Source organism: Dactylosporangium sp. CA-139114, from assembly GCF_050955725.1.
In the GTDB taxonomy this organism is placed as follows: domain Bacteria; phylum Actinomycetota; class Actinomycetes; order Mycobacteriales; family Micromonosporaceae; genus Dactylosporangium.
Genome location: NZ_CP192080.1, coordinates 8,119,346 through 8,174,163, shown reverse-complemented (window position 1 = coordinate 8,174,163; position 54,818 = coordinate 8,119,346). Strand labels below are relative to the sequence as shown.

General features: G+C 72.1%; 56 protein-coding genes and 2 tRNA genes (2 of these 58 running past the window's edge). 29 read left to right on the top strand and 29 right to left on the bottom strand.

Features of this window, described 5'->3' with window-relative positions; genetic code table 11:
• The 4 genes from ACQP2P_RS36470 to ACQP2P_RS36455 all read right to left on the bottom strand — a co-directional run.
• Positions 1-408: the start of an MFS transporter gene (locus ACQP2P_RS36470; RefSeq protein WP_433608780.1), read on the bottom strand. 807 nt of this gene lie to the left of the window's left edge; the window shows 408 of its 1,215 coding nt (coding positions 1-408); it begins with the start codon at positions 406-408; the stop codon falls past the left edge of the window.
• A gap of 84 nt (positions 409-492) precedes the next feature.
• Positions 493-2,352 carry a hypothetical protein gene (locus ACQP2P_RS36465; protein WP_433608779.1) on the bottom strand — a complete coding sequence of 620 codons (1,860 nt, stop codon included), beginning with the start codon at positions 2,350-2,352 and terminating at the stop codon, positions 493-495.
• 78 nt (positions 2,353-2,430) lie between these two features.
• Positions 2,431-3,321: a hypothetical protein gene (locus tag ACQP2P_RS36460; protein ID WP_433608778.1), complete on the bottom strand. Its 891-nt coding sequence runs from the start codon at positions 3,319-3,321 to the stop codon at positions 2,431-2,433.
• A 42-nt stretch (positions 3,322-3,363) separates the two neighbouring features.
• Entirely contained in the window at positions 3,364-4,443 is a 1,080-nt protein-coding gene (locus tag ACQP2P_RS36455) for a diguanylate cyclase domain-containing protein (RefSeq protein WP_433608776.1), read from the bottom strand.
• 114 nt (positions 4,444-4,557) lie between these two features.
• Here ACQP2P_RS36455 and ACQP2P_RS36450 point away from each other — a divergent pair, with 114 nt between their 5' ends.
• Positions 4,558-5,505 carry a hypothetical protein gene (locus ACQP2P_RS36450; RefSeq protein WP_433608774.1) on the top strand — a complete coding sequence of 316 codons (948 nt, stop codon included), beginning with the start codon at positions 4,558-4,560 and terminating at the stop codon, positions 5,503-5,505.
• Here ACQP2P_RS36450 and ACQP2P_RS36445 read toward each other — a convergent pair.
• Together ACQP2P_RS36445 and ACQP2P_RS36440 are read right to left on the bottom strand one after the other, a co-directional pair.
• On the bottom strand, positions 5,502-5,861 hold the full coding sequence (locus ACQP2P_RS36445) for a GntR family transcriptional regulator (protein WP_433078458.1): 360 nt from the start codon (positions 5,859-5,861) through the stop codon (positions 5,502-5,504). The two genes, ACQP2P_RS36450 and ACQP2P_RS36445, sit on opposite strands and share 4 nt — an antisense overlap.
• A gap of 10 nt (positions 5,862-5,871) precedes the next feature.
• Positions 5,872-6,396, bottom strand: coding sequence for a TetR/AcrR family transcriptional regulator (locus ACQP2P_RS36440; protein WP_433608771.1), 525 nt, complete (start codon positions 6,394-6,396; stop codon positions 5,872-5,874).
• A gap of 61 nt (positions 6,397-6,457) precedes the next feature.
• Here ACQP2P_RS36440 and ACQP2P_RS36435 point away from each other — a divergent pair, with 61 nt between their 5' ends.
• A complete protein-coding gene (locus ACQP2P_RS36435) occupies positions 6,458-7,342 on the top strand; it encodes an NADP-dependent oxidoreductase (RefSeq protein WP_433608769.1) in 885 nt (294 codons plus the stop codon).
• A gap of 110 nt (positions 7,343-7,452) precedes the next feature.
• Here the strand turns inward: ACQP2P_RS36435 and ACQP2P_RS36430 are convergent, their stop codons facing one another.
• The 6 genes from ACQP2P_RS36430 to ACQP2P_RS36405 all read right to left on the bottom strand — a co-directional run bounded on the left by ACQP2P_RS36430 (position 7,453) and on the right by ACQP2P_RS36405 (position 11,646).
• Positions 7,453-8,214 (bottom strand): ABC transporter permease, encoded by a 762-nt coding sequence (locus ACQP2P_RS36430; protein ID WP_433608767.1) that lies wholly within the window; start codon positions 8,212-8,214, stop codon positions 7,453-7,455.
• 10 nt (positions 8,215-8,224) lie between these two features.
• Positions 8,225-8,968 carry an ABC transporter ATP-binding protein gene (locus ACQP2P_RS36425; protein WP_433608765.1) on the bottom strand — a complete coding sequence of 248 codons (744 nt, stop codon included), beginning with the start codon at positions 8,966-8,968 and terminating at the stop codon, positions 8,225-8,227.
• A complete protein-coding gene (locus ACQP2P_RS36420) occupies positions 8,965-9,828 on the bottom strand; it encodes a DUF4097 family beta strand repeat-containing protein (RefSeq protein WP_433608763.1) in 864 nt (287 codons plus the stop codon). The genes ACQP2P_RS36425 and ACQP2P_RS36420 overlap by 4 nt, the downstream gene beginning before the upstream one ends.
• Before the next feature lie 87 nt (positions 9,829-9,915).
• On the bottom strand, positions 9,916-10,416 hold the full coding sequence (locus ACQP2P_RS36415; protein WP_433608761.1) for a toxin-antitoxin system HicB family antitoxin: 501 nt from the start codon (positions 10,414-10,416) through the stop codon (positions 9,916-9,918).
• Positions 10,417-10,896: 480 nt separating this feature from the next.
• Entirely contained in the window at positions 10,897-11,454 is a 558-nt protein-coding gene (locus tag ACQP2P_RS36410) for a hypothetical protein (RefSeq protein WP_433608760.1), read from the bottom strand.
• An 18-nt stretch (positions 11,455-11,472) separates the two neighbouring features.
• Positions 11,473-11,646 (bottom strand): hypothetical protein, encoded by a 174-nt coding sequence (locus ACQP2P_RS36405; protein WP_433608758.1) that lies wholly within the window; start codon positions 11,644-11,646, stop codon positions 11,473-11,475.
• A gap of 174 nt (positions 11,647-11,820) precedes the next feature.
• Here ACQP2P_RS36405 and ACQP2P_RS36400 point away from each other — a divergent pair, with 174 nt between their 5' ends.
• Complete coding sequence (locus tag ACQP2P_RS36400; RefSeq protein ID WP_433608756.1) at positions 11,821-13,125, top strand: PQQ-binding-like beta-propeller repeat protein; 1,305 nt, start codon at positions 11,821-11,823, stop codon at positions 13,123-13,125.
• A gap of 58 nt (positions 13,126-13,183) precedes the next feature.
• Here the strand turns inward: ACQP2P_RS36400 and ACQP2P_RS36395 are convergent.
• Positions 13,184-13,255 (bottom strand) — tRNA-Val (locus ACQP2P_RS36395).
• 75 nt (positions 13,256-13,330) lie between these two features.
• Here ACQP2P_RS36395 and ACQP2P_RS36390 point away from each other — a divergent pair.
• On the top strand, positions 13,331-14,368 hold the full coding sequence (locus tag ACQP2P_RS36390; RefSeq protein ID WP_433608754.1) for a TRM11 family SAM-dependent methyltransferase: 1,038 nt from the start codon (positions 13,331-13,333) through the stop codon (positions 14,366-14,368).
• Here the strand turns inward: ACQP2P_RS36390 and ACQP2P_RS36385 are convergent.
• Both ACQP2P_RS36385 and ACQP2P_RS36380 read right to left on the bottom strand, forming a co-directional pair.
• Positions 14,365-15,807, bottom strand: coding sequence for a beta-N-acetylhexosaminidase (locus tag ACQP2P_RS36385; protein ID WP_433608752.1), 1,443 nt, complete (start codon positions 15,805-15,807; stop codon positions 14,365-14,367). The genes ACQP2P_RS36390 and ACQP2P_RS36385 overlap by 4 nt on opposite strands.
• 83 nt (positions 15,808-15,890) lie before the next feature.
• The gene (locus tag ACQP2P_RS36380) at positions 15,891-16,232 is read right to left on the bottom strand and encodes a hypothetical protein (protein ID WP_433608750.1); all 342 of its coding nucleotides are present in this window, start codon (positions 16,230-16,232) and stop codon (positions 15,891-15,893) included.
• 29 nt (positions 16,233-16,261) lie between these two features.
• Here ACQP2P_RS36380 and ACQP2P_RS36375 point away from each other — a divergent pair, with 29 nt between their 5' ends.
• The 7 genes from ACQP2P_RS36375 (at position 16,262) to ACQP2P_RS36345 (ending at position 22,836) form a co-directional block, all read left to right on the top strand.
• Entirely contained in the window at positions 16,262-17,386 is a 1,125-nt protein-coding gene (locus ACQP2P_RS36375) for a damage-control phosphatase ARMT1 family protein (RefSeq protein WP_433608748.1), read from the top strand.
• 201 nt (positions 17,387-17,587) lie between these two features.
• Positions 17,588-18,070, top strand: a complete 483-nt coding sequence (locus tag ACQP2P_RS36370) for a hypothetical protein (RefSeq protein WP_433608746.1) — start codon at positions 17,588-17,590, stop codon at positions 18,068-18,070.
• 14 nt (positions 18,071-18,084) lie between these two features.
• Complete coding sequence (locus ACQP2P_RS36365) at positions 18,085-18,759, top strand: hypothetical protein (protein WP_433608744.1); 675 nt, start codon at positions 18,085-18,087, stop codon at positions 18,757-18,759.
• A gap of 55 nt (positions 18,760-18,814) precedes the next feature.
• Positions 18,815-19,612, top strand: coding sequence for a hypothetical protein (locus tag ACQP2P_RS36360; RefSeq protein WP_433608742.1), 798 nt, complete (start codon positions 18,815-18,817; stop codon positions 19,610-19,612).
• Positions 19,613-19,635: 23 nt separating this feature from the next.
• Positions 19,636-20,469, top strand: coding sequence for a hypothetical protein (locus tag ACQP2P_RS36355; RefSeq protein WP_433608740.1), 834 nt, complete (start codon positions 19,636-19,638; stop codon positions 20,467-20,469).
• A gap of 112 nt (positions 20,470-20,581) precedes the next feature.
• On the top strand, positions 20,582-22,024 hold the full coding sequence (locus tag ACQP2P_RS36350; protein WP_433608738.1) for a flavin-containing monooxygenase: 1,443 nt from the start codon (positions 20,582-20,584) through the stop codon (positions 22,022-22,024).
• Positions 22,021-22,836 (top strand): alpha/beta fold hydrolase, encoded by an 816-nt coding sequence (locus ACQP2P_RS36345; RefSeq protein WP_433608736.1) that lies wholly within the window; start codon positions 22,021-22,023, stop codon positions 22,834-22,836. Before ACQP2P_RS36350 ends, ACQP2P_RS36345 begins: the two co-directional genes overlap by 4 nt.
• Here the strand turns inward: ACQP2P_RS36345 and ACQP2P_RS36340 are convergent.
• The 3 genes from ACQP2P_RS36340 to ACQP2P_RS36330 are packed head-to-tail and all read right to left on the bottom strand — an operon-like array spanning position 22,787 to position 26,375.
• Positions 22,787-23,863: a Zn-dependent alcohol dehydrogenase gene (locus ACQP2P_RS36340; protein WP_433608734.1), complete on the bottom strand. Its 1,077-nt coding sequence runs from the start codon at positions 23,861-23,863 to the stop codon at positions 22,787-22,789. The two genes, ACQP2P_RS36345 and ACQP2P_RS36340, sit on opposite strands and share 50 nt — an antisense overlap.
• Positions 23,860-25,209: an aldehyde dehydrogenase family protein gene (locus tag ACQP2P_RS36335; RefSeq protein WP_433608732.1), complete on the bottom strand. Its 1,350-nt coding sequence runs from the start codon at positions 25,207-25,209 to the stop codon at positions 23,860-23,862. The genes ACQP2P_RS36340 and ACQP2P_RS36335 overlap by 4 nt, the downstream gene beginning before the upstream one ends.
• 14 nt (positions 25,210-25,223) lie before the next feature.
• A complete protein-coding gene (locus ACQP2P_RS36330) occupies positions 25,224-26,375 on the bottom strand; it encodes an acyl-CoA dehydrogenase family protein (protein WP_433608730.1) in 1,152 nt (383 codons plus the stop codon).
• 45 nt (positions 26,376-26,420) lie between these two features.
• Between ACQP2P_RS36330 and ACQP2P_RS36325 the strand changes: the two genes are divergently transcribed.
• The gene (locus tag ACQP2P_RS36325) at positions 26,421-27,050 is read left to right on the top strand and encodes a TetR/AcrR family transcriptional regulator (RefSeq protein ID WP_433608728.1); all 630 of its coding nucleotides are present in this window, start codon (positions 26,421-26,423) and stop codon (positions 27,048-27,050) included.
• 690 nt (positions 27,051-27,740) lie between these two features.
• Here the strand turns inward: ACQP2P_RS36325 and ACQP2P_RS36320 are convergent.
• Together ACQP2P_RS36320 and ACQP2P_RS36315 are read right to left on the bottom strand one after the other, a co-directional pair.
• Positions 27,741-28,301 (bottom strand): DUF4262 domain-containing protein, encoded by a 561-nt coding sequence (locus ACQP2P_RS36320; RefSeq protein ID WP_433608726.1) that lies wholly within the window; start codon positions 28,299-28,301, stop codon positions 27,741-27,743.
• 826 nt (positions 28,302-29,127) lie between these two features.
• On the bottom strand, positions 29,128-29,505 hold the full coding sequence (locus ACQP2P_RS36315) for a hypothetical protein (protein ID WP_433608724.1): 378 nt from the start codon (positions 29,503-29,505) through the stop codon (positions 29,128-29,130).
• Positions 29,506-29,698: 193 nt separating this feature from the next.
• On the opposite strand from ACQP2P_RS36315, the gene ACQP2P_RS36310 reads away from it, so the two are divergent.
• A complete protein-coding gene (locus ACQP2P_RS36310; RefSeq protein WP_433608722.1) occupies positions 29,699-30,067 on the top strand; it encodes a hypothetical protein in 369 nt (122 codons plus the stop codon).
• A gap of 343 nt (positions 30,068-30,410) precedes the next feature.
• On the opposite strand, the gene ACQP2P_RS36305 is transcribed toward ACQP2P_RS36310, so the two are convergent.
• The 3 genes from ACQP2P_RS36305 to ACQP2P_RS36295 form a co-directional block, all read right to left on the bottom strand.
• Positions 30,411-30,980 (bottom strand): DUF6461 domain-containing protein, encoded by a 570-nt coding sequence (locus ACQP2P_RS36305; protein WP_433608720.1) that lies wholly within the window; start codon positions 30,978-30,980, stop codon positions 30,411-30,413.
• Positions 30,981-31,300: 320 nt separating this feature from the next.
• Positions 31,301-31,420: a VOC family protein gene (locus ACQP2P_RS36300; RefSeq protein WP_433608718.1), complete on the bottom strand. Its 120-nt coding sequence runs from the start codon at positions 31,418-31,420 to the stop codon at positions 31,301-31,303.
• A 224-nt stretch (positions 31,421-31,644) separates the two neighbouring features.
• Positions 31,645-32,079: a MarR family winged helix-turn-helix transcriptional regulator gene (locus ACQP2P_RS36295; RefSeq protein WP_433608716.1), complete on the bottom strand. Its 435-nt coding sequence runs from the start codon at positions 32,077-32,079 to the stop codon at positions 31,645-31,647.
• Positions 32,080-32,172: 93 nt separating this feature from the next.
• Between ACQP2P_RS36295 and ACQP2P_RS36290 the strand changes: the two genes are divergently transcribed.
• The 7 genes from ACQP2P_RS36290 to ACQP2P_RS36260 all read left to right on the top strand — a co-directional run bounded on the left by ACQP2P_RS36290 (position 32,173) and on the right by ACQP2P_RS36260 (position 39,140).
• Positions 32,173-32,739, top strand: coding sequence for a YbhB/YbcL family Raf kinase inhibitor-like protein (locus ACQP2P_RS36290; RefSeq protein WP_433608714.1), 567 nt, complete (start codon positions 32,173-32,175; stop codon positions 32,737-32,739).
• A gap of 241 nt (positions 32,740-32,980) precedes the next feature.
• Positions 32,981-33,619, top strand: a complete 639-nt coding sequence (locus tag ACQP2P_RS36285) for a TetR/AcrR family transcriptional regulator (protein WP_433608712.1) — start codon at positions 32,981-32,983, stop codon at positions 33,617-33,619.
• A gap of 1 nt (position 33,620) precedes the next feature.
• Positions 33,621-35,399 carry a bifunctional metallophosphatase/5'-nucleotidase gene (locus ACQP2P_RS36280; RefSeq protein WP_433608710.1) on the top strand — a complete coding sequence of 593 codons (1,779 nt, stop codon included), beginning with the start codon at positions 33,621-33,623 and terminating at the stop codon, positions 35,397-35,399.
• Positions 35,400-35,437: 38 nt separating this feature from the next.
• Positions 35,438-36,424 (top strand): aldo/keto reductase, encoded by a 987-nt coding sequence (locus ACQP2P_RS36275; RefSeq protein WP_433608708.1) that lies wholly within the window; start codon positions 35,438-35,440, stop codon positions 36,422-36,424.
• Positions 36,418-37,491, top strand: coding sequence for a carboxylate-amine ligase (locus ACQP2P_RS36270; RefSeq protein ID WP_433608706.1), 1,074 nt, complete (start codon positions 36,418-36,420; stop codon positions 37,489-37,491). The genes ACQP2P_RS36275 and ACQP2P_RS36270 overlap by 7 nt, the downstream gene beginning before the upstream one ends.
• A 13-nt stretch (positions 37,492-37,504) precedes the next feature.
• On the top strand, positions 37,505-38,116 hold the full coding sequence (locus ACQP2P_RS36265; RefSeq protein ID WP_433608704.1) for an HAD family hydrolase: 612 nt from the start codon (positions 37,505-37,507) through the stop codon (positions 38,114-38,116).
• Positions 38,117-38,201: 85 nt separating this feature from the next.
• The gene (locus ACQP2P_RS36260) at positions 38,202-39,140 is read left to right on the top strand and encodes a TAXI family TRAP transporter solute-binding subunit (protein WP_433608702.1); all 939 of its coding nucleotides are present in this window, start codon (positions 38,202-38,204) and stop codon (positions 39,138-39,140) included.
• Between the two features lie 6 nt (positions 39,141-39,146).
• On the opposite strand, the gene ACQP2P_RS36255 is transcribed toward ACQP2P_RS36260, so the two are convergent.
• A complete protein-coding gene (locus ACQP2P_RS36255) occupies positions 39,147-40,523 on the bottom strand; it encodes an ATP-binding protein (RefSeq protein ID WP_433608700.1) in 1,377 nt (458 codons plus the stop codon).
• Entirely contained in the window at positions 40,520-41,185 is a 666-nt protein-coding gene (locus tag ACQP2P_RS36250; RefSeq protein WP_433608698.1) for a response regulator transcription factor, read from the bottom strand. Before ACQP2P_RS36250 ends, ACQP2P_RS36255 begins: the two co-directional genes overlap by 4 nt.
• 97 nt (positions 41,186-41,282) lie before the next feature.
• Between ACQP2P_RS36250 and ACQP2P_RS36245 the strand changes: the two genes are divergently transcribed.
• From ACQP2P_RS36245 to ACQP2P_RS36230, 4 genes are all read left to right on the top strand, one after another.
• Positions 41,283-41,873 (top strand): hypothetical protein, encoded by a 591-nt coding sequence (locus ACQP2P_RS36245; RefSeq protein ID WP_433608696.1) that lies wholly within the window; start codon positions 41,283-41,285, stop codon positions 41,871-41,873.
• A gap of 834 nt (positions 41,874-42,707) precedes the next feature.
• Positions 42,708-43,058 (top strand): hypothetical protein, encoded by a 351-nt coding sequence (locus ACQP2P_RS36240; RefSeq protein ID WP_433608694.1) that lies wholly within the window; start codon positions 42,708-42,710, stop codon positions 43,056-43,058.
• A gap of 4 nt (positions 43,059-43,062) precedes the next feature.
• Complete coding sequence (locus ACQP2P_RS36235) at positions 43,063-43,374, top strand: hypothetical protein (protein WP_433608693.1); 312 nt, start codon at positions 43,063-43,065, stop codon at positions 43,372-43,374.
• Positions 43,367-45,049 carry a helix-turn-helix domain-containing protein gene (locus ACQP2P_RS36230; RefSeq protein ID WP_433608691.1) on the top strand — a complete coding sequence of 561 codons (1,683 nt, stop codon included), beginning with the start codon at positions 43,367-43,369 and terminating at the stop codon, positions 45,047-45,049. The genes ACQP2P_RS36235 and ACQP2P_RS36230 overlap by 8 nt, the downstream gene beginning before the upstream one ends.
• Positions 45,050-45,064: 15 nt before the next feature.
• Here ACQP2P_RS36230 and ACQP2P_RS36225 read toward each other — a convergent pair whose 3' ends face one another.
• From ACQP2P_RS36225 to ACQP2P_RS36215, 3 genes are all read right to left on the bottom strand, one after another.
• Positions 45,065-47,122 carry a hypothetical protein gene (locus ACQP2P_RS36225; RefSeq protein WP_433608689.1) on the bottom strand — a complete coding sequence of 686 codons (2,058 nt, stop codon included), beginning with the start codon at positions 47,120-47,122 and terminating at the stop codon, positions 45,065-45,067.
• Between the two features lie 67 nt (positions 47,123-47,189).
• Positions 47,190-48,068 (bottom strand): hypothetical protein, encoded by an 879-nt coding sequence (locus ACQP2P_RS36220; protein WP_433608687.1) that lies wholly within the window; start codon positions 48,066-48,068, stop codon positions 47,190-47,192.
• Between the two features lie 6 nt (positions 48,069-48,074).
• Entirely contained in the window at positions 48,075-49,346 is a 1,272-nt protein-coding gene (locus ACQP2P_RS36215; RefSeq protein WP_433608685.1) for a sensor domain-containing phosphodiesterase, read from the bottom strand.
• A gap of 67 nt (positions 49,347-49,413) precedes the next feature.
• On the opposite strand from ACQP2P_RS36215, the gene ACQP2P_RS36210 reads away from it, so the two are divergent.
• Positions 49,414-50,229 (top strand): spermidine synthase, encoded by an 816-nt coding sequence (locus tag ACQP2P_RS36210; protein ID WP_433608684.1) that lies wholly within the window; start codon positions 49,414-49,416, stop codon positions 50,227-50,229.
• A gap of 907 nt (positions 50,230-51,136) precedes the next feature.
• On the opposite strand, the gene ACQP2P_RS36205 is transcribed toward ACQP2P_RS36210, so the two are convergent.
• Positions 51,137-51,213: transfer RNA gene (locus ACQP2P_RS36205), tRNA-Leu, on the bottom strand.
• 107 nt (positions 51,214-51,320) lie between these two features.
• Here ACQP2P_RS36205 and ACQP2P_RS36200 point away from each other — a divergent pair.
• The 4 genes from ACQP2P_RS36200 to ACQP2P_RS36185 all read left to right on the top strand — a co-directional run.
• Entirely contained in the window at positions 51,321-51,908 is a 588-nt protein-coding gene (locus tag ACQP2P_RS36200) for an ANTAR domain-containing response regulator (protein WP_433608682.1), read from the top strand.
• A gap of 153 nt (positions 51,909-52,061) precedes the next feature.
• Entirely contained in the window at positions 52,062-53,351 is a 1,290-nt protein-coding gene (locus tag ACQP2P_RS36195) for a branched-chain amino acid ABC transporter permease (RefSeq protein WP_433608680.1), read from the top strand.
• Positions 53,352-53,361: 10 nt separating this feature from the next.
• Positions 53,362-54,360 carry a branched-chain amino acid ABC transporter permease gene (locus ACQP2P_RS36190; protein WP_433608678.1) on the top strand — a complete coding sequence of 333 codons (999 nt, stop codon included), beginning with the start codon at positions 53,362-53,364 and terminating at the stop codon, positions 54,358-54,360.
• Positions 54,350-54,818, top strand: the 5' portion of a protein-coding gene (locus ACQP2P_RS36185) for an ABC transporter ATP-binding protein (RefSeq protein ID WP_433608676.1). 530 nt of this gene lie beyond the right edge of the window; the window shows 469 of its 999 coding nt (coding positions 1-469); the start codon lies at positions 54,350-54,352; its stop codon lies off the right edge, out of view. The genes ACQP2P_RS36190 and ACQP2P_RS36185 overlap by 11 nt, the downstream gene beginning before the upstream one ends.

Here is a 54,818-nt window from a genome sequence, read left to right as displayed (position 1 = left end):
GTTGGCGTCGGCGAGCAGGTCGCGGGGGACGATCGAGACCAGCAGGGCGGACTGCGCCGGGATGAGCAGGGTGTACGCCGCGCCGCACAGCGCCATCGAGCAGTACACGAGCCAGATCCGGGCCGGGCCGTCCACGGCCAGCAGTGGCAGGACGGCCGCCCCGGCCGCGGCGTTGGCCCAGATGAGCAGCGGGCGGCGGCGGAACCGGTCGACCAGCGCTCCGGCCAGGGGGCCGAGCAGCGCCGGGGCGGTGAAGCAGAGGAACACCAGGCCGGCCGCCGCGTTGCTCCCGGTGAGCGTCTTGACCCACACGCTCATGGCCAGCCACAGGGTCGAGTCGCCGAGCAGTGAGACCGTCTGCCCGAGCAGATACGTCCGGGCCGCCGGCACGGCGAGCAGGCGCCTCACCCGCGCGCGTTCTCGATCGGCATGACTCGATGGACGCGCGCGGAGCGCGATCTGTCAACCGCTCCGGGTCACCAAGGCCGGCCGCTAGAGCGTGCGGACGTCCCACATCCACAGGCCGCCGGTGTTGGTGCCGGGGCCGTAGAGGTCGGTGAGCGTGGTGCGCACCGCGGCCCACTGCGCGCCCTGCGGGGCCAGGATCAGCGACGTGCGCCAGTACCGCAGATCCGCGCGCGCCTGCGCCCGGTCGGCGTCGGTGACCGGCGGCACCGTCTGCTGGTACATCGCCTGCGTGAAGAGCCGGTCGGTCGGGCGCAGCACCGGCCCGACGAAGGCGTGGTGGCCGGTGACGCCGTCGGCGGGGCCCAGGAAGTACCCGTGCGAGACCTTCATGTCCGCGTTGGTCGACCCGGCCCAGAAGATCGCGGTCGGGAAGTCCCACTGCGGCAGCGGCACGACGAGCACCGTCTGATCCGCGCCGACGTACTGCTTCCACGTCCCCGCCGCCACGAACTGCGGGACCGCGGGCCGCGTCACGACCTTGATCGGCATCGGCGCGGCCGGCACCAGCGCCGCCGCGAGCGCCGTGACCAGGAACAGCCGCCGCGTGCGCGCCGGCAGCCCGCGCAGGTCGGTCAGCCGCTGCACGCCGAGCGCGAGGATCGGCACGACCGCCCAGTTCGTGACCTCGCCGAGGCGGGTCGGCAGCAGCGTGTCGAACAGCGGCAGGTGCTGCAGCACCCAGAAGGGGCCGGGCACGCCGGTGTCGCGGCCCTGGAACTGCAGCGGGGTGCCCCAGGCGAGCACCTGGAAGCCGAGGCCGGTGATCGCCAGGCAGCGCACCAGTACGTCGTGCCACTGCCAGATGACCAGCGCGACCAGCAGCAGCACCAGGGCCCAGCCGAGGAAGCCGTGCTCCTCCGCGCCCAGCGGCGGCGGGGGCTCGCCGAAGCGGCGCAGGCGCTCGGCCACGCTGTTGCTGCCGTACGAGGTCAGGCCGAGCACGTCCATGCGGAACGTGGTCATGTACTGCTCGCCGCCGTTGTACGCGCCCGGGCCGAAGAACTGGAACCACAGCGGGTAGGCGAGCACCACGAGGGCGGCGCCCAAAGTCACGCCGAGCCCGGCCGCGAGCGGCCGGAGCGCGGCCCGCACCCGGTCGCGGCGCTGCACCGCGTAGAGGATCAGCACCGCCCCGATCGCGAGCGCGGCCAGGAACAGCGTCTCCTCGTTGATGAAGACCTGGTAGACGACGAGCGCGGCCAGGATCAGCCCGTTGCGCACCGGGCGGCCCTCGAGCAGCTTGAGTGAACGCCAGGCCAGCAGCGGTACCAGGAACTGCGCGACGAGGTTCACGTGGTAGGACGCGTGCGAGGTCACCGCGGGCGCGAACCCGCCGACGAGCCCGCCGACCCAGGCAGCGGTCCGGCTGGTGACCAGGTGCCGGGACAGCACCCAGTACCACGCGGCCGCGGTCCCGGCGATGCCGAGCACGATCAGGATGTCGAAGGTGACCTGCGGGCCGAACAGCAGCGTGATCGGCGAGAGGGGCAGCCCGAGGCCGAGCACGCTCGTGTTGGCCATGCCGTTGACGCCGAGCGGGGCGTTGTACTGCACGATGTGGAACGGGTTCTCGCCGTGCGAGACCACCCGGGCCGACCAGGCGAGGAAGTATTCGGCCTGGGCCCGGTCGCCGGGGCTGATCGGCATCCGCCGGCCGTAGTGGGCCAGGATCGGCGCGACCACGAACAGCGCGCCCAGCACGTAGCTGCCGAGCGCGAGCAGGTCGGCCCGGCGGCTGGTCGTCCGCGTGGTGGTGATGGCGGCGATGCTGTCCGATTCCTCGCTGGTCTTCTGCGGCGCCCTGCCGCGCTGTCGCACCAGCCTGCCGGTGGCCGGTGGGGTCGTGTCGTCTGTGTCGTCAGAGCCGGCCGTACCCGTCAACATCGCGTGACAATATCAGCGGGGCGGATCCGTGAACCCGGACCCGCCCCGCCGCGTTCGCCACTGTTGCGCGGCCGCTTCCTACCGGCTGCGCTCGGTGTAGGTGATGGTCGGCATCGGCATCGGCTGGGTCCCGAACGTGTCGGTCGGGGCCGGCGCCGGGATCGGGTTGCCGTTGATGTCGGTCGGCGCCGGGGCCGGGATCGGGTTGCCGTTGATGTCGGTCGGCAGCGGCGCCGGGTTCACCGTGTCGGTCGGCACCGGGCCGGGGTTCACCGTGTCGGTCGGCATCGGCACGGGCAGCGTGGCCGTCGGCTGCGGCACCGGGTTGCCGAACGTGTCCGTCGGCATCGGCGCCGGCGTCGGGCTCATGGTGTCGGTCGGCATCGGGACCGGGTTGCCGAACGTGTCGGACGGCGCCGGCACCGGCGCGGTGGCGCAGATGTCCGTCGGCGTCGGCGCCGGGGCCGTGGTGGTGTCGGTCGGCACCGGGTTCGCGGTGTCGGTCGGCGTCGGCACGGCGCCCCCGCCGAAGGTCGGCGTCGCGCCCGGCACGGTGGTCGCGGTCGGGTTCGGGATCGGGTCCTGCGTCGGCAGGGTCGACGGCGTCTCCTCCACCGTGCCCGCGGGGCCGCTCGGCGTGTCGAAGGCGCCGGGCGGAATGATCACCGAGGCGCCCGGGGCGGGCAGGCTCGGCGGCATGACGATCGTGCCGCCCGGGTTGGGCGTCGCGGGGTTGCCGAACGTGTCGGTCGGGCACGGCGTCGCGGTGGCGGTGGGTGCGCCCGGGTAGGCCGTCGTCCAGGCGCTGAGCGCGGGGTCCGGCGCCAAGGTCTCGGCCGCGCGCACGCCGCCGGGCACGGTCTGCGCGCCGGCTCCGGTCTGGTGGACAACGCCGGCGGTCAGCACGGCGAGGAAGCTGGCGGCCCCGACCGCGACCGGCAGTCGCCGTTTGCTCTTGCTGGCAGGCATTGGGTGAAACCCCCGTTGGTCTCGGTTGCAGTCACCCTATGTTTACCCGTCGCTACTCTTTGTAGTCAGAAAACGAGGATCTTTACGCCGTTCGTCTCGCGTACTGGTCGACGCCACCCGGTCGCGGCCACGCACCTTGGCGTCGTAGAGGGCCCGGTCGGCCGCGGCCAGGAGCGTCTCGGCGGTGGGCGCCGGCAGGTCGGCCGTGGTGGCGAGGCCGATGCTGAGCGTGGGCAGCCCGTCGGACAGGTCCGAGCTGCTCGCCACGTGCGCGCGCACCTGCGCCGCCACGGCCCGGGCGCGCTCCTCGCCGCCGGCGACCACGACCGCGAACTCGTCGCCGCCGAGCCGGGCGGGGCAGTCGCCGGGCCCGGCCGCCGCGCGCAGGGCCGCGCCCACGCGCGTGAGGACGGCGTCGCCGGTGCCGTGCCCCCAGGTGTCGTTGATCGTCTTGAAGTGGTCGACGTCGATGATGAGCAGGGCGCGCTCGGCCCCGGCGTGCAGCGCCCGGTCCAGGTCCAGGTCGAACGCGCGCCGGTTGGGCAGCCCGGTCAGCGCATCGGTGAGCGCCTGCTCCTCGAGCAGGGCGACCAGCGCCTCGGACCGGGCCCGCAGCTTCGACACGACGATCGTGGACACGGCGTAGGCGGTTACGAGCGCGGCGATGTCGGTGACGGCGGTCACGTCGGACTTGATCCAGAAGGTCACCACGGCGTCGGTCAGGCTGGCCGCGACGAGCAGGACGTACATGATGTCCCGGCGCACGAAGGTCGCGGCGTACAGCAGGGGCCACAGGAAGTACAGGTGCGCGCTGACGCTCACGTCCCGCGTGACGAGGTTCAGGACGCCGATCAGCAGTACCGCCAGGAACGGCACGGCCACCCAGAACGCCTCGGGCACCCGCTGCGGGACCAGCCGGCACAGCGCGCCCGCGGCCACCATGGCCCCGGCCATGGCCTCGGTCGTCAGCACGCCGAGCGTCGTTCCGCCGGCGAACCCCGGCACGAGCAGCGCGCAGGCGCCGACGACCGAGCCGCCGGCCATGAGGAAGTACGCCACCGCCCGCGTCGCCGCCACCCGGTCGCGCGCGTGGATCAGGGGCCGGACCGCTGCGCGCCACACCGAATGCCGATCGGCGGCCCGGGCTCGAAGCTGAGCCTTCGCCGACTTTCCGACACCGGGGTGTAGCGAGGGCCGACTATGCTGCGCGGGGTCTTCAGTTGCCGAGGAGCTTTCATGTCTGACCCATATGCGCCCCAGCCGAACTACGACCCCTATGGCCAGCAGCAGCAGCCCTCCTACGGCCAGGGATACGGCCAGGGCTACGGCCAGCAGCCCCCGGCGGCCGACCAGGGCTATGGGCAGCAGCCGCCCACGTACCAGCAGCCCCCGTCGCACCAGCAGCCTCCCTCGTACCAGCAGCCTCCCTCGTACCAGCAGCCTCCCTCGTACCAGCAGCCTCCCTCGTACGACCAGGGATACGGCTACGACCAGCCGCCGCCGCTCTACACGCCCCCGCCGAAGAAGAAGGGCAACGGGCTGCTGATCGGCCTGGGCATCGCCGCGATCGTGGTCGTGCTGTGCGGCGGCGTCGGCGCGGTCGCCTACGTCAACCTCTCCAAGGACGACGAGGCGAAGACGCCGACGGCCACCTCGTCGACCGGGGGCGCGAAGCCGCAGGCGTCACCCGGCTCGACCCGCACCACGAGCGCCCCGAAGACCCCGAAGGTCACGCTCACCGACCCGGCCACCATCGGCAACTGGAAGAAGCAGTCCAACCAGGACCAGGCCAAGACGATGAGCCAGCAGATGACGGACGCCGGGGTGCAGAACCCGTTCGCCGCGCAGTACCAGAACACCCAGAAGACCTCGCAGGTCGTCGTGGCCTGGGGCGGCACCGGCCCGGGGTTCAGCGTCGGCGGCCCGGACAAGCAGCTCAAGGACTTCTTCGACGGCGCCTTCAAGTCCCTCGGCGGCACCGGCAGCGACTCGACCCCGTTCGACCCGGGCAAGCTCGGCGGCAAGGCCGAGTGCCAGAAGACGGACGCGACCGGGGTGACGCTGTCGATCTGCGCCTGGGTCGGCACCGACGCGCTGCTGGCCTTCATGTTCAACCCCATGGAGCCCTCGGCCGCGGCCATCCAGGCGAAGCTCATGCTGCAGTCGATGGCCGTCGCCGGCTAGGTCCTGACGTTGAGCGCCGCCTCCGCGATCCGCAGCCCCTCCTCGGGGCCGATCCCGGAGGCGGCGACGACGGCCGCGAACTCCTCGGCCGCCCGCCGCACCCGCTCCAGCGCCGCCTGCCCGGCCGCGGTCACGTAGGAGCCGGCCCGGCCGCGTGTCTCGATCAGCCCGGCGTCCTCCAGCTCGCGATACGCGCGGGCGACGGTGTTCACGGCGAGCCCCAGCTCGGCGGCGAGGCTGCGGATCGTCGGCAGCCGGGTGCCCACGGCGAGCGACCGGTCCCGGATGCGGGCCGCGACCTGCAGCCGCAGCTGCTCGAAGGGCGGCACCGCCGACCCCGCGTCGATGACGAACATCACGCCAGTATCACGCCAGGAGCCCGGCCAGCACGACCTCCGTGAGCCGCGACGCCGCCTCGGGCACCGCACCGACCCCCGCGATCCCCATCAGCCCGGCCCGCACGTCCCGCACCGTCAGCCCGTCGCGCACCACACCGGCCCGGACCGCCCGCGCGACGAGCGCGTCCAACCGCGCGGCATGCTCGGCCCGTTGCACGGGAAAACGGCGCAGCAGGACGTCCCCGAGCCCACCGGCCGCGGCCCGCCGCCCCGCGAACCCCCGCACCACCAGCTCCAGCCCCACCCGGGGATCGGCCTGCCCCACGGCCGCCCGCAGGTCCCGCTCGCACCCGGTGACGAGCTCGTCCAGCACCGCGTCGACGAGCGCCCCGCGGCTGGGAAAGTGCCGGTAGACGGTCGCGACCCCGACGGACGCGGCCCGCGCCACCGCCCGGGTGGGCACGTCCACCCCGCCGGCCCCGAACGCCGCCCGCGCCCCGGCCACGATCCGGTCGCGGTTCTCCAGCGCGTCGGCGCGCCGTTTCCGAGTCACTTGCGGCTCCAAGACACTCACTTCCGGCCGGTCCGGCGGGGGCGTGCCTACGGTAGCCCGCATGCTCGCCGTACAGTTCGCGCAGTTCGGACCGCCCGAGGTCCTCCGGCTCGCCGAGGCCCCCGACCCGCACCCCGGCCCGGGGGAGGTGCGCGTGCGGGTCCGCGCCGCGGGCGTCTCACCCGTCGACGTCGCGCTGCGGGCCGGCACGTCCCCGTCCGCGGCCCGGCTGCCGCGCCCGCACATCCCCGGCGTCGACGCGGCCGGCGTGATCGACGAGGTCGGCCCCGGCGTCACCGGCTGGGCGCCCGGCGACGAGGTCTTCGGCATCGTGCCGCTCGCGACCCTCGGCGGGGCCACGGCCCAGCTCGCCGTCCTGCGCCACTGGGCCCGCCGCCCCGCACAGTTGCCGTGGGCCGAGGCGGGCGCGGCCGGGACGAGCCTGGAGACGGCCACGCGCGCCCTCGACCGCCTCGCGCTGGAGCCCGGGATGCGCCTGCTCGTCACCGGCGCGGCGGGCGGGGTGGGAAGCGTCGCCGTCCAGCTCGCGGTGCTGCGGGGCGTCCGGGTGTACGGCACCGGCAGCGCCGACGCCGCCGACTTCGTGGCCGCCCTGGGCGCCGAACCCCTGGGCCGGGAGATCGCCGGACGGTTCGACCGCGCCCTGGACACGGCCGGGGGCGGGCTCCTCCCGGCGCTGATCGAGGCCACCGGGGACGCGGCCCGCGTGCTGACCATCGCCGACTTCGCCGCGCCCGGGCTCGGCGTCGCCCTGTCGACGGGCGAGCCGGCGGGGGAGCCCGGCGGCCACCACGGGCTGGCCGAGGCGGGCCGGATTCGGGTGCCGCTGCAGGCCACGTACCCGATGTCCGACCCGCCCGCCGCGCACCGCGCCTTCGAGACCACCTCCCGCCGCGGCAAGCTCGCCTACGAGATCGACGCCTAGCGCAGCTCAAGCGCCGGGGCGAGCAGGCTCCGGGTGTACCGGTGGGCCGGCTCCTCGTACTCCGGCTCGGCCGGGCCCACCAGCGCACGAGGTACCGCCTGGCCGGCGCCCTAGGAGCTCTTGCGGCGGAAGGTGGCCATGGCGAAGGCGTACGCGACGACGAGGATGCCGGCGCACCAGGCGAGCGCCGCCCAGATGCCGGTGCCGACCGGCTGCCGCGTGAACAGGTCGCGGATCGCGTCGACGATCAGCGTCACCGGCTGGTGCTCGGCGAAGGCTCGCACCGGGCCGGGCATGGTGGCGGTCGGCACGAAGGCCGAGCTGATGAACGGCAGGAAGATGAGCGGGTAGGAGAACGCGCTCGCGCCGTCCACCGACTTCGCGGTGAGGCCGGGGATGATGGCGATCCACGTCAGGGCGAGGGTGAACAGGGCGAGGAGGCCGGCGACGGCCAGCCAGGCCAGCGGCCCCGCCGAGGAGCGGAAGCCCATGAGGAGGGCGACGAGCAGCACGGCCACGACCGAGATGAGGTTGGCCACCATCGAGGTCAGCACGTGCGCCCACAGCACGGACGAGCGGGCGACCGGCATGGACTGGAACCGCTCGAAGATGCCGCTGCGCATGTCGAGGAAGAGCCGGAACGCGGTGTACGAGATGCCCGAGGCGACCGTGATGAGCAGGATGCCGGGCAGCAGGTAGTCCACATAGGACTTCGAGCCGGAGTTGATCGCGCCGCCGAACACGTAGACGAACAACAGCATGAACGCGATCGGCATGATCGTGGTGGTGATGACGGTGTCGAGGCTGCGCGTGATGTGGCGCAGGGACCGCCCGGTCAGCACGGCGGTGTCGCCGAAGAAGTGGCCGCTCATCGGGGTTCCTTTACCTGTCCGCGCCGACGATGGTGAGGAAGACGTCCTCGAGGGTGGGCTGCTTCTCGACGTACTCGACCTTGGCCGGCGGCAGGAGCCGCCTGAGCTCGGCGAGGGTGCCGTTCACGATGATGCGGCCCTCGTGCAGGATCGCGATCCGGTCGGCGAGCTGCTCGGCCTCGTCGAGGTACTGGGTGGTGAGCAGCACCGTCGTGCCCCGCGCGGCGAGCTCCTTGACCGCCTGCCACACCTCGATGCGGCCCTGGGGGTCGAGCCCGGTCGTCGGCTCGTCGAGGAAGATGACCGGCGGATCCCCGACCAGGCTCATCGCGATGTCGAGCCGCCGCCGCATGCCACCCGAGTAGGTCGACACCTTCCGCCCGGCCGCGTCGGTCAGTGAGAACCGTGCGAGCAGGTCGTCGGCGACCCGGCCCGGCTTCTTGAGGTGCCGCAGCCGCGCGACGAGGACGAGGTTCTCGCGGCCGGTGAGGATCTCGTCGACGGCGGCGAACTGCCCGGTGAGGCTGATGGACTCGCGCACGTCCACCGGCTGCCCCCCGACGTCGAACCCGTTGACGCGGGCCGTGCCCGCATCGGCCTTGAGCAGCGTGGACAGGATCTTCACGACCGTGGTCTTCCCGGCCCCGTTCGAGCCGAGCAGGGCGAAGATGCCGCCCCTGGCCACCTCGAAGTCGACACCGTGCAGCACCGGCACCTTGCCGTACGCCTTCTGCAGGCCTTGCACCTGGATCATGTCGTGGCTTCCCTTCGGGGCGTGGTGACGCGGCGGACGAAGACGTTGCCGTAGTTGGCGTGCAGGTGGAGCTCGACCGTGCGGTCGCTCCCGGCGGCGTCCGGGTCGGGGGTGAGCTCGTTGCGGACCCGGCCGTTGGCGGAGCTGGCGTCGATCCAGGCCGCGATGCCGGTCGGGACGCCGACGTCGATGTCGGCGTGGCCGTTGTCGAGCCGGAACGTCCCGCCGCCGACCTCCCGGATGCGGATGGGTCCGTGGGCGCTGCGCGCGGTCACGTCGCCGAGGGCCCGGTCGATGGTGAGTGCCCCGGACGTGGTGACCTCCACGTCGCCGGCGGCGGTGCCCAGCTCCAGGCTGCCGTGCGAGGCCCGCAGCCGGGCGTTGCCGCGCACCTCGACGATGCGGACCGAGCCATGGCCGGCGGTGAGGTCGAGCGGACCGGTCACCTCGGCGATGTCGGTGCTGCCGTACGGCACCTCGAGGACGAGCCCGGCGACGGTGTCGGCGGTGACGCCGCCGTACTTGAGCACGATCCGGGCATCCCCGAGGACGCCCCGGGTCCGCACCGAGCCGTACGCGTTGTCGATGTTGACCCGCGACCCGGTCGGGACCTCGCAGCGGACGTCGACCGAGTCGCCCTTGCTGAACAGGTTGAGCCGGCGCGGGACCTTGACCCGCACCCGCCCGTTGTCGAACCCGACCGTGGTGTCGCGGGCGAGCGACTCGTCGCCGTTGCGGCCGGCTCGGCTCGGCACGATCTCGACGACGGCGTCGGGCCGGTCCGAGGCGACGATGTCGACGAACGCGACACCGGCGGTGACGTCCAGGTCGATCGGCCCGGACACGTCGTAACTGGGCATGGTTGGCCTCCACATGGGCATGCCGGATCGGTCCCGCCATGCGACGGGACTGCGCAACTGTTTGGTGTGGCTCGTGTTCGGCCGGGGTCAGCGGGCCCAGCCGGTGAAGCGCTCGCCGCTGCTGGTCTTGCGCGTCGTGGCGGGCCGGGCGGCGGGTTCCAGGGCGGCGGCGATCGCGCGCACGAACCACGAGTTGACCGACACCCCCTCCTCGGCCGCGGCCTGCTCGACCCGGGCCTTGAGCCGGTCGGGAAGCCGCAGCGTGGTGCGTGAGGTCACCGTGTCGTCGAGCGGCTCGGCCGGCACCGCGACCCCGGGCGCCTCCGGCCCGCCCGCCTCCGGCATCGCGGGACGAGTCACCACCAACTGCGGATCACGCCCTCGCAACATGACGTCGACCGAGCCGGGCGCGATCTGCCGCGTGATCTCGCCGGCCACGTCGCTCAGGACCCCCAGCAGCATGAGGCGCACCGCGGCGTCGAGGGCGGCGTTGAGCTGCTCGGCTACGGCCCGGGCGGCGTCGTCGCCGTGCTCGGCGGTCGCGGCCAGCTGCGTCTGCAGTTCGGAGACGTACCGGTCGAGGTCCATGACACCAAGTTAGCACTCGTGTGGTGTCAGTACAAGCCTCTATGACACCACGCGACACCACTGCGGCGCCGCTGGTGGTGTCATCGACTCGGGTGGGCGCCTTCGACGCAATGCGTGGTGTAGTTGCGCCGTGGGGCACATCGAGACGGCGGCCATGCGGAACATCCGTCGGTGGCTCAGGGGTGAGATCGTCAACCGGACCACCGGCATTCGGCTGGTGGATGGCCCCCGTGACGGCCGATGCCAGATCGTGCATCTGGACACGGACGGCCGGCCCCCGCCGCGACTACGGACGAGCGGCTTCGGTGGCGATACGTGGTCCGTCTACGTCCTGTCGACCACGGGTGGGGACGGTGCGGAGCATTCGTGGACGTACAGGTTCGCGGGCACCGAGCCCCGAGCGTGATCTGCTGCCTGCCGGGCACCGCGAAGCGGCTTGGCCTGGCGCGGATCCCGGCGTCCAGGAACGGTCGACGTCCGCTAAGAGGTGCCGGTCCAGCTGTACCAGCTGCCGCCGAGGCGGTCGAAGTTTGCCGACCAGTCGACGACGGCGGCGAACGCGCACCGGCTGGCCGCCCATCGCATCTTGCGCGGCGCGCCGGTGCAGAGCAGGACCATGGTGAGGACGCCGATGACTGGTCCGATCAGGAACCAGCTCCTCCATCCGCCGGCGGTTCTGGCGACGTAGACGGTCCAGCCGAGCCAGCAACAGCCAATGAGCACGGAAGCGCAGCCGCCGGCCATGAACAGGAACGAGTCGCCGCCCGGGTAGCTCACGGGCCAGAGCACGCCACCCACCGCCGCAGCGACGAGCACGTGGACCGCCCAGAGCTGCGGCCAGCCAGGCCCAGCTTCCGGCGCGGAGTCGTCGCCGCCCCCGCTGTTCCAGCCGGTCTTGGCGTCCGTGACACCTCGATTCGGCGTGACACGGCCGGACGCCACGTGTACCGGCAACTCGAAGTGCTGATCGATTACCCGCCGGTCGGTCGAAAGCCGCCACCATCCCGACCCGCCCATGTCGAGGCAGCGCCGAAGCATTGCAGCCTCCGCTGACGATCAGCCGATGCGCCGCTGCGCCACCGCCACGCCGCGAGCGAGGAAGGCCAACACGGCGAGGGCGAAGCCGAGGTACTTCAGCGCGATCGCGCGGAACACCCAGCGCCCCTCCGTGAGCAGGCCGCCGCGCGTGACGCCGGCGGTCGGGTCATCCGGGTCGACGTAGAGGGTCACCACATCGCCCTTGTGCAGGTTGCCGGCGCCGGCCAGGCCCGTGTGGTACTGGTGGCCGCCGACCTCGTACGAGATCAGCGCCTCGCGCAGGTCGTCGCTGTCGAACCAGCCCCCGTTCGAGGGGCTGGAACAGACGGGTGCGTCGAGGAGGAGCGCTTGATACCGTCGGTGACGGTGATTGACCTCGATGCGGAACCGCGCGGTGCGACGCGGCGGTCCCGCCGGCCCTGGCGGGGGTTCAGCCTGCTCCTCGTCGGCGTGTTGGGGCTGGCCGGTGGTGCGCGGCCGGGAACGTCGCTGGACCCGGCGGTGGTACTGCGCGGCGACGGGGTGAGCGCGGTCGACAGTGACGGGTCCGCGATGTACGTGCTGTCGAGGGCCTCCGTGGCGGCGTACCGGATGCCGGACGGTGCCCGGCGGTGGGCGGTGCCGGTCGCGGCCGGTACGCAACTGCTGGCCGTGGACGATGCGCGGGTGGTCGTGGGGGTCCAGAACGGTACGCGCTTGGCGGCGGCAGCGCTGGTCGGGCTCGATAGCGCCACCGGTGCGCAGGTGTGGCGGCGGATCGGCTACGTGCCGGTGGGGCGCGGCTGCGCGTGCGGGGTGGTGGTCGCCGAGATGTATCCGCCGGGCAGCGATCCGGAGCAGGAGGGGCAGCAGTCGACCCCCTATCTGGCCGGCATCGACGTCCACACCGGCGCCGTGCGCTGGTCGCTCGTCACGCCGCCGGGCGGCCGGCGGCGAGTTGTGTTCGGACCTGGCGAGCGGGTCCGGGTCGCGGTGTTCGACACCGGTGGCACGCTGCGGCTGTACAGCGCCGAGACGGCCGAGGTCGTGCGGACGGTCGGCCTCGAGGATCACGGGCAGGTCGACGAGCTCACCATCTCGGGCGACCGGCTGCTGGTCTACCGCTCCGGGCTGGGGACCATCCTCGGCACGACCGCGTTCGATCTGGCCACCGGCCGGCGGCTGTGGCAACGCACGGCCGAGCCGGACGGCGAGAACCTCTGGTGGTGCGGGCGGGCGATCTGCGCCCGGGCGACCGACGGGGCGAATGACGGGCCGACCGTGGTGCTGGACCCGGACACCGGCCGTGAGCGGTGGCGCGTGGGCGAGCGGACAGAGCTGGGCGGCCTCACCGATCGGTACATGCTGGCCACGCCGTCCCCGCCGGACGGCCATCACCTCGTGCTCGACGCGGCCACCGGCCGGGTCGTCCGTCGCATCGACGGCTGGGAGCCGGTCGGCGACCTGGCGGGAACCCGGCTGCTGGTCGCGGGCCGCAGCGCCGCCGGCGGCTCGCTGATCGCACGCCTCGATATCGAGACCGGCGCGGTGACGGTGCTCGCGCGGGCGCCGGGCTGGTCCGCTCCGCCGGAGTGCTTCACCATGGAAGCGCTGCTGGCGTGCAAGCTGGACCAGGACCGCATTCCAGTCTGGCGGTGGGCGGCCGCGCCCGCCGGGTGGGGCAAGAGTTAGACCCCCTGAACGGATCAGAGGCCGCTTCCGGCGATCGGAAACGGCCTCTGACCTGCGGTGGGCGATACTGGGATCGAACCAGTGACCTCTTCGGTGTGAACGAAGCGCGCTCCCGCTGCGCCAATCGCCCCTGCCGCAGAACTCTACATCACCAAGGGCCGCCCCTGCATCCCGGTACCGCCCGTGTCGGTAGGGTGGTGGACCTATGGCCCTGTATGCGCTGCTCATCCTGCCCTCCGCCAATCGTGTCTACGCCGACGCGTCCGTCGAGCTCACCTGTGCTGAGCTGCGCGCGTTCGACCAGGGGGTGCTCGGCAACCGGCTCGGTGAGGTGGGGCCGCGCGTCGTCGGCGGGGTGCCCTACGTGACGTTCGAGGCGGACGAGCTCACCGAGCGCGACGTCGCGGTGCTCGGGAATCTCTCGTCCGGGTATGCGCTGTTCGAGGTCGTCGGGGAGCTGCTGCGGCCGATGACCACGACGTCGCTCGATCGGTTCGACGACGATCTCATCACCATCCAGAAGTACCAGGGTAAGACGAACGAGCAGTTCACGAAGCTCCTGCTCAACGTCACCCTGCTCGCCTCCGAGCACGCCTCGCAGCTGCTCACGCGGCGGTTTCGCGTGCTCGACCCGCTCTGCGGGCGGGGGACGACGCTCAACCAGGCGCTCATGTACGGGTTCGACGCCGCCGGCGTGGATCGGGACCAGAAGGACTTCGAGGCTTACGCCGCCTTCATCCAGACCTGGCTCAAGCGGAAGCGGATCAAGCACAAGGCCGAGTTCGGGCCGGTCAGGCGGGAACGGCAGGTGGTCGCGAAGCGGCTGCGCATCGAGCTCGCCGCCGACAAGGACGACTACAAGTCCAAAGCTACCCAGCTGCTCGACGTCGTGAACGTGGACACCCTGCGCTCGCGGGAGTTCTTCAAGGACGGCTCGTTCGACCTCGTCGTGACCGACGCGCCCTACGGGGTCCAGCACGGCAGCCGCACGGCCGGCAAGGGGCTCACGCGCAGCCCGGAGGACCTGCTCGCGGAGGCGGCGCCGGTGTGGGCCCGGCTGCTGCGGCCGGGCGGGGCGATGGGCATCGCGTGGAACACGTTCGTGGCCAAACGGGAGCTCGCGGCCGGCCTGCTGGCGGAGGCGGGGCTCGAGGTCGTCGACGACGAGCCCTACCGGTCGTTGCGCCACCGGGTCGACCAGGCGATCATGCGTGACGTCCTGGTCGCGAGGAAGCCCGCCTAGAACACCGTCGGGTCGGGGTGGAAGGCCACGCCCCGCAGTGTCCACCGTGGACCGTGCGCGGCCAGCCGGGCGCGGAACCCGGCCCAGTCCCGTGCGGCCTGCGGCGACCACGCGACCTCGGCGACCGCCGGCAGGCGCGGGAACGTGAGCAGGTCGATGTCGGCCGCGGTCGCGACCGACTCGGTCCACAGCGGGGCCTCGATGCCGACGATGTCGCACGGGCCGGGCAGCAGTGTGTCCGGGTCCCAGTCGTACGCGGTCTGCGTGGTGATGTACCCGGCCCAGTCGTGGCCGATCGGCGTCTCGGCGGTGTAGCGCATGTCGAGGTACACCCGGTCCGCGGGCGACAACAGGATCCGGTCGCCCTGCGCGAGCGCGGCCAGGAGGTCCTCGTCGGGCTCGGGTTTGGCGCCCCAGTACTGCGCGATCCGCCCCGGTTCCCGCTCCGTGGGCCCGATCTGGTGCCAGGCGATGACCGTCTTGCCCAGCGCCGTCACCATCGGCTGCACGCGCGCCATGAAGGTCCGGTAGTCCTGCGCGGACGTGTTCTGCGCCTCGTCGCCGCCGATGTGCAGCCACGGCCCGGGTGTGATCGCCGCGACCTCGGCGAGCACGTCGCGCACGAACGCGTAGGTTTCCTCGCGGCCGACCGCGAGCGTGCTGAAGCCGACCTCGACGCCGGTGTACGCCGCCGGGGGCACCCCGTCGTCGTTGAGCGCCGGGCAGGCGTGCAGGGCCGCGTTCGTGTGCCCCGGCATGTCGATCTCGGGCACGACGGTCACGTGCCGCGCTGCCGCGTGCGCGACGATCCGCGCGTAGTCGGCCTGGCTGAACCAGCCACCGCCCGCGCCGCCGACCTGCGTCGCGCCGCCCACCCGGGCCAGCTGCGGCCACGACTCGATCGCGATGCGCCAGCCCTGGTCGTCGCTGAGGTGCAGATGCAGGACATTGATTTTGTACCGCGAAAGCGCGTCGATGAACCGCAGGACGACCTCGACGCCGAAGAAATGCCGCGCCACGTCCAGCATCGCCCCGCGGTAGGAGAACCGCGGCTCGTCGGCGATCCGCCCGCCCGGCACGATCCAGGGTCCATCCTGGACGGTCGCGGCGTCCACGGTGGACGGCAGCAGCTGCAGCAGCGTCTGGACGCCGTAGAACAGCCCCGCCTCCCGGCGGGCCCGCACGACGATCCCGTCCGCCTCGACGACGAGCTCGTAGCCCTCGTCCGGGCCGTGCCCGACCAGCCGCAGCTCGATCGCGGGACGCGGATGGGCGGCCTCGACGGGCAGCGCGAACCCGGTGGCCGGCCGGAGGGCCTCGGCGAGGTACGCCCCGACGGAGGCGGAGTCGGAGCGGATCGCCGCGTCGGCGCGCAGCTCGTAGGCGGCGTTCGACGGCTCGACGAGGGCCGGGACGGGTACGACCGTGATGTCGTTCATGCCCCGATCATCGCAGGAAGCGGCACCCGGGCCGGCCCGTGCGCCGCGGGCGTGGACCGTGCGTCGGGGGCCGCGGACCCGGGTCAGCGGGCGCGCTGGGGCGGGTGACGCTGGGCCTGCGACGGGGGCACCGCCGGCCGGGCCTGCTGCTGCTGGCGCGCCTTGACGGCCAGCCGGCTCAGGTAGATGAGCGCGCCGCCCAGGACGCCGACGTCGTCCAGGTAGATCGGGTCGGGCAGCAGGTCGACGGGGAAGATTGTGTAGATGATCGCGCCCCAGAAGACCCAGCGGCCGCCGACGCCCATGGCCTGCAGGTATTTGCCGGTCTTCCAGACCCGCACGGCCAGGATGATCGCCACCACCAGCAGGGCGACCAGCACCAGGCCGCCGATCACGAAGAGGGCGTAGAGCCAGTCGTCCGACATGGCTCGAGTTTACGGGCGATACTGCCCCCATGCCCGTCGAGCCACCCGTGATCGTCAGCAGTGACCCGAGCTCGTTTCCGCATTCGGTGCTGCGCGACCGGCACGCGGCGATCGTGGCCAAGGTGCTGGCGGCATATCCGTACGCGCCGCAGGTACGGAAGCGGCTGGAAATGCTCTTGCACGAGCAGGCCGTCGCGCCGCTGGACGACCGCGAGCACGACGCCGCGGCGTGGGCGGTCTGGGGTGCGGGGATGTGGGGGCGGTCGTGGTACGACGTGCCGTTCCTCTTCGCCGAGAACTTCTTCTACCGCCGGCTGCTGGACGCGGTGGGCTACTACGCGCCGGGTGCCTGGCGGGGGATCGACCCGTTCGGGCCGCAGAAGGCCGCCGATCTGCCGGGGGAGCGGGAGCTGGCCGAGCTCGACGCGCTGCGGGCGCTCCCGGAGGACGAGCAGGCCGCGGGCGTGGTGCGGGCGGCGGTGTGGGGCAACCGGGCCGACCTCGGGTTCGGGCTGGTGGCGTCGCACGCGGACCGCGTCGAGGAGCTGCTGGTGGACGACAGCGCGCGGATGTGGAGCCTCACCCGCGGCGGCACGGTGATCGTGGTCGCCGACAACGCGGGGCGGGAGCTGCTGCCCGACCTGGTGCTCATCGACTTCCTGCTGCGCACGGGGCGCGCGTCGCGGGTCGAGCTGCACGTCAAGCCGGCGCCGTACTTCGTCTCCGACGCGCTGAGCGCCGACGTGCTGGCCGAGCTCGGGCGCTTTCCCGCCGGCAGTGCGATCGGCGGGCGGCTGGACGGTGCGCTGCGCCGGGGGCAGCTGGAGCTGTACACGGAGGACTTCTACTGCGCGCCGCTGACCTTCCACGACGCGCCGGACGGGCTCGCGGCCCGGTTCGCGGCGGCGGAGCTGACCATCCTCAAGGGGGATCTCAACTACCGCCGCCTGGTGGGGGATCGGCGCTGGCCGGTGGACACGCCGTTCGAGGAGGTCAGCGCGTACTTCCCGGGCCCGGTCGCCGCGCTGAGGACGGTGAAGTCGGATGTGGTGACCGGACTGGCCGCGGACGCGGAGCGCGGACTGCCCGCGTCATGGCGCACCAGCGGCGCTTTTGCCCTTGTCCAGGTGCGCGGCGTCCACGTGCGCGGCTGAGGTCGCGGGGGAGGCGAAGGTCGGGCCGGCCCAGGACTTGCAGGAGTTCGTCATGCTCAGCACTCTGCCGTGACGGACTTGGCGAGCACTTGCGGCGGACTTGCGAAGGCCCGCAAGCGTGTCCGGGGTCACCCTCGGGAGTGGCTTTTGCCCCGGTGTACCGGGGTATCGCGGCACCTCCCGATGGAGAGGAACGCGCGCATGCAACCTGAAGGCGACGAGCTGGCGCCCCAACCGGATGAGGACGCCCCGCCCGCGCCGGAGAGCGTTTCCGCGGCCCCCACGGACGGGTCCGCACCGGGCAGCGGGGCGGTGCCCGTCGGCGGGGCGGCGCCGGTCAGTGGGCCGGCCCCGGGGTTCGGTTCGGCGGCGGTCAACGGCTCGCCGTACCGGGCGGCCGGCGGCCCGGCGGGCACCCTGGCGGCGCTGTGGAACGACAGCGACCGGCAGCGCATCAAGGCCAAGTGGCAGGAGCTCCAGCTGCGCTTCATCGACGACCCGCACCTGGTGGCCGGCGAGGCGGAGCGGCTCGTGCAGGAGGCGGTGGCCTCGCTGAGCGCGTCGCTGGACGCGCGCCGGGGCCAGCTGCACCAGCAGCGGGCCGCCCGCGGGCTGGACACGGAGAACCTGCGCGCATCGCTGCGTGACTACCGCGAGTTCCTCGATCGCATCCTCGGACTGTGAGGGGTGGTACCGACATGAACTCCACGACCATCACGATCGGCCTGGTGGTGCTGGCCCTGGCGGTCGGCGGCTGGATCCTGCTGCGCGGCGGCAAGGAGGACGAGGACGAGCTGGAGGAGACGGCCCCGGCCGCACCGGTGGCCCAGCCTCGCCCGCCGTCCCCCACGGCCGGCGCCGCGCCCATGGCACCGGGGGGCACGCCCATGGCACCCGGGGGCACGCCCATGGCACCCGGGGGCACGCCGATGGCACCAGGGGGCACGCCGATGGCCCCGGCGATGGGCCAGGCCGCCGCGCCGATGGCCCAGCCGCAGGCGATGGGGCAGCCGATGGCCCCGGCGATGGGTCAGAGCGCCCCGGCGATGGTCCCGGCCGCGGCGCCGATGTCGTCGGTGCCGTTCGGCGGGACCGGCTTCGCGGTGACCGCGCCGCTGACGAGTGAGGCGCACGCGTACGAGGTGCGCACCCGGTGGCAGGAGCTGCAGCTGCGCTTCGTCGACGACCCACAGACCGCGGCCGGGGAGGCCGAGCGGCTCGTGGACGACGCCCTCGCCGGGGTGACCGCCTCGCTCAACGCGCGCAAGGACCAGCTCAGCAACTGGCGGGCGTCCGGCCGGGACGACACCGAGCAGCTCCGGGCGGCCGTCCACGGCTACCGGGACTTCCTCAACCACCTAGTCGGCGCATGAACCCCGTTTGAGCGAGGGTGACGGGCGGGAATACCTCCATTGAAGGAGGACCGCCATGACAGCCACCCAAGTATTGGTCACGATCATTGTCCTGGTCGTGATCGCCGCGCTCGGCTACGGCATCTGGTTCGTCACCCGGCGGCGGGCCCTGCAGAACCGGTTCGGCCCCGAGTACGACCGGGCCGTAGCCGAGGGGGACAGCCGCCTCGCCGCCGAGCGCGAGCTGCGTGAGCGCGAACGGCGCCACGCCGAGCTCGAGATCAAGGAGCTCTCCCCGCAGTCCCGGGCCCGGTACACCAGCAAGTGGGAGGAGATCCAGGCCCGCTTCCTGGACGACCCGTCCGGCGCCGTCCGCGACGCCGACGCCCTGGTGACCGAGCTCGTCGCCGAGCGCGGGTACCCCACCGGCGACTACGAGCAGCACCTCGCCCACCTGTCCGTCGAGCACGCCCGCACCCTCGGGCACTACCGCGACGCCCACGAGATCTCCCAGCTCTCGCAGCGTGGCGAGGCCACGACGGAGCAGCTGCGCCAGGCCGTCGTGCACTACCGCACGCTCTTCTCCGAGCTTCTCGGCACCGACGTCACCCCCGGCGCCGCTCACCACGACGCCGCCCGTCGCGATGCCGCCGACACGGTCGCCGACCGGCCGGCCGACCGCGAGGACCACGCCGAGGCGGCCGCCCGCGCGGCCGAGCACGACGCCGAGCACGTCACCGGGTTCGACGACCCCGGGGCGCGCCACGACGCCGAGCTGCACCGCGCCGACGATGACGACGCCCTCGACGGCGTGCCCGCCCAGCGCACCGGCGGCCGCCTGCCGCATCCGCACGACACCCGCAGCCGGTCGTAGGGCCGGGGAAGGATCTTTCGGCGATGACGCAGCAGCAGGAGCACCACCAGACGTACGTGCCCGGGCAGCGCGACGGTGAGCACGACGACGATCACGTGGCGGTCGGCACCGCGCACGCACCCCACCCGGACGAGGACCAGGCGCCGCACCCGGACGAGGAGCGCTACCCGGCCGCGACGTACGCGTCGGGCTCGGCCGATCCGGACCTGGCCGAACGCGACGACGTCGAGGTGGTCGACCGCGACGACGCCCTGGCCGGGGAGGAGCGCGACGACGAGACCCGGGTGATCGACCGGGACGAGGTCGTCGTGGACGGCGAGGTCGTGGACGGCGAGGTCGTGGACGGCGAGGATGAGCGCGACGAGGACCGGGTCGCGACCGCCGAGGTGCGGGAGGACCAGGAGTGGGCCGCGGAGCACGCGACCCAGATCCGCGCGGGCTCGACGGACCTGGACGAGCCGACGGACTTGGACGGGCCGGCGGACCTGGACGGGCCGGCGGCCGGCGAGCGGGTCGTGGAGGCCGGGGAGAGCGAGCCGGTCGACCATGAGCCGGTGGCCTCGACGCCGGGGTCGGTGGACGTGACGGCCGTCGGGGCGGTGTGGGCCGACGGCGCCGTCGACGGCCTGCGCGAGCGCTGGCGCGAGCTGCAGCTGCGCTTCATCGACGACCCCCGCTCGGTCGCCGACGAGGCCGACGCGCTGGTCGGCGAGGCCGTCGAGACCATCACGAACGCCCTGCAGGCCCAGCGCCGCGACCTCGCGAACTGGCAGCACGAGCCCGGCGACGACACCGAGCGCCTGCGCGCGGCCGTGCGGGGCTACCGCGACTACCTGGACCGCCTGCTCGGCATGTGATCCGGCAAGCGCACTGCGCCAAGCGAAAGGCCCGCCCCCGGGGCGGGCCTTTTGTCATGTCGTACCCGATGGTAACGTCCCTTGGTACCGGACAGTACCAAGGGGGCCGCCAATGCATACGCGCATCGCGATCATCGGCGCGGGCTTCGGGGGCCTGGGCGCCGCCATCCGGCTCAAGCAGCGCGGCCGGACGGACTTCGTCGTGTTCGAGCGCGCCGACGAGCTCGGCGGCACCTGGCGCGAGAACAGCTACCCGGGCTGCGCCTGCGACGTGCCGAGCCAGGTGTACTCCTTCTCCTTCGCCCTGAACCCGCGCTGGACGAGCACCTACTCCCCGCAGGACGAGATCTGGGCCTACCTGCGCGCGTGCGCCGACCGCTTCGGCGTGCGGCCCGCGATCCGCTTCGGCACCGAGGTGCGCGCCGCCGCCTGGGACCACGGCCGCTGGCGCATCGAGACGTCGGCCGGCACGTGGACGGCCGACGTGCTCATCGCCGCCGGCGGGCCGCTCAACGAGCCGGTGATCCCGAAGCTGCCGGGCCTCGAGACGTTCCGCGGCGAGGCGTTCCACTCCGCCCGCTGGAACCACGACGCCGAGCTGGCCGGGCGCCGGGTCGCGGTGATCGGCACCGGCGCGTCCGCGATCCAGATCGTCCCCGCGATCCAGCCCGTCGCCGGGACGCTCACCCTGTTCCAGCGCACCCCGGCGTGGGTGATGCCCCGGGGTGAGCGCCTCCTGCGGCCGTGGGAGCAGCGGATGTACGGCCGCATCCCCGGCGTCCAGCGGCTCGTGCGCGCCCTCGCGTACTGGCAGACCGAGGCGACGGTGCTGGCCTTCCTGCGCCCGGCGCTCATGCGGCTGGCCGAGCGGGCGGCGCTGGCGAACCTGCGCCGGGCCGTGCGCGACCCGGCGCTGCGGGCCCGGCTCACCCCGGACTACCGGATGGGCTGCAAGCGCGTGCTCAAGTCCGACGACTACTACCCGGCCCTGGCGCGCGACAACGTCGAGGTCGTCACCGACGCGATCGCCGAGGTCCGCCCGCACGCCGTCGTCACCCGCGACGGCACCGAGCACCCGGCCGACGTCATCGTCTTCGGCACCGGCTTCCGGGTGACCGACCTGCCGATCGCCGAGCGCATCCGCGGCCGCGACGGCCGCAGCCTGGCCGAGCACTGGCAGGGCAGCCCGCAGGCGTTGCGCGGCACCACCGTGGCCGGCTTCCCGAACCTCTTCCTGCTGCTGGGACCCAACACCGGCCTCGGCCACAACTCGGTCGTGCTGATGATCGAGGCCCAGATCGCGTACGTCCTCGCCGCCCTCAAGACCCTGGACCGCACGGGCATCCGGGCGCTGGAGCCCCGCCCCGAGGCCCAGGCGCGCTTCGTGGCCCGGGTCGACCGCCGCATGGCCGGCACCGTCTGGGCGACCGGCTGCCGCAGCTGGTATCTCGACTCCACCGGCCGCAATTCGACCCTCTGGCCCGGTTCGACGTGGGCGTACCGCCTGAAGATGCGCCGCTTCGACCGCGACGCCTACCAGGAGGTGACCGCATGACGGTCCACTTCGTCCGCCGGGGGCACGGCGGGCCCCTGGTGCTCATCCACGGCATCGGGCACCACTGGCGGGCGTGGGAGCCCGTGCTCGACCGCCTCGCCGAGCGCCACGACGTGATCGCGCTGGACCTGCCCGGCTTCGGCCGCTCGCCCGCCCCCGCCGTGAACCGGGGCATGCCGACCGCCGTCGCCGCGCTGGGCGAGCTCTTCGCCGGCCTCGGCCTCGACCGCCCGCACGTGGCCGGCAACAGCCTCGGCGGCGCGATCGCGCTGGAGCTGGCCGTGGCCGGCCTGGCGCGCTCGGCGACCGCGCTCTCCCCGGCCGGCTTCGCCACCCCGGCCCAGGTGCGCCGGGCCCTGCGGACGCTGCGCAGCATGCGCCTCGGCGCGTTCACCCCGGCGCCGGTGCTGCGCGCGTTCTACCGCACCGCGTTCGGCCGCCGGTTCTCCTTCGCCCCGCTCGTCAGCGACACGTCGTACTTCACGCCCGAGCGGGCCCTGGCCGACACCCTGGCCCTGCGCGGCGGCAAGGGCTTCGCGGCGGTGGCCCGGCACGGGGCGACCTACGCGTTCACCGGCGACCCGGGAACGGTCCCGATCACCGTCGCGTGGGGCGACCGGGACCGGATCCTGCGGCCCGTGCAGGCCCGGCGGGCCCGCGAGGTCCTGCCGGCCGCGTGCTTCGTGGAGCTGCCCGGCTGCGGGCACGTGCCGATGAGCGACGACCCGGACGCCGTGGTCCGGGTCGTGCTCGGCACGGTCGCTAGAACCGGATCAGCGTCCGCGCTCCCTGACCGGCCCGCATCCGGCTGAACGCCTCGCCGACGCCGGACAGGTCCACCTCGTCGGAGACGAGCGCGGCCAGGTTCAGCCGGCCGGCCCGGTAGTGCTCCAGCAGGATCGGCACGTCGACGGCGGGGTCGGTGCTGCCGTACATGCAGCCGACGATGGTCCGGGCGAAGAACGCGACCTCGAGGGCGTTGAACGTCACCGGGTCCTGCGCCGAGCCGAGCCCGACCACCGTCGCGGTGCCGCCGCGGCGGGTGGCGGACCAGGCGGCCCGGATCGTCTCCCCGCGCCCCACGCACTCGATCGCGTGGTCCGCGCCGAGCCCGCCGGTGAGCGCCCGGATCTCCTTGGCCAGCCCCGCGTGGGGGGCCAGGAAGTGCGTGGCGCCGAGCGAGCGGGCGAGCTCCTCCTTGGCCGGGCCCGGGTCCACCGCGATGATCTCGGACGCGCCGGCCAGCCGGGCGCCCTGGATCGCGGCCAGCCCGACCCCGCCGAGCCCGATGACCGCGACCGTCTGGCCCGCCTGGACCCGGGCCGCGTTCGTGACGGCGCCGACGCCGGTGAGCACGGCGCAGCCGAGCAGGGCGGCCTCGGCGAGCGGGATGTCGGCCGGGACCGGGATGCACGCGTGCGCGCCGAGCACCGTCTCGGCCGCGAACGCGCCGGTGCCCAGGCCCGCGTAGACCGGCTCGCCGCCCACCGTGGCGAAGGGCACCGCGCGGGCGTCGTCGGCGTGCAGGCACAGGTAGGGCTCGCCGTGCTCGCAGTGCCAGCAGGCGCGGCACGGCGGCGACCAGTTCAGCACCACGTGGTCGCCCTCGGCGACGTCCGTCACGCCCTCGCCGACCTCGACGACGACCCCGGCGCCCTCGTGGCCGAGCACGGCCGGCAGCGGCTGGCGCAGGGTGCCGTTGGCCAGCGACAGGTCGGAGTGGCAGACCCCGGCGGCGGCGAGGCGCACCCGCACCTGCCCGGGCCCGGTCGGGTTGAGCTCGATCTCCTCCAGGGCCGGCGGCCCGTCGAGCGAGCGCAGCACCGCGGCCCGGGTCACAGCTGCACCGACTTCACGGCGGTGAACTCGTCGTAGCCGTGCACCCCGAGCTCGCGGCCGTAGCCCGAGTGCCCGATGCCGCCGAACGGCGCGAGCGGGTTGAAGGCGCCGCCGTTGATGTCGACCTGGCCGGTGCGCATGCGCCGGGCGAAGGCCACCGCCCGGTCGCGGTCGGCGGACCAGACCGCGCCGGCCAGCCCGTACTTGGTGGCGTTGGCGATGCGGACGGCGTCGTCCTCGTCGCGGTACCGGATGATCGACAGCACCGGCCCGAAGATCTCCTCCTGGGCGATGGCGTCGGCGGGGTCGACGCCCGCGAAGACCACCGGGGCCACGTAGTAGCCGACGGACGGCACCGCGCCGCCGCCGAACGCCATCGTCGCCCCGTCCCGCCGCCCGCGCTCGATGTAGCCGAGGACCCGGTCGCGCTGCGCCGCCGAGGCGAGCGGGCCCAGACGGGTGGCCGGGTCGGCCGGGTCGCCGACGGTGTACTTCGCCGCGGCCGCGACCGCCAGCTCCACGGCCTCGTCGTGGCGGGACTCGGGCACGAGCATCCGCGTCCAGGCCGTGCACGTCTGGCCGGAGTTGAGGTAGCAGTTGCCGATGCCGACCTTGACCGCGGCGGCGAGGTCGGCGTCGGGCAGGATCACGTTGGCCGACTTGCCGCCGAGCTCGAGCGCGACCCGGGTGACGTTGGCGGCGGCGAGCGCGGCGACCTTGCGCCCGGCGGCGGTGGAGCCGGTGAACGAGATCAGGTCGATGCCCGGGTGCCCGGCCAGGGCCGCGCCCGCCGGGTCGCCGTAGCCGTGGACCACGTTGTAGACCCCGTCGGGGATCCCGGCGGCCCGCACGAGCTCGGCGAGGCGGTTGGCCGACAGCGGGGCGACCTCGCTGGGCTTGTGCACCACCGTGTTGCCGGCCGCGAGCGCGGGCGCCACCTTCGCGATCGTCTGGTGCAGCGGGTAGTTCCAGGGCGTGATCGCCCCGACGACGCCGACCGGCTCGCGGTACACCTCGGAGTTGCCGATGCGCTCGGGCTCCTCCGGGCGGCGCAGCAACGCGACCATCGAGCCGAGGGTGGCCAGCGGCAGCCCGACCTGCACCTTGCGGGCGATCGGCAGCGGCGCGCCCATCTCGGAGCTGATCAGCGCGGCGAGCTCGGGCGCGGCGGCGGTCATCGCGTCCAGCAGCGCCTGGAGGCGATCGGCCCGCTCGGCGCGGGGGAGGGCGGCCCAGGCGGGCTGGGCGGCGCGGGCGGCCGCGACGGCGCCCGAGACGGTGTCGGCCGAGCCGGGCGGGACGGAGCCGACGACCTGTTCGGTGGCGGGATTGACGACGTCGATCACGGTGCTGGGCCCCTTTACGCGAACGCGCTCACGCCGGTGAGAGCACGGCCGATGATGAGCTTCTGGATCTGGCTGGTGCCTTCGTACACGGTAGTGACCCGCGCGTCGCGCAGGTACTTGCCCACGGGGTACTCGTCGATGTACCCGTAGCCGCCGAAGACCTGCAGGGCGGCGTTGGCCGCGCGGACCGCCGCCTCGCTGGCGTAGAGCTTCGCGGTCGAGGACTCGGTGGCGAACGGCTGCCCGCGGTCGATGAGGTCGGCGACCCGCCAGGTGAGCAGCCGCGCCGCGTCGGCCTCCACGGCGATGTCGGCGAGCAGCTGCTGCACGAGCTGGAACGACGCGATCTTCTTGCCGAACTGCTCGCGCTGGGTCGCGTAGCCGGTCGCCGCGTCCAGGCAGCCCTGGATGATCCCGACGCAGCCGGCGGCGAGCGACATCCGCCCCTTGGCCAGCGCCGCCATGGCGATCTTGAAGCCCTCGCCCTCCTCGCCGAGCAGGTTCGCGGCGGGCACGAACACGTCGTCGAAGCTGAGCATCGCGGTCGCCTGGCCGCGCAGGCCGAGCTTGCCGTGGATCTCGGTGACCTGCAGGCCCTCGCTGGGCATCGGCACCAGGAACGCCGAGACGCCCTTCGGCCCGGGCCCGCCGGTGCGCGCGAAGACGAGCGCCACGCTCGCCCAGGTCCCGTTGGTGATGAACATCTTGGCCCCGTCGATGCGCCAGCCGCCGTCGACCCTGGTGGCGCGGGTGGCCAGGTTCCCGGCGTCGGAGCCGGTGTCGGGCTCGGTCAGCGCGAAGCAGGCCAGGTCCTCCCCGGAGCACAGCCGGGGCAGCCAGTGCGATTTCTGGCTCGCGGTCCCCCGCTGCAGGATCGTCTTGGCCACCAGCCCGAGCGAGACCGAGACGATCCCGCGCACCGACGAGTCGCCGCGGCCCAGCTCCTCCAGGACCAGGCAGTAGGTCAGGTGGTCGCCCCCGCTGCCGCCGTGCTCCTCGGGGATCGTGACGCCGAACAGTCCCAGGTCGGCGAGCTTCTTGACGATCTGGAGGTCGACCTGCTCGGCCCGGTCCCAGGCCGCCGCATGGGGCAGGATCTCGCGGTCGGTGAACTCGGCGGTCATGCGCCGGACGGCCTGCTGCTCGTCGCTGAGGGTCAGATCCATAGCCTGATTCCTTAACTAACGCTGTTAGTTTCTAGGATCGTACTCATGGTCCGTCCCCGAACGCCACTGCTGAGCCGCGACCGGATCGTCGAGGTCGCCACCGCGATCGTGGACGCGGAGGGCCTGGATGCCCTCTCGACCCGCCGCCTGGCCCGTGAGCTCGGCGTGCAGGCGCCGTCGCTGTACAACCACTTCGCCACGAAGGAGGAGATCGTCGACGCGATCGGCGACACCATCGTGGCGGGCGTCGACCTGTCGATGCTGGGCCGCGACCCCTGGCCGGCCGCACTGCGCTCGTGGGCCCGCGCCTACCGGGCCGCCTTCCGGGCCCACCCGAACGTGGTCCCGTTCCTGGCCCGCGGCCCGGCCCGCCGCCCGGCGTCGCTGCGCCTGGCCGACGCGGTCTACGGCGCCCTGGTCGACGCGGGCTGGCCCCCGGCGCAGGCGACGCGGATCGGGGCGGCGATGCGGTACTTCGTGGCGGGCTCGGCGCTGGGCTCCTTCGCACTCGGTTTCGTCGACGACCCGTCGCTGTACGCGGCCGACTACCCGCACCTGCGCGACGCACACCGGCTGGCGGGGCGGCACACCCAGGTGGACGACTCGGCCTTCGAGCTCGGCCTGGACGCGCTGGTCGACGGCTTGGAGCGGCGCTTCGCCGAGTTGGAGCACTGACCGGCCCGAGGGTCCCCCGCGACCATCGGGCGTTGACGTCCAGACGTGGCTGATAACGGGACATCGGCCCGCCGTGGACCTCGAGGAGGTCCGGGCTATCCGTCGCCTGCTACTTACGGGGGTGGACCGAATGGTGGACGTTCCCGAAGCGGCGGTGGACGCACCGCAGGGGCCGACGCTCGACTCTCTGCCGAGCGGCCGGACGCGACTCCGGCGGACATCGCCGCCGAGATCGGCGTGTCCGAGCGGCGTGTCCGACGGCTCATGTCCCAACCGCACTGGCCGATCGCGTCAACCGCTCTGCACGAGTGAAACGCGAGACGGCGCCGCCGGCCGAATGACAGTAGCCCGACAGCCGGACGTTCGCCTTTCGACGCCACCTCACCTGCCGCCGGTGGATCCACGAACCTTGACAACGGGATGGACCGTTGGCCGCCAGTCTTGGACAACTGGACCAACAGACAGTTCAAGTCACTGTCCGTAGACACTCCGCACAGTGGTGACGCTTGGTCGACTGCGCACTCATGGTAGCCGATGAGCGCGCACTCGATCTTGCCCCTCGAAATCTTGGCGGGAGGGATGCGATACCGGGTGTTGGCTCCGCAGTGGTTGCGATTGTCGATTAGGCGATGGTGTTGTCGGTGTGGTGACCTCCACCGGGCCGCGTTCATAAACGCGAGCCTCGCGTTCCTACGATTCGTCGACCTCCGTGGCGATGTCCCGCCACGGACCTACGATGTGCTGATCGACGGGGACCGACAGCTGAGGCTGCCACTCTCGGCACCGTGCTCCGACGCCGTCCTCCCACGGCAGCTTGCCGTTCCTGTCGGGCCAGATGAGCTCCAGCATGGGGGACGGCTTGCCGTAGAAGTCGAGCGACTGCCCGAACAGCCCTTCGAACCACGATTCGTCGACCGGACGCAACTGCAGCAGAAAACCTTCGAGAACCCCGGGAACAACGTCGCCCACCTGCGGACGGAGACCACGCTCGACGAGCTCCGCCACGTCGTTGAGCCAACCGACCATGTCCTCCACATCAAGACCGAACATGCACAGGTCGGGAGATCTGAAGGAGTGCCAGAGGCCGATCGTGTACGCCCAGTCCGGCTCGTCCTCGTCGTAGTCGGCGACTCCTTGAATCGACCAGCCGTACTTCTTCACACGGTCGATCGTCCGACCGAGGCTGGGATCCCCGTCGCCGGAGACCCCGGCGTCGCAGATGCCACAGGTACAGGCCTGAGGATCGGTCACCGCGACACTCTACCGACCGCGTAAACACCGACGTAGATCACCCGTTCGACTTCCGTCGGTTGGCCGGCTCATTCCAGCCCCCGGACACCCCTGAGACGCACATGGACGAAGGCTGCGGCGCAGGGCCAAACTCCGACCGAGCAGGCGCACGGATCTGCCGCCGTTGGTGCGCGGCGGCCGGCCAACGCTCGTTACTGCGGGTAGCAGGGTCTGCGAGGACGAGGCTTCCTGTCGTGCCGAGATGAGTGCGCCTCAGTGCCCCTCCACGGCCGGCGTGATCCCCCACTTTCGCGAGCGAAGCGCCAAAACAGTGCGACGGCTTCTGAAGCGGGTCGCCTCACCTGTTCGTCCCAGCCGGTTGCTGCCCAGTGCTCGATCAGTACCTCCTGAGAGTCCGGACTGTCGGCTGGCTTCGGGCGCACCCATCACGGATTCGGCTACCTGCGTCGCAGCATGAAGGCCACTAGGACGCAGAAGAAGCAACAGCCGAGGGCAAACCATGTCCAGCCCAACGAGCTCTCCTTACGTCGTCGCAGGTCGATGGCGACGATTCTATCGACGCGTCGCTATCCCGATGGGTCGAGCCATTCTGATCCTTCCGGATCTGCCGCTGCGGGCGCTCTGCGGCGGGCCAGCACTCGTCACCGACGGTAAGCAACTCCTCGGCGAGGTCGGTGTTCCGATCGTGCCGAGAAGAGTGCGTATGGGCCGACGTCGGAGGCCATCGACTACAGCCCCTTTGCCGTACCTACCGAGTCAGACGCTGGACTCTCCACGAGCAGTCCCATCCTGCCCGTGGCAATGCTGACGGCGCCGACCGGGCAGGCTATGGGGCCTGGGACGGAACCTGCAAAATCTTGCCGAGGTCGTGGCAGCGACGGCGCCACCACGGCCACGCCAAAGGGGCGCAGGGATTCGGCAATGTCCGAGCCAGGAAGTCAGCATCGAGAGGCGCAACCACCCAGGCAAGGTCGCGGCCAGGCCGCCGACCCAGCGCGGTGATGGCCCGCTCGATGAGCTCCCGATCATCCCAGGGGTCAAGGCCCGGCAGGTGCGGCTCCGGAAGATACAGTGGCCAACCGACCGCACCGAGGAAGGCCCCCCAACGCCGCAAGGCGTCCTCGACCGCCAGAGGCGGCAGGCCACGGCTCGCTTCGAAGCGGGTGATCTGGTGCCGGGTACCGGCTGACAGCGCGCGGCCCATGCCGCTTCTTTCCTAGGTCCTGAGTAGAGCCACCATCGTAACCATGCCCTGTCAGAGCGGTCGATGGTCAACCGACCGGGTGCCGAGCGGGCATGCACCGAACGGCCCGACCGCACTCTATTGCCGCAAGGTGCGCGCGTGCACTGCTGTATATCTGTCGCGTAAGCGTTCGACGCCACTATACGGTCGCGGCGTGGACAGTCCGCCGCTGCGCATCGACCGGGCCGACGTCCGGCAGACCGATGACGAGCTCACGCTGATCCTGGGCACCGCGGGAGTCAACGTCGTGCTGATCAGGCTGCGCTACGACGGCTGGGTCGACGAGGTGATCAACAGCGCCGGGACGGTCGCGCCAGGGCCAGGCGCCTGGACCCTCATCGGCCACGCTCTCTCCCTCGAACTCGGCACACGTGCCGCAGCGACCCTCGGCTTCCCACGCGACTGTCGGCTGCACCTCGACGTGGACGACGACGCGATCCGGCAGGTCCGTGCCGCACTCCTGGAGATCCTGCAATGCGCCTGCTTCGTGGTCGACACCCCCGAGGGCCGCATCACCAGCTGAACTCCCCAGCAGATGATCCTGCTCGCGAGCGGCTCTGCGCCGATGCCGACCGAGCCTACGTCGACAGTCGTCGTGCTTGCAGATCGGAAGACGCCAAGGAGACTGAGGCCATCCGCTTCTGCCGCTGCGGACGCGCTCGTAGCTTTATCAGGTTTACGAATCTGCCGCCGTTGGTGCGCGGCGGCAGGCACGTGCACGTTACAGCGGGTGACCAGCGCGGCGAGGCCAAGACTTCCTGTCCTGCCGATGACCGTGCACTCGATCATGCGGCGGAAGCAGCGACACTACCGGAGTTGGCCGCGAGGTACGCGACAGCGACCGGAACCCGCGCGTGAGGACGTGGCTACTCCTTCGCCAGCAGCAGGACAGTGAACTTGCCAGCAAGAACCTCATCGGTCAGCCGGACGCCCGTGAGTATTTCGGCCAGCGCGAGCGCAGGCGCATACCAGTCCTGGTCCGCCAGTTCCAGGGCTTCGACAAGCGGCACGACGCCGGCGGGTAGGCCGTCGTTGCTGGGATTGTTCAGATCCAGCCAGAGCGCCGTCTCGCCGGCGACCGCCACGGTGAAGCTGGCCGGTCCGGCGATGCTCCAGAACACGTTGACGGCCCGCACGCCCGCCACGGCGTGCAGCACCGGCTCGGATTCGCCGCGGTAGCCGCTGAGCGGCTCGACGACCACGATCCACTCGCCTACCTCGCAGACCAGGACGGTGTCCACGCTCGGTCGTTCGACCAGCGCGACGTCGATCGCCTCATCGATAGCCAGGATCATCGCGTCCGCCGGATCACCGCCGAACGCGCGCACGACGGTGTCACGGTTCGAGCCCTCGACGTAGGTGACGCCCATGCCCTCGTCCAACTGCGGCCATGACTCGAGCAATGCCGCGTAGTGGGCAACAACTTCGCCGTACATCCCGGCAACATATCTGCCCCGGCTCCCGTCCGGGGACTGTCCGACCTCCGGCGCAGTCGGAAGCATCGGCGAGGAGACGTGTCGAGCAAGGTCAGACGTCCGTTGGTGCGCGGCGGCCGGCCAACGCTCGTTACCGCGGGTAGCAGGGTCTGCGAGGACGAGGCCTCCTGTCCACAAGATGCCGATGAGCGGACGTCGGTCGGTGACGCCGTAGCGGCCCGGCGCGGCTGGCCCCTTGCGTCGTGGGCGGTGTATGAGCTCGGCCTCGGAGTTCGCGGCCGGCATCACCGAGGGTTCACTGACTGCGAGTGCGCCTTTCATCAGGCTGGCTGGACGAGCTCGATGAGGTTGCCCTCTGAGTCCTTGCCGTAGGCGAATCGCATGCCGGGCCTTACTCCGTTGGCCTGGGCGGAGACGTCGCGTGCTCCAGCGTCAAGCACTGGGCCGGCATACACGGCCGAGTGGAAATGTCCCGAGGTTCCGGCGCCGTTCACGGTCCGCCGAACTCTTGCGGGTTGGTCAAACCCTGGCGAACCTCGATCGACGCCGGAGCCGCGTTGCCCGCCATCGCTGTCGGAGGGCAACGCCGTCACCGGCACGTTAGGACCGGGGCGGTAGCCACCACCCGTCGATGCGTGGGCGGCATCCATCGGCCGGCCTGCGATCACGACTCGGCGATGTCGTCGAGCAGCTGCGCCGCACGTGCGAGCACCGCGCGATCCTCGGCGCTGAGCGCGTGCAGCCGCTCATCCAGCCATGCATTGCGCCGGGCACGAGCGGCGACGGCGAGTTCCCTGCCGGACGCGGTGACGCCGAAGAGCACCTTGCGTCGATCGGCCGGATCCGGGCCGCGTACGGCGTAGCCTGCCGACGTCAGCCGGTTCACGCTCTGACTCATCGAGGCGGGCGAGACCCCGGCCTGCTCGCTCAGGTCGGTCAGGCTCTGCGGTCCGCGTTTGTGCAGGTAGGTGAGCACGTCGAAGGCGGCGTCGCCGAGGCTGCCGGGCTGTCGCTCCACGCGGAAACGGCGGTACAGGCGCCCGATGGCAGAGCGCAGCCGGTCGCCGAGATCGGGCTCCTCCGGTGTGTCCTGCTCCATGGCTCGTTAATATACCTAACTACTTGATTCGTATACCTAAAGAGGTGATGATCGGTAGCGGCACCGCTGCCCTCCCGAACCGAGGAGATCCCCATGCCCGCCAACCCGCTCGGCGTTGCCCTGCGCAAGAAGCGCGCCGGTCACCACACTCTCGTCTGGGCCCGCCCCGACCTGCAGGCCCCGCAGAACTTCATCCTGACCAGCCCTGCCTTCGACCACGGGACGCCCATCCCGAACAAGTACGAGGGCCGCTACTTCGGCCCAAACCTCTCGCCCGCCCTGAGCTGGACGGCGCCACCGCCCGGCGCCGCCGAACTCGTCCTGATCGTGCAGGACCCGGACGTACCGATGAGCAAGCCGGCCACGCACGCGCTCGCGCTCGGCATCAACCCCGCACTGACCAGGATCGAGGAGAATGCCCTCACCAACCCCAGCCCGGTCCCGGGTCTGGTGCACGGCAAGGGCCCGATGGGCCGGCGCGGCTGGGTCGGCCCCAAGCCGGTGCGCTCACACGGCCCCCACGCGTACGTGTTCCAGCTTTTCGCCGTCGATCAGGCCCTCGACCTGCCGGCCGGATTCACCCTCGACAACGCCGTGGCCGCGATGACCGGGCACCTCCTCGGCCGGGCCCGGTTGGATGGCACCTACGAGATTCGCTAGTCCCACGCGGTCCTTCCGGCAGCGATTCGGCGGGAAGCAGGTCACCGGCAAGGAGGGCGCCGGCTTATCTGACACACACGACGCGCTCGAGGGCCTCGCCGTTGAGCCACGACGCCCCACCGCCGGGCGTCATCGCCAAGATCCGCGACTGCCTCGCCGCGTGGCGCCGGCCTGCCGGTGAGCTGGTCTCGTGGCCGGACCTGAGCGTTGGAAAGCGAGCGTTCGCTCTATTATCAGGGACATGCCCCGCGTCTCCGAAGCACACCTCGCCGCGCGCCGTGAGCAGATCCTCGACGCCGCCACGCGGTGCTTCCTGCGCAACGGCTTCCACCAGACCTCGATGCAGGACGTGATCAAGGAGGCCGGGCTCTCGGTCGGGGCGTTCTACCGGTACTTCAACAGTAAAGCCGAGCTCATCCGCGCCATCGCCGAGGAGAAGGTCGGCATCATCCTCGACACCCTGGAGCAACTGCTCGCCCAGGACCCGCCCCCGGCCCTGCCCGAGGCCTTCGCCGAGCTCATCGGGCAGGTCGACCGCAACCTCGGCGGCGGCGGGCCGGTGCGCATCGCGGTGCAGGTGTGGGGCGAGGCCGCCTACGACCCCGCGTTCGCCGAGCTGGTCGGCGGCATCTACGGCCGCATCCGGGCCAGCGCCACGGCGCTGGTCGAGCGGCAGCGCGACGCCGGGCTGGTCGATCCCGGCGCGGACCCGGGCGCGGTGGCCGCGGTCGTCATGGGGCTGGTGCAGGGGTACGTCATCCAGCACGTCTTCGTCGGAAGCGTGGACATTGCCACATATCTGCACGGGATCCAGTCATTGATCGGCGGTTATGGTGCTCGGGACGCCCACGAGGCGGACCGATCACCATGGAAGGCGTGACATGACCAACCTCTCCCGGCGCGGGGTCCTCGCGGCCGCCGCGGCCGCGGCGGCCGCCCCGTTCGTCGCCGGCTCGGCGGCCGAGGCGCACCCGAGCGACCCGAAGACCTGGGACCTGACCCTGCTGGGCACCTCCGACACGCACGGCAACGTCTACAACTGGGACTACTACCGCGACGCGGAGTACGACGACAGCGCCCACAACGACGTCGGGCTGGCCAAGGCCGCGACGGTCGTGAACACGATCCGGGCCGAGCGGCGCGGCAAGGCGACCCTCGTGCTCGACGCCGGCGACACCATCCAGGGCACACCGCTGGCGACGTACTACGCCAAGCAGGAGCCGATCACCACCACCCACGAGCGGCACCCGATGGCGCGGGCGATGAACGTCATCCGCTACGACGCCGTGACGCTGGGCAACCACGAGTTCAACTACGGGCTGCCGCTGCTGGACCTGTGGATCCGCCAGCTCGGGTTCCCGGCCCTGGCCGCGAACGCCGTGAACGCCAAGACGGGGCGGCCGGCCTTCACGCCGTACGTCATCAAGAAGGTCGACCTCGGCCGGGGCGCGCCCAACCTGCGCGTCGGCATCCTCGGCCTGACCAACCCCGGCGTGGCCATCTGGGACCGGGCCAACGTCGAGGGCAAGCTGCGCTTCGACGACATGGTCGCGACCGCGGCGAAGTACGTGCCGGAGATGCGCCGCCGCGGCGCCGACATCGTGCTCATCAGCGCGCACGGCGGCGACAGCGGCACCAGCAGCTACGGCCCCGAGCTGCCCAACGAGAACCCGTCGGCGCTCATCGCCGCGCAGGTGCCGGGCATCGACGCGATCCTGTTCGGCCACGCGCACAACGACGTGCCGCAGCGCTTCGTGACCAACACGGCGACCGGCGCGCAGGTGCTGCTGTCCGAGCCGTCGAAGTGGGGCCAGCGGGTCACCCGGATGGACTTCACGCTCAGCCGTGACCACGGCCGCTGGCAGATCACCACCAAGGCGGCCTCGACCATCAACACCAACGCGTACGCGGCCGACCCCGTCGTGCTCGCCGCGGTGAAGGCCCAGCACAACACGACCGTCGCCTACGTCAACCAGGTCGTCGCGACCTCGACGCAGGAGCTCTCGGCGGCCGAGTCGCGCTACAAGGACACGGCGATCCTCGACTACATCAACAAGGTGCAGACCGACACCGTGGCCGCGGCCCTGGCCGGCGGGCAGTACGCGTCGCTGCCGGTGCTGTCGATCGCCGCGCCCTTCTCCCGCACCGCGCTGTTCCCGGCCGGGCAGGTGAAGATCAAGGACGTCGCGGGGCTCTACATCTACGACAACACGCTCGAGGCCGTCGTGCTCACCGGCGCCGAGGTGCGGGCCTACCTCGAGTACTCGGCGAAGTACTTCGTGACGCTCGCCCCGGGCGCCCCGGTGGACCCGGCCACGATCAGCGACCCGTCGGTGCCGGACTACAACTACGACACGCTCTCGGGCGTGGAGTACGACATCGACATCTCCAAGCCGGTCGGCCAGCGCATCACCCGGCTCGTGCACCCCGGCACCGGCGCCCCGGTCGGCGACGCCGAGCAGTTCGTCGTCGCGGTGAACAACTACCGGCGCTCCGGGGGCGGGAACTTCCCCGGGATCGTCAAGACGCAGGTGTACAACGCGCAGCAGGAGATCCGCCAGTTGCTCATCGACTGGGCCCAGGCCAAGGGCTCCATCGATCCCGCGGACTTCTTCGTCGCCAACTGGAAGCTCGTGCGTGAGGGAACTGCCGTGTTCTAGCCCGGCGGAGTGAACCGGTGCGCCTTAGGGTGGTCTCCATGCAGGAGAGGATTCTGGGGCGCACCGGCGTCCCCGTCGGTGTCGTCGGGCTCGGCGCGTGGCAGCTCGGCGCCGACTGGGGCCGCGTGGACGAGGACGAGGCGATCGCGACGCTCAGCGCCGCGCACGAGGCGGGCGTGACGTTCATCGACACCGCGGACGTGTACGGCGACGGGCGCAGCGAGCGCCTCGTCGGGCGGTTCGTGCGCTCGCTGCCGCCGGACCGGACGGTCACGGTGGCGACCAAGATGGGGCGGCGGGTGCCGCAGGAGGCGCCCAACTACCACCTCGACAACTTCCGCGCCTGGAACGACCGCTCGCGGGAGAACCTCGGCGTCGACACCCTCGACCTGGTGCAGCTGCACTGCCCGCCGACCGAGGTCTACCACACCGACGCCGTGTTCGACGGGCTGGACGAGATGGTCGCCGAAGGGCGCATGAAGGCGTACGGCGTGAGCGTCGAGACCACCGCGGAGGCCCTCGCCGCCATCGCCCGGCCCAACGTGGCCAGCGTTCAGATCATCTTCAACCTGCTGCGGCTCAAGCCGCTCGACGAGGTCCTGCCGGCGGCCGAGAAGGCCGGGGTCGGCATCATCGCCCGGGTGCCCCTGGCCAGCGGGCTGCTCTCCGGGCGGTACGACGAGCAGACCACCTTCGCGGCCGACGACCACCGGACGTACAACCGCCACGGCGAGGCCTTCGACCAGGGCGAGACCTTCTCCGGCGTCGACTACGGCACCGGCCTGCAGGCCGTGCGCCGCCTGGCCGCGCTCAAGCCCGAGGGCGCCACCATGACCCAGTTCGCGCTGCGCTGGATCATCGATCACCCCGCCGTCTGCGTGGTCATCCCGGGCGCCCGCAACGCCGAGCAGGCCCGCGGCAACGCCGCGGCCGCCGCGCTCCCGCCGCTGCCGGCGCAGACCCACGACGCGGTCGCCCGCGTCTACGACGACCTCGTGCGTGAGTCGGTGCACGGCCGGTGGTAGCCGTCGGGGACACCATCGGTGTCGAGGAGGAGTTCCACGTCGTCAACGGCGAGACCGGCGACCTCGAGCCGGCCGCCCGCCGGGTCCTGCGCGGCGCCGACGCCGAGCCGGAGCTGCACCGTTCGATGGTCGAGACCGCCAGCGGCGTGCACACCGGCCTGACCGCGCTGCGGGCCGACCTGGCCGAGAAGCGGCGCTCGCTCGCGGAGGCGTCCGCCCGGCACGGGCTGGCCATGGTCGCCGCCGGCACCGTGCCGAGCTCCGGGAGCACGCCCAGCCGGGTGTACCCGAACGAGCGCTACGAGCGCATGGCCCAGGAGTACATGCAGCTCGTCGACGAGCAGCAGGTGGCCGCGTGCCAGGTGCAGGTCGGGGTGCCGGACCGGGACCAGGCCGTGCGCATCACCCGGCGCATCCGGGAGTGGCTGCCGGCCCTGCTCGCGCTCAGCGTCTCCTCGCCGTACTTCGCCGGCCAGGACACCGGCTACGCCAGCTACCGCACGATCGTCACCTCGCGCTGGCCCACCGTCGGGCCGCCGCCGGACCTGGACTCGGCGGCGCAGTACGACCGGGTCGTCGCCACCCTCGTGGAGAGCGGCGTGATCAGCGACGCCGGGATGGTGTACTTCGACGCCCGCCCGTCGGCCCGCTACCCGACCGTCGAGGTGCGCGTCGCCGACTCCTGCCCCAGCCTCGACGACGTGGTGCTGCTCGCCGCGCTCGCGCGGGCCCTGGTCACCGTCGCCGCCGAGGAGGACGAGGCCGGCCGGCCGCTGCCGGAGGCGCCGCAGGTGCTGCTGCGCGCGGCCACCTGGCGCGCGGCCCGCTCCGGCCTCGGCGGGCACCTCGTCGACCCGGCGACCCGCTCCGCGGTCCCGGCCGGGGTCCGCATCGACGCGCTCCTGCAGCACGTGCGCCCGGCGCTGGAGGCCCGCGACGAGTGGGACACCGCGCTGGAGCTCCTGGCCGCCCTCCGTTCCCGCGGGACCTCCGCCCACCGGCAGCGCCAGGCGGGGTCGCACCGGGAGGTGGCGCTCGCCCTCGCCGCCGAGACCGCGAAGGGGTGACTACCCTCGGGGCATGACGCACAGGGGTCTGCTGGTCGACTGGGGCGGCGTGCTCACCACCGACGTGTTCGCGTCGTTCGACGCGTTCTGCGCCCGGGAGGGGCTGGCGCCCGGGACCGTTCGCGAGCTCTTCCGCGCCGACCCCCGGGCGCGGGAGCTGCTCGCCGGGCTCGAGGACGGCACGCTGCCCGAGGCCGGGTTCGAGGCCGGGTTCGCCGCGCTGCTCGGGCCCGGCATCGCCGCCGAGGGGCTCATCCCGCGGCTCATGGGCGAGGCCGGGGACGACGTGGCGATGCTCGGCTTCGTGCGGGCCGCCCACGACGCCGGCATCCGCACCGGGCTCATCTCGAACTCGTGGGGGCTCGACCGGTACGACCGCGTCCTGCTCGCCGAGCTCTTCGACGGCGTCGTGATCTCCGCCGAGGTCGGGCTGCGCAAGCCCGCGCCGGAGATCTACGCGCTCGGGGCCGAGGCGGTCGGGCTGGACCCGGCCGAGTGCGTCTACGTCGACGACCTGCCCGGCAACCTCAAGCCCGCCCGCGCGCTGGGCATGACCACGCTGCACCACCGGGGCGCGGCCGCGACCATCGAGGCGCTGCGCCCGCTGCTGGGGCTGCCGGCATGAGCGGTACGGAGCGAAGCGGAGTGGCCGCTCATCATAAGCACAGCTTTGGCTCAGGCCGGCGCCGGAGCGAAGCGGAGGTGTCGGCATGAGACGCCGGACGCTGCTGGGCCTGGCCGCGGCCGGCCCGCTGGCGCTCGCCCTGCCGGGGCTGGCCGGCTGCGACGGCGACGGGGCCGAGGCCACCGGCGACCTGCGCATCGCCACGGGCAGCCCGGGCGCCGTCTACTACCGCTACGGCACGGCGATCGCCGAGCTGTGCAAGCGGTACCTGCCCAACGTGCACGCGAGCGTGCTGACCACGGCGGCGTCGCAGTACAACGTGCAGAGCGTGCTCGACGGCACCGCCGACGTGGCGTTCACCCAGGCCGACATCGCCGCCGGCAACGAGCAGAGCCACCCGAAGCAGCTGTGCGCCCTGGCCCGCCTCTACGACGACCACATCCACGTCGTCGTCGCGGCCGGCAGCCGGATCCGGCGCCTGCAGGACCTCACGGGCCGCAAGGTCTCGATCGGCGCCGAGGGCTCCGGCACCGCGATCACCGCCGCCCGGGTGCTGGAGGTCTCGCACGTCACCGTCGACGCCCAGCCGCTCGGCCTCGACGACTCGGTGAAGGCGCTGCAGGCGGGGACCATCGACGCGTTCTTCTTCTCCGGCGGCCTGCCGGTCGCGGCCATCGCCGACCTGGCCCGCGCGTTCCCGATCGCGCTGCTGCCGCTGGAGGAGTCGGTGCAGCTGCTGCGCGAGGAGTACGGCGACTACTACGCCGAGCGGGTGGTGCCGGCCTCGACGTACACGGGCATCACGGCCACCGTGGCCATCGGCATCGCCAACTACCTCGTGGTGCGCGTGTCGATGAGCGAGCCGCTGGCGTACGGCGTCACCCGCCTGCTCTTCGAGGGCCGCGACGAGCTCGCGAAGGCCCACCAGGCGGCCGCGCGGCTGAACATCCGCTCCGCCATCTCGACCCCGCCGCTGCCGCTGCACCCGGGAGCGATCCGCTACTACCGCGCCCAGAAGGCGTAGCGCGGGTCACAGCGCGGCGGGGAACCAGACCCGGGCGTGCAGGCCCGACGGCTCGTTGGGCAGCAGGTCGAAGCGGCCGCCGGAGGCGTCGACGAGCACGGCGACGATCGGCAGGCCCAGGCCGCTGCCGTCGACGTTCTGGGCGTCCGGGGCGCGCCAGAAGCGCTCGGTCGCCATCTCGCGCTGCTCCTCGGTCAGGCCCGGGCCGTTGTCGATCACGTGAAGGACCACGCCGTGGTCGTCGGCGTTGGGGCGTACCGTCACCGTCGTCCCGGGCCCCGAGAACTTCACCGCGTTGTCGATGAGCGCGTCCAGGGCCTGGTCGATCGCGGTGCGCACGGCGCGGGCCCGCAGCGGCCGGGCCGGGCGCACGTACCGCAGCGTGATGTCCTTCTTCGCGGCCACCGGCTGCCAGGCCAGCACCCGGGCCCAGGCGGTCTCGCCCGCGTCGAAGTCGGCGAGGTCGTACTTGCCCCGCTCGGCCCGCGCCAGGGCGAGCAGGCTGTCGAGCACCTCGCCGAAGCGCTCCGCCTCCTCCAGCGCGAGCCGGTGGCCCTCGACCGCCTGCGGGTCGGCGAGGTCCGCGCCGAGGTCCTCGACGCGCAGGCGCAGCGCCGTCAGCGGGTTGCGCAGCTGGTGGCTCGCGTGCGAGACGAACGCGCGCTGCCGCTCCAGGGCGTCGGCGACGGTCGCCGCCATCTCGTTGAAGGCGCTGCCGAGGCGGCGCAGCTCCGGCGGGCCGTCGGCGGCCGGGACGCGCACCGCGTAGTCGCCGGCCGCGAGCTCGTGCGCGGCCGAGTCGAGCTCGGCGACCGGCCGCAGCGTCCAGCGCGCCAGCGACCAGGCCGCGACGATGCCGGCGAAGAGCACCACGAGCCCGCCGCCGGCCAGGATGCCCCAGGCGCTGCCGACGCCGTTGGCGTTGCTGCGGGTCGGCGAGACGGTCACGACGGCGCCGATCACCTCGCCGCCCCGGCCGACCGGCACCGCGACGACGAGCGGCTGGGTGCGCCAGGGCCAGATCGTGCCGTCCTCGCTCGCCTCCCGGCCCTCGAGCGCGCGCCGGGCCTGGCGCAGCACGTTGCCGTCGGCGAGGCGCAGGTCGGGGCGGGAGCCGACGACCTGGTGCGCGTCCTGGTCCACGACCACGGCCGCCACCCCGTAGACGTCGTCGTAGCGGGTCAGCTCGGCGGCCAGCTCCGCGGTGTCGGTGTCGCGCAGGGCCGGCTCGGCGAGCGTGGCGAACCGCGTCGCGTCGGCGAGCCGGTCCGCGACCAGCCGCTGGGTGTCCCGTCCCGCGAGCGAGATCGCCAGCGGTACCTCCAGCGCCGCCAGCACCAGCAGGAGCAGCACGAGGTACACCGAAACCAGCCGGACCCTCATGGCGCTATGCGGTAACCGACGCCGCGCACGGTCTGCACGAGCCCGGGCACGTCGAGCTTCGCGCGCAGCGAGCCGACGTGGACGTCGAGGGTGTGCCGCCCGACGAAGCTCGTCTGCCAGACGGCGAGGATCAGCCGGTCGTAGGAGACCACGACACCCGGCGTGCGGGCCAGCACCGCGAGGATCTCGAACTCCTTGCGGGTCAGCGACACGTCCCGCCCGCCGGAGACCACCCGGCGCGCGGCCACGTCCACGGTGACCGGCCCGGCCGTGAGCACCTCGCTCGGCGGCGGCGCGGCCCGGGCGGCCCGGCGCAGCACCGCCTCGATGCGCGCGTTGAGCTCGGCCATCGAATACGGCTTCACCACGTAGTCGTCGGCGCCCGTCTGCAGCCCGGCGACCCGGTCGCGCTCCTCGGCCCGGGCGGTCACGGCGATGATCGCGACGCTCTCGTCCTTGCGGCGCAGCGTCCGGCACACGTCGATGCCGTCGCCGTCGGGCAGGTTGAGGTCGAGCAGCACCAGGTCGAAGGGCTCGCCCGCGAACGTGTCGAGGGCGGACTGGGCGGTCGGGCAGTGCACCACCTCGTGCCCGCGCCGGCGCAGGGCCGTGGCCAGGGCGGCCGCTACCCGTGCGTCGTCTTCCACCAGCATCACCCGCATCGTGCGCCCATGGTACGGGAGGGTCACCTTCAAGAGTTCGTCAAGGAACCGGGGCGGACCCTCCCGCAGGCGGCCGCCCGTTTGCCACGGTTGTGCGGTGGACATCGTGCCGAGCGGCGAGCGTTACCGGGCCTCGACCGTCGCCGCGTTCGAGGCGGCCGTGCTGGTGCGATGTACTGGGGTGTGTGGAGGTGGAGGCCGTGCCCGGGCGCTGGGGGGCGCCCGGGCACGATCTCTCGACGGCGTGCTGGCGGAGTTCAACCGCGGCGCGGCGGCCGAGCGGCTCGCCGAGCTGCTGACCGCCGCGGGGCGCACGGCGAGCGTGCACCGGTACACGGCCGGGAACCGCCACCGGTACGAGATCTTCCGCGTCTTCGGCGACCCCGGAGCCGGGCAGTTCCTGGACCGCGCGTGGGCGCAGGGGTACACCGATCTGTGCGCCGTGCCCACCGAGCCACGCTCGACCCGCCAGGTCCGCCACTCCCGCCGCTTGGCCGAGGCCGCCTGGCGCGGGGTGCTCATGGTCTCGGGCCCGGCGCGCAGCGGCTCGCCGGGGCTGCGCGTGGCCGACCTGGACACCGCGACGGTGCTCATCCGCGCGGGCCGCATGATGGCGCTGCCGGTGCGCATGTCGACCCGCCCGGGCGGCCAACTGCTGCTGGTCATGCCCACCGCGGCCGCCGCCTGACGGCGATCCGCCACTTCGGGCGGGCGCTCGGCCTGGCCTCTGAGCCGTCGGTTCAAGGGTGCGATCGGAAGGCTCGGGCGACGGCTTCGCCCTCCGGCATGCCTTCGATCCAGAAGAGATCTCCGAACACCAAGGGAACCGCGGGTCCTCCGCGGCCCTGTCGATGCGCGACTCCAGCTCGTCGAGCGAACCACTCCAGGCCTCAAATCCCGCCGACGCGGGAAAACCGACCCGAATGCGCCCCTCGCGAAGCAGTTCCTTCACGACGCAGAGCCCGAGCGGGAACGCCCGGCGCTCACTCTCGGCCAACGCTTCCAGCCCGCCCGGCTCAAGTTCGTGTGCGGCCGTTGCTTCACGTGCGGCGTAGACGACGTCGAGCGGCGTTGATGCTAAGGCCGAAGGGATCGCACACTCGTCGCGTGTCGCCGGCTTGCTGGCGGTGTACCGGTTGATGAACAGGTCCAGAGCCACGACACTCATGTCGACGGTGTTGGAGGGGCGCGCCGGGCCAACGGCGGCCCCTCCTCAAGCCAGTTAATCCAGGTGAACAGACCTTCGGGCTCTCGCTGGATAACTGACGGACAGTCCGTTGCGCACCTACTCGCTACTCCGCCTGACCTGGTGATACGCGGTTAGGCGCTCCGCGGCGGGGCTGTTGGCGGCTGGGGTTTCAACGGACGGCACGAAACCGGCCCCCAAAACGGACTCTGGGCTCGATTCAGGGCTTCGATACACCTCATGATGACGTAACGCGCGTGTTCAGGCCACGGGTCAAACCCGGAACACGAGCCGGTACGGCAAACCATCCAGGTGAACAGACCCAAGGAGTTCTGCATGGTCCTTCGTGCACGTCTTGCTGTGTTACTGCTGGTCAGCGCTGCGGTTTCGGCGCTGCTGCAGGCCGGGTGGCCGCCGCTGGAATCGGTGGCGATCGTGCTGTTCGCCACCGCCGGCGGGGTCGAAATCGGGTGCCGGCTCACCGGCACCGTCCCGGCGATGAAAATCCGGGTCGTGGTCGTGGTCCTAGTGGTGACCACGGTCCTGAGCGCGGTTACCGCCGGGTACCCGGCGATCGCGTGCATCGGGCTCGTGCTGTTCACCGCAGGGTGCGCGGTCGAGATCGGTCGCCGGCTGACCGGCGAGCCGTACCAGCGGCTCCGCTGGTTCTCTCCCGGTCTGGCCTGACCAGATGACCAGGCGGGTGGGCAGGCCACACTCGCCGATCGATCCCCAGGGGCCGCTCGCAGCCTTCGCGAGCGGCCCGCTGGGCCTGAAGATCGGCAGCAACCTCACCTACGAACAAGCCGGACGGAAGGTCTCTTTCCGTCCGTCGGTGCTGACCGAGGCGGCCGCTGGCAAGCGGCTGCCGACCCTCCCAGTCGCGCTTGCCTACGTCCGCGCATCCGGCGGATTGGACCGCGGGATTCCCAGGTGGGAGCGACGGTGGCAGCAGGCACGTCATCATCTCCGCCAACTCGAGGCCGGTGGTGCGCATGCCTAGACCGGAACGCGCCCTGGACCCCGACGATCCGTGGGCGCCGATGGCGCGGCAGTTGCGGGCGCTCCGCGAGGCGGCACAGGTCAGCTACGGAGAGCTGGGCCGGCGGGTCTACTACAGCGGAACGGCAATGTCGATGACGGCCGCGACGGGCGGCGGCACGATCCCGTCATGGTCAAAGGTGGAGAAGTTCGTGACCGCATGCGGCGTGACCGATGCGGGTGAGCTTGCCGCGTGGCGGCAGCGCTACGACGCCGCGGCCGCAGCCGCGCGCCCGGCCCCGACCAACCCGGCCCCGACCGAGGGTGCTGCCGCCGCAGACGAGCTGGTGGACCCTGCCGCAGCGCAGACCCGAGCGCAGTTTGGCGCCGGACTGCGGGCATTGCGTAACCAGGCCGGCCTGTCATACAAGCAGGTGGCCGACAGCTCCAAGGGTGTGCTGGCAAAGAGTACCGTCGGCGACCTGCTGGTCGGCCGTATCTGGCCGACCGAGGCGACCGTGAAGACCTTCGTGTCCGTCTGCGCGCAGCAGATCCCGGTCGACGTCGATGCGTGGCTCACGGCTTGGCAGCGGATCACCGCCGCGAACGCCCAACCACGGCGAACGGTCACCTCGACGCGTGCACTGGCCAGCAGGGCGCCGATCAGGGACGACTGCGACTTCCTTCGGGAACTGGCCGCTCGCACGCCTCTCGCCGAATTCGCCGAAACACTTGATGGCCGCGACCGCCGGACGCTGACCGGGGCAGCATACCGGCTAGCCATGCCGATCGTCTTCCACCAGATCACCCGGCACCTCGAATTACGACGCGGACATGTTCGCTGTGCAGTAAGCAGCCGGCTGCTCGACCCGGAGTGTCATGATCGGTTCGCGGACGATGTCGACGCGGTCGTCGAAGATCTCCTCCGTCAGGCCCGGATTCGGATCAGCAACCTGGACGGCTGGATCGTCAGCCGGTTGAACGCGGCCCTCGTCGATGCCAACCGCCGTCGACGGGGCAGCGTGGGTGCGATGCAACGGCCCCGGCTGCCCCAGTGGCTGCAGAAGGCGTTGCACGACGATGCGTGGCTGACCTGGCTGGCATTGAGCATCCTGGATTGGGTCGGCGTGCCGGTGGCCGCAGGCAATGGCCTCTGGCCGCTCGAAGCATGGGCCCAGCGGCACGAGAAGATCACGAGCACCTACGGCACCGACACCGCAGCCGTTGAACGCGATATTGCGCGGGTGCTCACCGTCATGCGCTGCCGCCCTGCGTGGTACGAGCGGTTCGTCCAGGAACCGCTCGCCCGCAAGCAGCAGCGGCTGCGGCCGTTGTACGAAGAGGAGGAACCGCAGGTAGCGCTGCGCCAACGGCGCGAGGCGCAGGACGACCGGTTGCTCGAGCTGTCCAACCGCGCCATCGAGGAGATCCGCATCCGCATGGGGCGGCGGCGGCAGGCCCCTGAGACGGTGGTGACCGAGGTGATCACTGAGATCTTCGCCGGCGGTACCGGCGCAGACGAGTTGGATCGGCCGCCGGGCGAAGACGGCCTCGACACACACATCGCCAATCTGCTCGTTGACCCGGACGGAGTCGGCAGGATCGTCACGGCCGTACTCGCCGTGATCAATGATTCGTCTCAGCCCGTCCTCGGCCCGGACGTGTATGCGCCGGAGCAGCATGACGTCGCCGCCTGATCAGCAAGGCACTGCCTAGAGGCGGGTCGCGCTGAAGATCATCGTGGTCATGACCACGCCGGCGGTGGAGGCGTTCGCCAGGACCAGGCGCGGGCTCAGCGACGTGAACGGGTTCTCCTTGTCCACGTAGGTCGCCTTGCGGTTGCCGGTCGAGAACGCCGTCAGCTCGACCCCGCCGTCGCCCGTCGGCTTGCACGTCACCTGCAGCGGCGTCGAGGCGGTGGTCGGCGGGGCGGCGTTCTTGGGCTTGGCGGACGCGGCCACCCGGGGGTGCTGGTCCCCGGCGTGCTTGTAGATCTCGATCACCCCGTCGGCGGTGACCTCGAAGCTGTACCCGTTGGCGAGGTTCGACCCGTCGTAGCACCCGGCCCCGATGCGGGCCCCGCCGGCCGATTTGCCGATCGCGGCGAACTCGAGGTCGATGTTGAAGCCGGCGCCCGGCACGCTCAGGCGCTGCTCGGGGCCGGGGGCCACGCAGCGCACGTTGGGCTGCTCGGCGGTGATCCGCAGCGCGTCCGGCACCTCGATCTTGCAGCCGCCGGCCGGGCCCCAGGCCGCCTTCTGCTGCAGCGCCGCGACGGTCCGGGTGCCCTTGAGCGGCCACGGCCCGACGGACTGCAGCCAGCAGGCGATCACCGGCTTGGCGTGCCAGGCCTTGTCCAGCCCCGGCGGCAGCAGCGGCTTCTCCAGCGTCAGGAAGGACTGCCCGAAGGGGACGCCGAGGTAGTCGCCGTACGACTGCTCGCACATCGCCCGGGTCGCGACCTGCACCGCCTTCTCGCCGGGGTCGACGGTGAAGGGCAGGTGCCCGACGAAGGTGACCTCGCCGACGTGGGCGGCGTTGCACTGCGCGACGTACCGCAGCTGCGACGACCCGCCGATCCAGTCGAAGCACTCGCCGGCCTTGAGGTCGAACTGCTCCCCGGCGTAGGCGTCGGCCGCGGCGGTGGACGGCGCGGCGAGGGCCTTGGCGATGCGCTCCCCGTCGGCGTAGTCGGCGACCGGGAGCCCGTCGGCGAAGAGCTGCCGCAGCGACGGCGTGAGCCCGTCGACCGACAGCGTCGTGTCGTGCACCGCCTGCCGGTGGGTGGGGGAGAGCCCGGCGACGACGACCACGCGGCCGTTCTCGGTGCGCAGGAAGTACTCGTAGCCGTACCAGTGCCCGGCCCCGACGGCGCCGAGGGGCACCGCGACGGCGAGGGCGAGGGTGGCGTACCCGGTGACGGTGCCCCAGGCCCGCCCGACCGACGCGGCGATGACCCCCGCGGCGACCCCGAGCACGCCGCCGAGCAGGGCGATCGCGCCGCCTGCGGACAGTACGAACGCCAAGGGCTCGGCGATGAGGAAGCCCAGGAGGCCTCCGGCCCGGGCGGCGCCCCCGTCGAGCACGTTCGGGTTGCCGCGCACGAGGTGCAGCAGGCCGAGCGTCGCCACGACGATGCCGGTGGCCCGGGTCAGCACCCGCTCGCGCAGCAACGCCAGGGTGGCGAGGCCGAGGGTGGCGAGCTCGCCGGCGCGCCAGAGCCGCCGGTCGGCGAGCGGGACGAGCAGGAGCCGCCAGGGCCAGGGCTCGCGGGGCAGGCGGGGGAGGGGCCAGGTGAGCAGGAGCGGCAGGACGGGCAGGGCGTAGGCGGCGTACCCCAGCAGGAACGTCGTCGCCCCGAGCGCCACCGCGTGCCCGGGGACCCGCGGCACCCACAGCAGCGCGGCCGGGACGAGCGCGAGCGGCACGGTGATCACCAGGCGCGCCCAGGACGGCCGGCGGACCTTGGGCCGCTCCGGCGAGCGGCTGGGCTGGGTGATGTCGCCGGTGACGAGGTTGCGGCGCGGGCGGCGGTGCGCGCCCCACTCGGCGGCGGCCGCCCCCTGCCAGTCGGTGAGCGCGGCCCGCACCTGGTCGGCGGCGGCCAGCGCGAGCAGCAGCGCGATCACGAGCGCCAGGACGATCCGCCAGGCGGGCGGCAGCGGGGCGAAGCCGAGGAGCGTGGACAGGCCCAGCGCCGCCCCGGTCGCGAGGACCAGCAGGGCGACGGCGGGGAGAGCGGCTTGGGCCCGCCGACCGGCCTCGGACATGGCTGGGAGCATGGCACCAGCCGTCACATCGTCGCAACCGGCCTAAAGCTGGCTTAAAACTCCGCGGTCACATCTGCGTGTGCCCGGCCGCGCAGGCGTCGATGACCGGCTTGAACGCGGCGACCTCGGCATCGGTGATCTTGAGTTCGGTGTAGAGCGGCGGGCCGCCGTCGAGACTGACCCAGGCCGGGAACACGTACGGCTTCTTGATCTCGGCGAGCGCGTGCGGGGTGCAGCGCTCCCCGTCGACGATGATCGGGATCTGCAGCTCGTCGGTCCCGGGCGGGAGCACGCCGTAGGGCTTCGGGGTCGCCTCCCGCAGCGGGACGGGCATGACCTCGAGCAGGATGCTGCCGGCGAACTCCCGCAGCGTGATCGTGCCCTTGAAGCCGGTGCGCCGGACCACCACCGTGCCGTCGACCCAGCCGCTGGGCAGACGGGTCCAGGGGCCGAAGGTGAACGTCGCCTGGCGGTCGAGGTACGCCTGCTGGCAGTCGATCGCGAGGAACTTGTCGAGCATCGGGTTCGGATCGGTCAGCGGGAACCGCACGTCGCGGGCCGGGCCCTGCTCCGTGTGCACGCGCAGGGCCACGAACGAGGGGGCGGCGCGCGGCGTGAGCTCGTCGCCGGCGCAGACACCCCGGCCGTACGACACCGGCACGTCGACCTGCAGCCCGCCCGGCGGCAGCCACGCGTCGGCCCTGACCGGCTCGGTGCCGGTGAACGACGGCGACTGCAGCTCGACCCGCTCGACCACGAGCTTCTCGGCCCCGTCGTTGTGCATCGAGATCTGCACGGTGTGCCGCACCTCGTCGACGCGCCCCTGGGTGAGCTCGACCCGGAGCGGGGGGAGCGCCGGATCTTGCGCGACGGGCGCGTGCCCGGACAGCGCCGCCCCACCCAGCGAGACCAGGATGAGCAGCGCGACGACGAGCAGGCGCCCCATGGACGCCTATGTTGGCACAACCCACTGCAGGAGCGCACGGGCCGCGTCGAGGACCAGATCGCGGTCGTACGTCAGCGCGTAGGTGAACCGCCGCTGCTCCTCGGGGCCGGTGTCGGCCAGGTCCCGGGCCACGAGGGCGCCCGCGAAGTGCGGCCCGACCACGATGACGTTCCACTCGCCGCGCAGCGGGTCGTCGCTCGCCAGCGCGATCCCGCGCACGCCCTCCGCCGGTGTGCTCGGCAGCTCCGTGCCCAGCACCGTGACCAGGGAGGCATCGCGGGCCAGGGTCCGGTAGCGGCGGGCGGTCGCGGGCGTGAAGTGCCGGGCGTCCTGGAACGAGGCCAGCAGCATCGGCGGCTCGGCGGGGTCGTGGGCCCGCGCCTCCAGGTAGTGGCTCAGCGGCAGCAGCATCCGCTTCGTCGCCTCGGCGGTGGGCCGGCGGGCGGCGACGAGCTCGTACGGGGTGCGGCCGCCGGGGGAGGCGGGCGCGACGACGAACGGGACGGTGCCCGATCCGGGGCGGGTGCGCACGTCGTCCGGCAGCGGGCCGGGCCGGGCGAAGAGCCAGCCCTGCCCGAGCGTGGCCCCCATGCCCAGCGCGGCGTCGAGGTGCTCGCGGGACTCCACCCCCTCGGCCAGCAGTGCGGCGCCCGCGCGCTCGGCGTAGGCGACGACGGCGTTGACCACCCGGGCCTCGGCGGCGCCGGCCGGCCGCTGGGTCAGGTGCTGGTCGAGCTTGACCACGTCGGGGTGAACGAACGGCATCACCGACAGCGACGCCGGCTCCGCGCCCACGTCGTCCAGGGCCACGCCCCAGCCCGCCCCGCGGCACGCCTCGGCCGCGGTGAGCAGCGCCGACGGGTCGTGGCCGATGGCCCGCTCGGTCATCTCGACCACCACCCGCAGCCGCAGCTGGGCGTCGAGGATCGTCGGGGCCAGGTCGGGCGGGCACGGCACGCCGAGCGCGGCGGGCTCGGCGTTGACGAAGAGCGTGAGCCCGAAGGGCAGGCCGGCGTCGAGGGCGGCGCGGTAGGCGGCGGCCCGGCACACCCAGTCGAGCTCGGCGAGCCGCCCGCGCCCGGCCGCCGCCTCGAACAGCGGCAGCGGCTCCTCCCAGGGGGTGCCGGCCGGGCCGCGGGTCAGCGCCTCGTAGCCGACGACCTCGTGCCGGCGGCGGTTCCAGGCGTCGAGTCGCACAATGGGCTGGAAGACAGTGGTGACCGCGCGGGCGTCGATGACGTCGTCGACCGTGCGGATGACGGTGGTGCGGCCCTCCATGTCCGCAGATTCGGCCGGTCCTGCCCTCAGCTGAGGGTTTCGCACCTGCACGGTAGGTTGTGCCCCAATGGGAAGCTGGCGGGAGATCGTCGACGGAATCGCCGAGAACGGGGAGTTCGGCGCGGCCCGCCTGGTCCGCGACCCCCGGCGCAAGGGCGGCTGGACGCTCCTCGTGGAGGAGGTGCAGCAGTCGTACGTCGATGTGCGCGACCCGACCCACCTGTACTTCGAGTACACCCGCCGCCTCGGCTCGGTCGTCGACGCCGCGTTCCCGGAGGGCGAGCCGATCCGCGTGCTGCACCTCGGCGGCGGCGCGTTCACGATGCCGCGCTACGTCGCCGCGACCCGCCCGGGCTCCCCGCAGCTCGTGATCGAGCGCGACCGCCGCCTGGCCGCGTTCGTCCAGCGCATCCTGCCCCTGCCCGAGGACGCCTCGATCGACCTGCTCTTCGGCGACGCCCGCGCGAGCGTCGCCGACCTCGAACCCGGCGCCTGGGACCTGATCATCGGCGACGTCTACGACGCCGCCCAGATGCCCGAGAGCGTCTCCGACGTCGGCTTCGCGGCCTCGGTGGCGCGCCTGCTCGCCCCCGGCGGCGTGTACGCCCTCAACGTCGCCGACCTCGCCCCGCTCAACTTCTCCCGGGGCCAGGCCGCGACCCTGCGCACCGCGTTCGCCGACGTGTGCCTGATCGTGCGGCCGGAGCTGCTGCGGGGGCGCCGCTTCGGCAACGTGGTCTTCGCGGCGGCGCTGGAGGCGGAGCGGCTGCCGGTGCAGCGGCTGGCGGCGATCGCGGGCCGGGATCGGCAACCGGCGCAGGTCGTGACGGGGGCGGCCCTGGACCTGCTGACCGAGGGCGCCGAGCCGGTGCACCTCGACTAGCGCCCCTCGGTCGCGTCCGCGCACGGCCGTCGGTCGCGTCTGCGGACGGCCGTCGGTCGCGTCCGCGCACGGCCGTCGGTCGCGTCTGCGGACGGCCGTCGGTCGCGTCTGCGGACGGCCGTCGGTCGCGTCTGCGCACGGCCCGCGGTCGCCTTCCCGCACGGCCCGGGGTCGCGTCTGCGCACGGCCCGCGGTGGCGTCTGCGCACGGCCCGCGGTCGCCTTCCCGCACGGCCCGGGGTCGCGTCTGCGCACGGCTCGCGGTCGCCTTCCCGCACCGCCCTCGGCCGTGCCGCCGCCCCGTTCGCACTCGGGTTTCTGCACCCCTTGCAGTCGCGGCTCTGCACCGCCCTCACGATCTCCGCGCAGTCCGCGCTCGTCTCTCTGCACCGCCCTTACGATCGGCGCAGTCCGCGCTCGTCTCTCTGCACCGCCCTCACTCGCACTTCGCCGGCGTGCAGCCGATTGCAGGGGGCCGATCGGGAGGAGTCGCCGCCCGAAGCCGTCGTCGGCGCCTTGTGCGCCGCGCAAGAGTCTCGACCACACCGGGGGCGAGGCCCTTGCTCCGAAGCGTGGCTGTCTGCTCCGAAGCGTGGCTGTCCGCTCCGAAGCGTGGCTGTCCGCTCCGCCTGCGTGGCTGTTCGCACCGACTGCGTGGCTGTCCCCCCAACAGCGTGGCTGTATGCTCCGGCAGCGTGGCTGCTGCGCCCGATTTTTACCCCGACGTGCGAAATATCCGACATGTGGCGTGCGTGCTAGGGTCGCGGTGGAGATGGGCGAAGTGTGTCCTGAGTGCTCGTTCAGGCCCGCGGGATCGACGGAACGCGAATCGCGTCGCGCGAGCCGTGGTTGTTACGCAGGTCGTATGGTGTCCGGCGTCACGTTCTCGTGGGGCTTGTGTGCCGGTTTGGTGCCCCGGGTGGGATTCGAACCCACACTGTCGGAGGTTTGAGCTCCGTTCCTCTGCCGATTGGGATACCGGGACGAGTACGCCGCACTAGGGTACCCACTACTCTGATCGCGACGGTAACCGCCGTCGAACGCGTCGGATCGGATCGGGAGAGGCTTGTGGCCGAGGCACAGAGCCGTCGGGTGCTCATCGCGGAAGACGAGGCGCTCATCCGCCTCGACCTGCGCGAGATGCTCGTGGAGGAGGGCTACGACGTCGTCGGTGAGGCCGGCGACGGCGAGACGGCTGTCCGGCTCGCCGAGGAGCTCAAGCCCGACCTGGTGATCCTGGACATCAAGATGCCCATCATGGACGGGCTGGCGGCGGCCGAGAAGATCGCCGGCGGGCGGATCGCGCCGGTCGTCATCCTCACGGCGTTCAGCCAGCGCGACCTCGTGGAGCGGGCGCGCGCGGCGGGTGCGATGGCCTACCTGGTGAAGCCGTTCCAGAAGAGTGACCTGGTGCCGGCGGTGGAGATCGCCGTGTCGCGGTACTCGGAGCTGGCGGTGCTCGAGTCCGAGGTGGCCACGCTCACCGAGCGGCTCGAGACGCGCAAGGTCGTCGAGCGCGCCAAGGGCCAGCTCATGGCGACGTACGGCATGAACGAGCCGCAGGCCTTCAAATGGATCCAGCGCACCGCGATGGACCACCGCATGACGATGCGGGAAGTCGCCGATCGCATCATCGCGGAGACCGCCGGCGGAAACAGCACTGTAACCGCCGAGTCCTGACCTTTTACCTGCGCACGGCATGTTTGGTGGCAGCTTGCTCGACATCGAATAACGGCTTGATAACGGCGCGCAAATGCCTTGTACCCCGGGCTATGATCCGCCAGTCCCGAGGGTCGGGATGCACCGTGAGTCACCGTTATTCGAGGAGCACCATTGCGTAGAGCCGTGATCATGCTCACGGCCTTCCTGGCCTGCGTGATGCTCTCCTTCGGCGTCGGCGCTACAAGCGCCTGGGCCGAGGGGGAAGCGTTGCAGGGAACGCTGAAGAACGGCGACGCACCCGTCGCCGGGGTCAAGATCAGTGCGTTCACCCAGGACGGCGCGTCCGTCGGCGTAGCAACCTCAGACGCTCAGGGCAAGTGGACCATCGCCGTCCCCGGCCCCGGCCAGTACCGGGTCGACCTCGACGTGTCCTCGCTCCCGTCCGGTCTGACCTTGACCAACAACCGCCCGAGCCTGACGCCGACCGTGGCCGACGGGCAGGCACGCAACGTGCTGTTCCCGCTCGGCGCCGCGGGCGCCGCCGGCCAGAACAACCCGGGTGCCCCCAAGGCGCCGTCGAGCTTCGACCGCTACGCGGACCTGCTCTACACCGGCATCCACTTCGCGCTCATCATCGCGCTGGCCGCGCTCGGCGTCTCGCTGATCTTCGGCACCACCGGCCTGACCAACTTCGCCCATGGCGAGCTGGTCACCTTCGGCGCGCTGATGACCTTCCTGTTCAACGTGACCATCGGGCTGCCGCTGATCCTGTCCGGGCTCATCGCGGTCGTGATCGGTGCGGTGGCCGGCTACACCCAGGACCGGGTGTTCTGGGGCTGGCTGCGCCGGCGCCGGACCAACATGGTGACCACGATGATCATCTCGATCGGTCTGTCCCTCGCCCTGCGGTACATCTTCCTGTACTTCTTCGGCGGCGAGGCCAAGTCCTTCGGGGAGTACAACGGCCAGCCCGGCCACCAGTACGGGCCGTTCACGATCGCGCCGAAGAACCTCGTCTGCGACGTGATCGCCATCCTGGCCATCGTGGGCGTGTCCTGGGCGCTGCTCGGCACGCGGCTGGGCAAGGCGACCCGCGCGGTCGCCGACAACCCGGCCCTCGCCGCGGCCTCCGGCATCAACGTGGACCGCATCATCCGGCTGGTCTGGACGCTCGGCGGCGGCCTGGCCGCCCTGTCCGGCGTGCTGCTGGGGACCTACCAGAACGTCGGCTACCAGATGGGCTTCCAGATCCTGCTGCTGGTCTTCGCGGCCGTCACGCTCGGCGGCTTCGGCACGGCCTGGGGCGCCCTGGTGGGTAGCCTCGTCATCGGCCTGTTCGTGCAGCTGTCGACGCTGTGGATTCCGTCCGAGCTCAAGACCGTTGGCGCGCTCGCCGTACTGATCGTGATCCTGCTCTTCCGGCCGCAGGGCATCCTCGGCCGCCGGACCCGGATCGGCTGAGGGGGACACGATGAACTGGCACTCCATCTTCAGCGTCTCGCTGGAAGCAATCATCGGGTCCACCACTATTGCTTACGCGCTCGCGGCCATCGGCCTCAACGTCCACTTCGGCTACACTGGCCTGCTCAACTTCGGGCAGTCGGCGTTCCTGGGCGTCGGGGCCTACGGCATCGCGATCACGGTCTCCACGTTCGGCCTGCCGTTCTTCCTCGGCGTCGCGATCGGCCTGGCCGCCGCGATCATCCTGGCGCTGCTGCTCGGTATCCCCACGCTGCGGCTGCGCGCGGACTACCTCGCCATCGTCACGATCGCCGCGGCCGAGATCATCCGCCTCCTCTACCGGGCCACCGGCCTGCGCAAGTGGACCGGCGCCTCGGACGGCCTGCAGAACTTCTCGCAGCAGTTCTACGACCTGAGCCCGTGGCAGGGCAGCAGCGGCGTCAACATCGCCGACCTCATCACGTTCACCGACCGTGAGCTGTGGGTGCTGGTTGTCGGCTGGGGCCTGGTGCTGCTGGCCTGCCTGGTCGTCTGGCTGCTGATGAAGAGCCCGTGGGGCCGCGTACTCAAGGCCATCCGCGAGGACGAGGACGCGGTGCGCAGCCTCGGCAAGAACGTCTTCTCCTACAAGATGCAGTCGCTGGTCCTCGGCGGCGTCATCGGCTCGCTCGGCGGCTTCGTCTTCGCCCTCGACCGGGCCGCGGTGCAGCCGGACACGTACGGCACGGAGTTCACGTTCTTCGCCTACACGATCGTCATCCTCGGCGGCGCGGCGCGGGTCTTCGGCCCCGTCATCGGCGCGTCGATCTTCTGGGTGCTGCTCGTCTTCATCGACTCGACGCTGTCCGAGGCGATCAACCACAAGGACATCCCGTCGTGGCTGATCAGCACCAACCAGGCCGGATCGGTGCGGTTCATCCTGGTCGGCATCGGCCTGATCCTGCTGCTGATCTACCGGCCGCAGGGCATCTTCGGCGACAAGAGGGAGGTCATGCTCGATGTCCGCTGAGCCCCTGCAGGCAACCGGCACCGCCAAGGAGCGGGCGACGGCGGCCCTGGCCGGCGTCGCGTGCGAGCCGGGCGTGCCCAAGCCCGACCCGATCCTCGTCGCCGACGGCGTCGTGCGCCGCTTCGGCGGCCTCACCGCCGTCGACGTCAAGCACGCCGAGGTGCAGCGCGGTTCGATCACCGCGCTCATCGGGCCCAACGGCGCCGGCAAGACGACGTTCTTCAACCTGCTCACCGGCTTCGACGCGCCGGACGAGGGGTCCTGGACGTTCAATGGCAAGAGCCTTTCCGGGGTACCGGCACACAAGGTCGCCCGCTCCGGCATGGTCCGCACCTTCCAGCTGACCAAGGCGCTGTCCAAGCTCACCGTCATGGACAACATGCGGCTGGGCGCCACCGGGCAGAAGGGCGAGGGCTTCTGGCGCGCCCTCATCCCGGGCATCTGGAAGCAGCAGGAGG

Bases quoted from the DNA above. Each gene is read 5' to 3' on its own strand.
- ACQP2P_RS36370 (WP_433608746.1), top strand. From the start codon at position 17,588: ATGCAACCTGAAGGCGACGAGCTGGCGCCCCAACCGGATGAGGACGCC.
- ACQP2P_RS36345 (WP_433608736.1), top strand. From the start codon at position 22,021: ATGACGGTCCACTTCGTCCGCCGGGGGCACGGCGGGCCCCTGGTGCTC.
- ACQP2P_RS36285 (WP_433608712.1), top strand. From the start codon at position 32,981: ATGCCCCGCGTCTCCGAAGCACACCTCGCCGCGCGCCGTGAGCAGATC.
- ACQP2P_RS36390 (WP_433608754.1), top strand. From the start codon at position 13,331: ATGGCCCTGTATGCGCTGCTCATCCTGCCCTCCGCCAATCGTGTCTAC.
- ACQP2P_RS36265 (WP_433608704.1), top strand. From the start codon at position 37,505: ATGACGCACAGGGGTCTGCTGGTCGACTGGGGCGGCGTGCTCACCACC.
- ACQP2P_RS36365 (WP_433608744.1), top strand. From the start codon at position 18,085: ATGAACTCCACGACCATCACGATCGGCCTGGTGGTGCTGGCCCTGGCG.
- ACQP2P_RS36290 (WP_433608714.1), top strand. From the start codon at position 32,173: ATGCCCGCCAACCCGCTCGGCGTTGCCCTGCGCAAGAAGCGCGCCGGT.
- ACQP2P_RS36435 (WP_433608769.1), top strand. From the start codon at position 6,458: ATGCTCGCCGTACAGTTCGCGCAGTTCGGACCGCCCGAGGTCCTCCGG.
- ACQP2P_RS36225 (WP_433608689.1), bottom strand. From the start codon at position 47,122: ATGTCCGAGGCCGGTCGGCGGGCCCAAGCCGCTCTCCCCGCCGTCGCC.
- ACQP2P_RS36415 (WP_433608761.1), bottom strand. From the start codon at position 10,416: ATGGACCTCGACCGGTACGTCTCCGAACTGCAGACGCAGCTGGCCGCG.
- ACQP2P_RS36280 (WP_433608710.1), top strand. From the start codon at position 33,621: ATGACCAACCTCTCCCGGCGCGGGGTCCTCGCGGCCGCCGCGGCCGCG.
- ACQP2P_RS36410 (WP_433608760.1), bottom strand. From the start codon at position 11,454: ATGCTTCGGCGCTGCCTCGACATGGGCGGGTCGGGATGGTGGCGGCTT.
- ACQP2P_RS36375 (WP_433608748.1), top strand. From the start codon at position 16,262: ATGCCCGTCGAGCCACCCGTGATCGTCAGCAGTGACCCGAGCTCGTTT.
- ACQP2P_RS36420 (WP_433608763.1), bottom strand. From the start codon at position 9,828: ATGCCCAGTTACGACGTGTCCGGGCCGATCGACCTGGACGTCACCGCC.
- ACQP2P_RS36230 (WP_433608691.1), top strand. From the start codon at position 43,367: ATGCCTAGACCGGAACGCGCCCTGGACCCCGACGATCCGTGGGCGCCG.
- ACQP2P_RS36315 (WP_433608724.1), bottom strand. From the start codon at position 29,505: ATGGGCCGCGCGCTGTCAGCCGGTACCCGGCACCAGATCACCCGCTTC.
- ACQP2P_RS36380 (WP_433608750.1), bottom strand. From the start codon at position 16,232: ATGTCGGACGACTGGCTCTACGCCCTCTTCGTGATCGGCGGCCTGGTG.
- ACQP2P_RS36465 (WP_433608779.1), bottom strand. From the start codon at position 2,352: ATGTTGACGGGTACGGCCGGCTCTGACGACACAGACGACACGACCCCA.
- ACQP2P_RS36235 (WP_433608693.1), top strand. From the start codon at position 43,063: ATGACCAGGCGGGTGGGCAGGCCACACTCGCCGATCGATCCCCAGGGG.
- ACQP2P_RS36305 (WP_433608720.1), bottom strand. From the start codon at position 30,980: ATGTACGGCGAAGTTGTTGCCCACTACGCGGCATTGCTCGAGTCATGG.
- ACQP2P_RS36275 (WP_433608708.1), top strand. From the start codon at position 35,438: ATGCAGGAGAGGATTCTGGGGCGCACCGGCGTCCCCGTCGGTGTCGTC.
- ACQP2P_RS36430 (WP_433608767.1), bottom strand. From the start codon at position 8,214: ATGAGCGGCCACTTCTTCGGCGACACCGCCGTGCTGACCGGGCGGTCC.
- ACQP2P_RS36385 (WP_433608752.1), bottom strand. From the start codon at position 15,807: ATGAACGACATCACGGTCGTACCCGTCCCGGCCCTCGTCGAGCCGTCG.
- ACQP2P_RS36355 (WP_433608740.1), top strand. From the start codon at position 19,636: ATGACGCAGCAGCAGGAGCACCACCAGACGTACGTGCCCGGGCAGCGC.
- ACQP2P_RS36445 (WP_433078458.1), bottom strand. From the start codon at position 5,861: ATGTTCGTCATCGACGCGGGGTCGGCGGTGCCGCCCTTCGAGCAGCTG.
- ACQP2P_RS36240 (WP_433608694.1), top strand. From the start codon at position 42,708: ATGGTCCTTCGTGCACGTCTTGCTGTGTTACTGCTGGTCAGCGCTGCG.
- ACQP2P_RS36330 (WP_433608730.1), bottom strand. From the start codon at position 26,375: ATGGATCTGACCCTCAGCGACGAGCAGCAGGCCGTCCGGCGCATGACC.
- ACQP2P_RS36350 (WP_433608738.1), top strand. From the start codon at position 20,582: ATGCATACGCGCATCGCGATCATCGGCGCGGGCTTCGGGGGCCTGGGC.
- ACQP2P_RS36215 (WP_433608685.1), bottom strand. From the start codon at position 49,346: ATGGAGGGCCGCACCACCGTCATCCGCACGGTCGACGACGTCATCGAC.
- ACQP2P_RS36190 (WP_433608678.1), top strand. From the start codon at position 53,362: ATGAACTGGCACTCCATCTTCAGCGTCTCGCTGGAAGCAATCATCGGG.
- ACQP2P_RS36425 (WP_433608765.1), bottom strand. From the start codon at position 8,968: ATGATCCAGGTGCAAGGCCTGCAGAAGGCGTACGGCAAGGTGCCGGTG.
- ACQP2P_RS36360 (WP_433608742.1), top strand. From the start codon at position 18,815: ATGACAGCCACCCAAGTATTGGTCACGATCATTGTCCTGGTCGTGATC.
- ACQP2P_RS36325 (WP_433608728.1), top strand. From the start codon at position 26,421: ATGGTCCGTCCCCGAACGCCACTGCTGAGCCGCGACCGGATCGTCGAG.
- ACQP2P_RS36255 (WP_433608700.1), bottom strand. From the start codon at position 40,523: ATGAGGGTCCGGCTGGTTTCGGTGTACCTCGTGCTGCTCCTGCTGGTG.
- ACQP2P_RS36250 (WP_433608698.1), bottom strand. From the start codon at position 41,185: ATGCGGGTGATGCTGGTGGAAGACGACGCACGGGTAGCGGCCGCCCTG.
- ACQP2P_RS36295 (WP_433608716.1), bottom strand. From the start codon at position 32,079: ATGGAGCAGGACACACCGGAGGAGCCCGATCTCGGCGACCGGCTGCGC.
- ACQP2P_RS36450 (WP_433608774.1), top strand. From the start codon at position 4,558: ATGTCTGACCCATATGCGCCCCAGCCGAACTACGACCCCTATGGCCAG.
- ACQP2P_RS36220 (WP_433608687.1), bottom strand. From the start codon at position 48,068: ATGGGGCGCCTGCTCGTCGTCGCGCTGCTCATCCTGGTCTCGCTGGGT.
- ACQP2P_RS36260 (WP_433608702.1), top strand. From the start codon at position 38,202: ATGAGACGCCGGACGCTGCTGGGCCTGGCCGCGGCCGGCCCGCTGGCG.
- ACQP2P_RS36210 (WP_433608684.1), top strand. From the start codon at position 49,414: ATGGGAAGCTGGCGGGAGATCGTCGACGGAATCGCCGAGAACGGGGAG.
- ACQP2P_RS36460 (WP_433608778.1), bottom strand. From the start codon at position 3,321: ATGCCTGCCAGCAAGAGCAAACGGCGACTGCCGGTCGCGGTCGGGGCC.